Below are 57,671 nucleotides of genomic sequence, written 5' to 3' on the forward strand. Positions count from 1 at the left end.
TTCCCTTGGCAATGAGGACAGCTAGGGCTGTCATAATCCAGCCTTGCCCGAATTTCCAGATGGGTCTGATGTTTTAAAACGAAGAGAATTTTGATGTTTTTGTCTTTGATTCCAATTAGTTCTGTGGTATGATAAAGTTGTTCCATATGAGTCTTTCTAATGTGAGTGTGGTTGCTTTTCATTATAGGTCATATGGGACTTTTTGTATATACTCAAAAAGGCTCCATAATCTCTATAGTGGATTTACCCACTACAGAAATTATAGAGCCTATATTTCTCTGCATCAAGTCCATGCCTCTTGGCTGTTTCTAAAAGACTCAGAATGATAGCTGTCGACTTGGCGCCCTCAAAACTCTGAGAAAAAAGCCAATTTTTTCGGCCAATTACTAGTGTTTTTATCGATCTCTCAGCCATATTGTTGGACAAGACTAAGTCACCGTTCAAGAGAACAGTTCGAAAGGTTTCTTCGTATTTGAGGCTATGCTCCAAAGCAATCCCCAATTTGGAACCTGGCAAGACGGCCTGATTGCGACACCAGTCAAAGAACTCGTCCATCAAGGGTGCCAACTCTGTCTGGCGTTTATGTAGACGTTCCTCAGTAGATAAGTCAGCCCAGTCACTCTCCAAGGCAAACAGGCGGTCGCAATAAGCTCCCCCCCTAGCTCCTAAGGAAGTCTTGTCTGTCTTCTTAGGAGTCGCCTCAAAAAACTTTCGTCTGACGTGAGCCCAACAACCAACCAGCTGAGCCTTATCTAATTGGCGAAAAGCACTTAAGCGGTTCGCAGTTCACCAAGTTTAGCGTCGCTTGGCTCCTAAACCTTGGACTGCTATCGCATAGGCAGAACTAGAGGACTGAAGTCCTAAGTTACTGCCGTAACATGTCACAATGTACGTAGCCCGCATAGTCCCCAAGAAATTCCTCCACAACCAATCCACTCCGTCGTTTGTCATGATGATAGAGGGTGATGCCCTTTTTCTCATGCTTCCCAGATAAGAAGGTCCAGTAGAAGGTCATCTGGCTATCATTTTCTAAGACCTTATAGGAGGTTTCATCCGCATGGAGAATAGGTTGCTCCAACAATTTCTCGTGCAACAGGTTATAAATCGGCTCGAAATAATACTGACTAGACTTGATATGCCAGTTGGCTATTTCCTTCCGACTGATGGGCAGACCAAGCTTGTTCCAGTCCTCTTCCTGACGATAATTGGGTACCTTCAGATTGAATTTCTGATGAATAGTGTGGGCAATGATGGAAGCTGAACCCAAGCTGTGTGCCAAAGGTGCCTTAGGAACGGGAGCCTTGATAATCTTATCGCTCAGTTTCTTCTGACTACATGCCTGACACTTGTATGCGTGTTGGACATGGTCAATCCGCTTTAATTGTGCGGGAATGAAGACCAACTCTTGTCGTTGAACAGCTGAGCCGATCTCTTTCAACTGACCATGACAGTCTGGACAGGTGCAGTCTTCGCCCTGTAATTCGTGATGAACAATCTCTGGAGTGAACTGGCTAAAAATAGCCTGACGAACTCCCTTAGCTTTCTTGCGTTTATAAGTAATCGTTTCTGTTTCAACTGGGTAAGTCAGCTTCTTCTTCAGGGAGGCTTTCCTCCCCAAACAAGCTCAGCTGACCGAGTTGATATACAACCTTCTCTGATGATTTTCCGTAGAGTTTCTGCCTCAGATACTCAACCTGTTCACGAAGGAGGGTCAACTCGTTGGTCATGATTTCAATCGTTTTTGTTAGACTTTCAATCACTTTATCTTGTGACTCCATGGACTTACCTCCTTCTTTTTATCTCATTATACACAAAGAAAAGCCATGATTTCTATTGGGGTACCTATAAAAACTCCCTAAATTTCCCAAAAATGAGTTAATAGAATAAAAAGCAATGAGGAGAGCTGTCATGCATTTATTCACAGACGATGAAAAAATCTTGTCCAAACTATCAGAGAAAGGCAATCCCTTAGAACGTTTGGATGCAGTTATGGATTGGAATATCTTTCTTCCATTGTTGTCAGAGTTATTCAGTCGTAAAGATAAAGTCATCAGTCGTGGCGGTCGTCCTCACCTAGATTATCTCACGATGTTCAAAGTGCTCTTGCTTCAACGTCTTCATAACCTATCTGACGATGCCATGGAATATCAACTGCTGGATCGTCTATCTTTTCGTCGTTTTGTTGGTTGTCATGAAGACACTGTTCCAGATGCGAAAACTATCTGGCTCTATCGTGAGAAATTAACCAAGTCAGGTCGTGAAAAGGAGTTGTTCGATTTGTTCTATGCTCATCTCACAGATGAAGGGGTGATTGCCCATTCAAGTCAGATTGTGGATGCTACCTTTGTCAAATGCCCTAAACAACGCAATTCACGTGAGGACAATCAGAAAATCAAGAAAGGCGAAAAGATAGAAGGTTGGAATAAGACTAAACGGAGCCAAAAAGACGTAGATGCGACTTGAACACGCAAAGGTGGTGTTCGCTATTTCGGCTATAAAAAACATATTTGTGTCGATAGAAAATCAAAACTTATCAAAAATTATGAGGTCACAACAGCTAGTGTACACGACTCCAATGTCTTAGCTCCTCTTTGTGATGCCAATGAAGCGGTTTTTGATGACAGTGCTTATGTTGGAAAATCAGTACCAGAAGGTTGTCGCCACCAAACGGTTCGTCGTGCTTTTAGAAATAAACCGTTGACTGAGATTGATAAGGTCATTAATCGACATATTGCCCAAGTCCGTTGTCGCGTTGAGCATGTTTTTGGCTTCATTGAAACGAGCATGAAAGGTAGCATCTGTCGAGCAATTGGGAAGGCACGAGCTAAAACCAATGTGACCTTAACCAACCTGCTCTACAATATCTGTCGTTTTGAGCAAATCAAACGACTGGGATTGCTATCATGGGCTTAGTGCGCCCAAAAATAGTAAGATAAGCAAAAAGTCAGCTTCGAAAGCGAAGCTGACTGGAAATAATGCTTACAAATAGGGCTTACTTAACAACTACTTGGAGTTTTTAGAGGTAACCGTAAATATTTATTGTGCTATATAATAGGCAACTCAAATGTTATTTGTACTAGCCTTTTATTTAAGTGTTTTCGCAAGAATCTTTTTAAGGAGTTTGATATGAATCTCAAAAAGCTAACTAAACTGACCATTTTTTTCTTGATGCTTGTCTTGGCATCGCTGCTAATAATATTTTCAATGATGTATCCTGGTTCAATAAGAGTTAATCAAGATGTTTTATTCGGAGCAATCATTCTTCCGGCGTTATGGCTTTTGATGACGACTACTTTGAAAATGGTAAAACATTTTCATACGAATCGTATGATCGGAGTCTTTTTAACATTTTTTGCACTGTTAATTATTATTCTTTACCAAATTGCAAGTTTATGGACTTGGTATGATATTGTGTTCTATCATTTTTTGTCTGCTATTTTTTATTATGTTTCTTTGAGTTTTGACACTATTCTAGATTAAATTCTATTTTTCCTGAATAATTTTAATGCTTTAATGTATTCAATAGGGTCTTTGTTCCATATACACCAGTTACTTTTGCACTATAAAAATGGAAAAGTTTTGGCTATCATGCTATAATAAAACTAGAAACTTTTCCGAATAAATAGATAGGGAGTATTTCTCGATTACTTTATTCGGAGGATGGTAGATGACAAAAACGCCGTCAGGCAGTCAGTCCAATGGCTGACATTATTGCAAAAAAGATTTTCAATGACCATGAAATCACTATTGATTTCATCAATACTTTTCTAGGTTTTCGCCCCAAGTCTGTTCAGATTTTGAATGGGACTATTGCGGATGTGAAAAAGGAAAGGACTAGCCACTTTAGTACTACGGTGGATATTTTGGCTCGTATGGATGATGGAACACAGGTCATCATTGAGATACAGGTTGCCTATCAAAATAGTTTTATCAAGCGCTTATGGACCTATTCCTGTCAACATTTGGTCAAGGACTTGCCCAATGTTCGTGACAAGGTCACACAGACACACGATATGTATGATAAAATCTTACCGATTTATTCGATTGCCTTAGTTGCTAGTAAGTATTTTGATGATGACCAGCCGATTCACAGTTTTGTATTAACTGAAAAAGATAGGGGTCAAGTCTTGGAATTGCCATTTGGCGAACATGAAGAATTAAGAAAACCATTTGAAATGGTCATTATTGAACTGAAAAAATTCCGCAAGGGTCAGCTAGAGAAAAATCAACGCCAATGGATAGAATTTTTCGCTAACCGAGCATTTAGTCAATCTACATCAGATGTTATTGAAAAAGCAGAACACCTGCTGGATAGAAACACATGGACAGAGGAGGAAATCGAAATGGTAGATCAATGGTTACGTAATGCTTCCAACCACTTTGGAGAATTGGAAAGCTCCTACATACGTGGCAGACGGCGAGGTAAGGAAGAAGGTCGGCTTGATGTCGCTTATCAAATGTTAGGTGAAGGTTTTTCGAATGAAATGATTGAAAAATTAACCGGTCTATCTTCTGCACAAATTGATCAACTTTCAAAACATCACCAGGTTTAGGAGAAAAATACAAAATATATGAAACATTATGATTATCTAATAGTAGGTGCGGGCTTGTTCGGTGCAGTTTTTGCCCATGAAGCAGCAAAAAAAGGGAAAAAAGTTAATGTTATCGAGAAGCGTGATCATATCGCTGGAAATATCTACACCAAAGAAGTAGAAGGTATCCAGGTTCATGAGTACGGCGCGCACATCTTCCATACTTCTGAAAAGGAAATCTGGGATTATGTTAACCAATTTGCGGAGTTCAACCGCTATACTAACACGCCAGTTGCTAACTACAAGGGTGAGATTTACAACCTTCCATTTAACATGAATACCTTTAACAAACTTTGGGGGGTAGTCACTCCTGCTGAAGCTGAGGCAAAAATTGCTGAGCAACGTGCTGTTTTGGGGGGAAAAACGCCTGAGAACTTGGAAGAGCAAGCGATCTCCCTTGTTGGTACAGACATCTATGAAAAATTGATCAAGTCTTACACAGAAAAGCAATGGGAAAAACCTTGTACAGAATTGCCAGCCTTTATCATCCGTCGCTTGCCAGTGCGTTTGACCTATGACAACAACTATTTCAACGATACTTACCAAGGTATTCCAATCGGTGGTTACACGCAGATTGTTGAAAAAATGTTGGCACATGAAAATATAGATGTGGAGATGAAGGTTGATTTCTTTGCTAATAAGGAAGAATACTTGGCAAACTATCCAAAAGTTGTCTTTACGGGTATGATTGATGAGTTCTTTGATTATGAGCTTGGTGAATTAGAATACCGTAGCCTTCGTTTTGAAACAGAGGTCTTGGATATGGAAAACTACCAAGGAAATGCGGTTGTCAACTACACAGATAGTGAAACACCCTTTACTCGTATCATCGAACACAAGCATTTCGAATTTGGTACACAAGAAAAAACCATTATTACACGCGAGTATTCGAAGACTTGGAAACGTGGCGATGAACCTTACTATCCAGTCAACAATGACCGCAACAATAAACTCTATACTGCCTATAAGCGCCTTGCCGAGCAACAAGAGAATGTCATTTTCGGTGGTCGTCTAGGTCACTATCGCTATTACGATATGCACCAGGTAATTGGAGCAGCCTTGCAGTGTGTCAGAAAAGAAGTAGGACCTTTGGGATAGTTAGAATGGTGTCATAGGTAGGTCAAATTTCTTGTATGGCAAAGTTTATGACCATATATTGTCTATTTTCAAGTTCTAATCAGGTTTTGTATCAAGCAAAATATATCAAAATCCCAAAGTTGTTTAGGCTTTGGGATTTGTCATTCTTTCTTAAATTTTTTCAAAATGTTTGCCAGCTGTTCTTGTTCTTCTGGGCTTAATACAGAGAAAATGTGTCCGACATGATCGTAGTGTTCTGGCAGGATAGCTTCGATGGTTTGTCGTCCTTTGTCTGTCAAGGCAATCAGGGAGGCGCGACGGTCGCTTATGTCACTGGTTTTATAGACATAGCCATCTCGTATCATATTTTTGATGACGACGGTCATATTTCCAGATGTGCTGAGTAGCTTATCAATCAAATCTTGAATACGGAGGTTGCCCTTGTTGTAAAGTGCTTCCATCACGCCAAACTGACAGACGGTCAGTCCGTATTTTTTGATGGTTTCTAATTCGGATTTTGTGATGGTATTGGCAGCTCTGCGAAAGACGACAAGGCTATGGAGTGCATACTTGTTTTCATTTAAAGATTGTTCAACAGTTTTCATGAGAATATTTTAGCAATAATTAGTCCTATATGCAAGTCAAATGGCAAATTATGTCTGTAAAATTCTTATTCACTTGCTGAAAGAATGGAAATCTCTTGTGACTTGTAGTATAATAGGACTACTATGGAAAAAAAGATATTTCAACTTTTGGAGTGGATTGCTTCTAAGACTGGGCAGTTGGTGTTGGGCTTTTTTATCCTCCTCAGTGTTGTAACTTTTTCAATTTTTACTATTTGGGATATGGCTGCAGCACCCTTCAACAAGGCGCGTAGTCACGCAGTTGCAGTAGCTACAGAATATGCAGACTTGCAAACTGTCAAGGATTTTTCTATCTACAATGGTACGGAAACCTATTTTAGTGTATTTGGTACTACTAGTCAGGGAGAAGACGTTGCAGTTTTGATTCCAGAGGCTTCTAGCACTGTGTATGTCTATCCTTTAGCGCAGGGAATTTCGCAAGAAGAAGCGCAAGCTATTGCCAAGGAAAATGGTGCAGGTCAGGTAGAGCGTGTTCTTCTTGGTATCCGAGATGATAAACCAATTTGGGAAGTCAAATCAGGAACAGCCTATTATTTAGTAGAGTTTGAAACAGGAAGTTTTGTCAAGAAGGAGGGCTTATGAGTAAGCTATCAAAACGTGTCTTAGAGATGGAAGAAAGTGTCACGCTGGCAGCAGGAGCGCGTGCAAAAGCCTTGAAGGCGGAAGGGCGTGATATTTTGGAATTAACCTTGGGTGAGCCAGACTTTGTCACACCGAAAAATATCCAAGAAGCTGCTATTCAGTCTATCGAAAATGGTAAGGCGAGTTTTTATACGGTAGCTTCAGGACTTCCAGAATTGAAGGATGCGGTCAATACTTACTTTGAGAACTTCTACGGCTACTCCATTGAACGCAATCAAGTCGTTCTTGCGACAGGTGCCAAGTTTGTTCTTTATGCCTTCTTTGCGGCGGTCATCAATCCTGGTGATGAGGTGATTATTCCGACACCTTATTGGGTATCTTATGCCGATCAGATTAAGATGAACGAAGGAGTGCCTGTATTTGTCACAGCGGCAGAAGAACACAATTTCAAGGTGACAGTTGACCAGCTGGAAGCGGCTCGGACAGATAAGACCAAGGTTCTCTTGCTCAATAGTCCGTCCAATCCGACAGGTATGATTTACAGTCGTGAGGAATTGGAAGCTATTGGCAACTGGGCTGTAGAGCACGATATTCTCATCTTGGCAGACGATATTTACGGTCGTTTGGTTTACAATGGGAACAGCTTCACGCCGATTTCAAGTATTTCAGAAAGCATTCGCCAGCAGACTATTGTGGTCAATGGTGTGGCAAAAGCTTATGCCATGACAGGTTGGCGGGTTGGATTTGCGGTTGGTAATCCTGAAATCATTGCGGCCATGAGTAAGATTGTCGGTCAAACGACTTCGAATTTAACGACTGCTGCTCAGTATGCGGCCATTGAAGCCTTTACAGGTCCGCAAGATACGGTAGAAACCATGCGTCAGGCCTTTGAAGAACGACTTAACACTATCTATCCATTACTAGCAGAAGTGCCAGGTTTTGAAGTCATCAAACCGGAAGGAGCCTTCTATCTCTTCCCAAATGTCAAAAAAGCAATGGAAATGAAGGGTTACACAGATGTGACCGAATTTACCACTGCTATCTTGGAAGAGGTTGGTGTCGCCTTGGTGACAGGTGCAGGTTTTGGTGCTCCTGAAAATCTCCGCCTCAGCTATGCGACTGATATGGCTACACTAAAAGAAGCGGTGGCTCGACTACACACATTTATGAAAAAGTAAAAGAGGAAAAACAATGTCTAGAAAATTGATTACCATTAACCAAGTAAAAGATTATGTTGGTCAAGAAGTGACCATTGGTGCCTGGGTTGCCAACAAGTCAGGTAAGGGCAAGTTGGCTTTCTTGCAGTTGCGTGACGGAACAGCCTTCTTCCAAGCAGTTGCTTTCAAACCAAACTTCATTGAAAAATTCGGTGAGGAAGCTGGTACAGAAAAGTTTGATGTGGCAAAACGCCTCAGCCAAGAAACTTCAGTCTATGTGACAGGGATTGTCAAGGAAGATGAGCGTTCTAAGTTTGGCTACGAGTTGGATGTGACAGACCTCGAAGTCATCGGTGAGTCACAAGACTACCCAATTACGCCAAAAGAACACGGGACGGACTTCCTCATGGACAACCGTCACCTATGGTTGCGTTCGCGTAAACAGGTCGCTATCCAACAAATCCGTAACGCGATTATCTATGCGACTTATGAATTCTTTGAAAAGAATGGTTTTATCAAGTTTGATAGCCCAATCTTGTCTGGAAATGCGGCAGAAGATTCGACAGAATTGTTCGAAACAGACTACTTTGGTCAACCTGCCTACCTCAGTCAATCTGGTCAGCTTTACCTGGAAGCTGGTGCTATGGCCCTTGGTCGTGTTTTCGACTTCGGTCCTGTTTTCCGTGCGGAAAAATCAAAAACTCGCCGTCACTTGACTGAGTTCTGGATGATGGATGCCGAGTATTCATTCCTCAGCCATGAAGAGTCACTTGACTTGCAAGAAGCTTATGTCAAAGCCTTGATTCAAGGTGTTATCGACCGTGCTCCACAAGCCTTGGAAACTCTTGAGCGTGATGTGGATGCTCTCAAACGCTACATTGCAGAACCATTCAAACGTGTGGCTTATGATGATGCCATTACCCTTCTGCAAGAACATGAAGCTGATGAAGATACGGACTACGAACACATCGAGCATGGAGATGACTTTGGCTCACCTCATGAAACCTGGATTTCAAACTACTTTGGTGTACCGACTTTCGTTGTTAACTATCCAGCAAGCTTCAAGGCCTTCTACATGAAACCAGTTCCTGGTAATCCAGAGCGCGTGCTCTGTGCGGACCTTTTGGCGCCAGAAGGCTACGGTGAAATCATCGGTGGTTCTATGCGTGAGGACAATTACGATGCCTTGGTAGCCAAGATGGACGAGCTTGGCATGGACAAGTCAGAATACGAATTCTACCTTGACCTTCGTAAATACGGCTCTGTGCCACACGGCGGTTTTGGTATCGGTATTGAGCGTATGGTAACCTTCGTCGCTGGTACAAAACACATCCGTGAAGCCATTCCGTTCCCACGTATGTTGCACCGCTTGCATCCGTAATACAGTCGTTTGACTGAACAAGCAGTCTGCAGTTTTGGGTACGAACTTCGTTCGCTCTATTTCCGACCTCTGGGAGTGGGAAAGAACTCGACTAAGTTAAAAAGAGTTCGTATTCCCACCCCCCGCACAGTTGATTAGGTCAGATTTGGAGTGTAAAACACGAACAAATCTGCCAATCAACCACTGCGCTGAGATGTTGACACGAACACTGAGAAGTGGGTCAGGGCTTTTTGCCCAGCCTCAGAGCTAGTACTAAAAGTAAACTGAAAGACTGCGAAATAAATATTTACTGACAGACTACAAATGTGGTCTGTTTTCTTTTAGTTGACATTTTTGAATAATTGTTTTACAATGTATTACAATAAGAAAGTAGGTGGAATAATGGGGATTGTATCCTTGCGATTAAATGAAGCAGAAGAGGAACTTTTTAGAAGCTATGCTATTCATACGGGAAAAAGTTTGTCTGAGTTATTCAAATCTGCACTGGCGGAACAGATTGAAGACCAGCTGGATTATGAGATTGGCATCAAGGCTTTGAAGAAATTTCAAGAAAATTCAGTAACTCATTCGATAGATGATGTGCTTGCGGAGTTAGAAGATGGCCTATAAACTTGTGCTCAGCGATGATGCCTTGAAGCAGTTGAAAAAAATGGACAGGCATGTGGGACTGATGCTTGCTAAGGATTTGAAAAAACGTTTGGATGGTTTGGAAAATCCTAGACAGTTTGGAAAAGCCTTGGTCGGAGAGTACAAGGGTCTGTGGCGGTATCGAGTAGGAAATTACCGTGTGATTTGTGATATCATTGACAATAAAATGGTCATTTTAGCTCTTGAAGTTGGGCATCGTAAAGAAATTTATAAAAAGTAAGGTCCTAGGAAACTAGGATAGAGATACATAAGCAGACTACACATGTGGTCTGTTTTCTTATGAAAGGTGCTTGTCGGAACAATCGGGTAGATTTTGCTTTACAAGAGAGCTATGGTAGGCTCCTTTTCACCCTCTAGTATGCTATAATAGACTTAGAAAGTATAAAGGAGATTGACAGATGAAAACTATTCACACAGATAAGGCACCGGCAGCTATCGGACCATACGTACAAGGTAAGGTTGTAGGAAATTTCCTCTTTGCTTCTGGTCAGGTTCCCTTGTCACCAGAAACGGGTGAAGTTGTGGGAGAAACCATTCAAGAACAGACAGAGCAGGTCTTGAAAAATATTGCTGCCATTTTGGAAGCGGCTGGTACAGATTTTGACCATGTGGTGAAAACAACTTGTTTCCTCAAGGATATGAATGACTTTGTGGCTTTTAACGAAGTTTATAAAACAGCCTTTTCATCAGATTTCCCAGCTCGCTCAGCGGTAGAAGTGGCGCGCTTGCCACGAGATGTTAAGGTTGAAATTGAAGTCATTGCGGTAATTGATTAAGAAAGAAAAGGAGGGAATGTCATGGCAGACAAACTCCACTTAGTTATTGTGACAGGGATGTCGGGAGCTGGTAAGACAGTAGCCATTCAGTCTTTTGAGGACTTGGGCTATTTTACCATTGACAATATGCCACCGACCCTCTTGCCAAAATTTTTAGAATTGATTCGCCACAGCCAAGACAATAATAAGATTGCCTTGGTGGTAGATATGCGGAGCCGGTCTTTCTTTTCAGAAATTCGAGAAGTCTTAGATGAGATTGAGGCGGCAGAAGATTTGGATTTCAAGGTCTTGTTTTTAGATGCGACGGACAATGAACTGGTAGCACGCTATAAGGAAACTCGTCGGTCTCATCCTCTTGCAGCAGATGGTCGGGTTTTGGACGGCATTCAGCTGGAGCGTGAACTCTTGGCGCCCTTGAAAAATATGAGCCAGAATGTCATCGATACGACAGAATTGACACCCCGTAATCTACGGATGGCCATTTCTGAGCAATTTGCTAGTCAGGACAACCAACCATCCTTCCGTGTGGAAGTCATGTCCTTTGGTTTCAAATATGGTCTGCCTCTGGATGCGGACTTGGTTTTTGATGTGCGTTTCTTGCCAAATCCTTATTATCAGAAAGAATTACGCAATCTGACTGGTCTGGATGCTCCTGTCTTTGATTATGTCATGGACCACCAGGAATCTGAAGAATTTTACAGCCACCTTATCGGCTTGATTGAGCCAATTCTGCCAGGTTATCAGAAGGAAGGAAAGTCTGTTCTGACCATTGCTGTTGGTTGCACGGGCGGTCAACACAGAAGCGTTGCTTTTGCCAAACGCTTGGCAGATGATTTGGAGAAAAACTGGATTGTCAACCGTAGCCATCGCGACAAGGACAGAAGGAAGGAAACGGTCAACCGCTCATGAGAAAACCAAAGATTACAGTGATTGGGGGCGGAACGGGAATTCCAGTCATTTTGAAGAGTTTGCGGGACAAGGATGTTGATATTACGGCGATTGTGACGGTAGCAGATGATGGGGGTTCCTCAGGTGAAATTCGTCAAGCTCTGCAGGTGACGCCCCCAGGAGATTTGCGTAATGTCCTCTTAGCCATGTCGGATATGCCCAAATTGTATGAGCAGATTTTCCAGTATCGCTTTGCGGATTCGGACGGTCCTTTGGCTGGACACCCCCTAGGTAATCTGATTATCGCTGGAATTTCGGAGATGCAGGGCTCGACCTATAATGCTATGCGGCTGCTAACTCGATTTTTCCATACGACTGGTCGGATTTACCCTTCTAGTGAACAAGCCTTGACCCTCCATGCTGTATTTACAGATGGTACTGAGGTGTCGGGTGAGAGCAAGATTGCCAAACATAAGGGCATGATTGGCCATGTCTATGTGACCAATTCCTACAATGATGATGAGCCTAAGGCCAGTCGTCAGGTGGTCGAGGCCATTATGGAGAGTGACATGGTGGTCTTGGGACCTGGTTCGCTCTTTACTTCCATTCTGCCCAATCTCATGATTTCAGATCTTGGGAAAGCTCTGAAGGAAACCAAGGCTGAAGTGACCTATGTCTGCAATATTATGACCCAGCGTGGTGAAACTGAGTTTTTCTCAGATGCTGACCATGTGACCGTCTTGAATGGTCATTTGGGAGAGAAGTTTATCGACACGGTTTTGGTTAACAGCGAACCCGTTCCGCAAGACTACATGAACACCCACCAGTTTGACGAATACTTGGTGCAGGTCAAGCATGATTTTGCTGGTTTGCAAGAGCAAGCTCGCCGTGTGATTTCATCTAATTTCTTACGTTTGGAAAATGGCGGAGCTTTCCACGATGGTGATTTGGTGGTAGAAGAGTTGCTCAAGATTTTGCAGGTGCGGTCATGAGTTTTACCATAAAAGTCAAAGAAGAACTCTTGATCCAGTCCAGTCAAAATAAGAGTGAACTGTCAGCCATTATCAAATTATCAGGAAGTCTGGGGCTGGCTTCAACAGGTTTGACCTTATCCATCTCGACGGAAAATGCCAAAATTGCCAGACATATTTACGAATTATTCCTGCATTTTTATCAGGTAAAAGCAGAAATCCGTCACCATCAAAAACCTAATCTCAAAAAGAACCGTGTTTATGCAGTAGTCATTGAGGAGGGGGTCAATGACATCTTAAATGATTTGCATCTGGCGGATAGTTTTTTTGGATTGGAAACAGGGATTTCGCCTCTTGTTCTTGAAAATGATAGCTGGTGCCAAGCCTATTTGCGTGGGGCTTTCTTGGCAGCAGGTTCCGTCAAGGACCCTGAAAAGGGACGGTATCAGTTAGAAATTGCCTCTGTTTACAGTGACCATGCCCATGACTTAGCTAATCTGTTACAGAAATTTCTCTTGGATGCCAAGGTTATTGAGCGAAGCAAGGGAACCATTACCTATCTGCAACGGGCTGAAGATATTATGGACTTTCTGCTGGTCATCGGGGCAGAGGAAGCAAAGACAGCCTTTGAAGATATTAAGCTCTTGCGTGAGGCTAGAAACGACCTCAACCGAGCTAACAATGCAGAAACGGCTAATATTGCTAAAACTGTAAATGCCAGCATGAAGACCATCAACAATATCATCAAAATTATGGATAGCATTGGTTTGGATCAGCTAACTGGTGACCTGCAAGAGATTGCCCAACTCCGTATCCAACATCCTGATTATTCGATTCAGCAGTTAGCAGATAGTTTGACGGTTCCCATTACCAAGAGTGGAGTTAATCATCGACTGCGGAAAATCAATAAGATTGCGGATGATTTATAAAGTTTAGATAAACCAGTTCTTTTGATACTCTTCGAAAATCAAAAGCAGACGGTGTTGACTTGATTTGATGAGTGAAAGGCTCCAGTGGAGCCTTTCAGCCTGTTACCTTGAAATAAAATAGTAACAGGGTTCTATCTGTATAATAGGTAGAAACGAACTACGTTCGCCTATCTCCAACCTCCAAAGGTTCCCCAAACCTTTGGAGCTAGTCTGATTTTGATTTTCATTGAGTATGAGCTGGTTTTTCTGTTGTAGATTTGCTTATAATCATTCGTCTTATAAGTTAATATATGTTATAATCGTAGGAGAATGATTGATAAAGGAGCTTGAAAATGATCAGCCGTGAGCAGTATAGCTATCTTAGGAAACATCCAACCTTTGAGAACCTTACCCGAGATAGCTTTGACCAGCTGGCCAAGCATATCCGCTTTCGAAAGGTTCCCAAAGGGCAGATATTTTTCTATGCCCAAGATCCCAGGGATTATTTATTTGTCTTGCAGAAGGGCTATGCCAGAATTGAGCAGTATGATGAAACAGATAGTTTTACCTATCTGGACTATATCCGACAGGGTGGAGCCTTTCCTTTTGGGGATATGTTTCAAGATAAGCCCTATCACTATACGGCTATTGCCATGACAGACTTGGAGTGTTTGATCATCCCTATGGCTTTATTTGAGAGTATGTCCAAGACAAATCCTTGTCAGCTGGTCTATATTTGTCAAAAATTATCGAAAATTCTAGCCTTTCAGGAACTGCGCCTGCGTAATAGTATGCGGTCCAAGGCTTCGGAGCGAGTTGTGCAGGCTCTGGCCCTTCTTTATTGGGATATGTGTCAACGGGAACAGTTGGTAAGTCTGCCCTTTGATATACATATCCAAGAAATTGCTCGCCTGGCCGCAACGACAAGAGAAACAGTTAGCCATGTTCTCAAGCAATTAAAGCAGGATAAAAAGATTATCTATAGGCGAAAAATTCTGACCTATCTAGACATTGAATATTTTTTAGCCAATTTAACGGAAACTTATTAAAGTTTTCGTTCTTTTTTTACAAAAAATAAAAATTCACATAATGATATGTAGAGGGATAATATGCATAAGATAGGCAATATTATAAATATTTATCTAAAAATCCTTTAAAAAATGTGAAGAATTTCTCAAAAAGATGTGAGCGTTTTCAAGTTTTTCTTTCTGATATTTGATAGACTGTGGGTGTCAAGGAAAGGGTGGAAAGCGTACGGTCCACTAACCTTTCCAATCAAAGAAAAAAATATTAGGAGGACAGATCATGTCACATCATCCAATCCATGTGTTTTCAGAAATTGGTAAACTGAAAAAAGTTATGCTACATAGGCCGGGTAAAGAAATTGAAAACTTGATGCCTGACCACTTGGAGCGTTTATTATTTGATGATATTCCCTTCCTAGAGGATGCTCAGAGGGAACACGATGCCTTTGCTCAAGCCCTTCGTGACGAAGGAGTTGAGGTGCTCTATCTGGAGCAATTGGTCGCTGAATCACTGGTAACACCTGAAATTCGTGAGCAATTTATCGATGAGTATCTTGATGAAGCAAATATTCGTGGTCGTGCTACTAAGAAAGCCATTCGCAAACTCTTGTTGGCTATTGAGGATAACAAGGAGTTAGTAGAAAAAACCATGGCTGGTGTTCAAAAGGCAGAACTGCCACCGGTTCCAGCTGATGAAAAAGGTTTGACAGACTTAGTCGAATCATCCTACCCATTTGCCATTGATCCAATGCCGAACCTTTACTTCACACGGGATCCATTTGCGACCATTGGTAATGCGGTATCACTCAACCATATGTATGCTGAAACCCGTAACCGTGAAACCCTCTACGGTAAGTATATCTTCACCTATCACCCAGACTATGCTGGAAAGGTTCCACTGGTCTATAACCGTGATGAAACGACTCGTATCGAAGGTGGAGATGAGTTAATTCTTTCCAAAGATTTGTTGGCAGTGGGTATTTCCCAACGGACAGATGCTGCTTCTATTGAAAAACTCTTAGTTAATATCTTTGAACGGGGCGTTGGCTTCAAGAAAGTCTTGGCTTTTGAGTTTGCGAATAGTCGGAAGTTTATGCATTTGGACACTGTCTTTACCATGGTGGATTATGACAAGTTTACCATTCACCCTGAAATCGAAGGAACCCTCCGTGTCTTCTCTGTGACCTATGAAAATGAAACCCTCCATATCGAAGAAGAACATGGTGATCTGGCAGAGGTTTTGGCAAGTAATTTGGGTCTTGAAAAAGTAGAACTCATTCGTTGTGGTGGTGATAATATCGTTGCAGCAGGTCGTGAGCAGTGGAATGACGGTTCCAATACCTTGACTATTGCACCAGGTGTGGTTGTTGTTTACAAACGCAATACCATTACAAATGCAATTCTTGAATCCAAGGGGCTTCGTTTAATCAAGGTTAGCGGAAGTGAGTTGGTTCGCGGTCGTGGTGGACCACGTTGTATGTCCATGCCATTTGAACGGGAAGACCTATAAAACTGTATGAAATAGAATAAACTGATAGGAGAAGAAACAATGACAAACATTTTTAAAGGCAGACACTTCCTTGCAGAGAAAGATTTCACACGCGCAGAATTGGAATGGTTGATTGATTTCTCAGCTCATTTGAAAGATTTGAAAAAACGCAATATTCCACACCGTTATTTAGAAGGTAAAAATATTGCCCTCTTGTTTGAAAAAACATCAACACGCACTCGTGCTGCCTTCACAGTAGCCTCCATTGACCTTGGAGCGCATCCAGAATACCTCGGTGCAAATGACATCCAACTTGGCAAGAAGGAATCGACAGAAGATACTGCTAAGGTTTTGGGACGTATGTTCGACGGTATTGAATTCCGTGGTTTCAGCCAAAAGATGGTGGAAGAATTGGCAGAATTCTCAGGTGTGCCAGTATGGAATGGTTTGACAGATGCATGGCACCCAACTCAAATGTTGGCTGACTACTTGACTGTCAAAGAAAACTTTGGCAAGTTGGAAGGATTGACTTTGGTTTACTGTGGTGATGGTCGTAACAACGTTGCCAACTCTCTCTTGGTGACAGGTGCCATCCTTGGTGTCAATGTCCATATCTTCTCACCAAAAGAACTCTTCCCTGATGAAACTGTTGTGGCATTGGCAGAAGGCTTTGCCAAAGAAAGTGGAGCGCGTGTTCTGATCACTGACAATGCTGACGAGGCAGTTAAAGGCGCAGATGTTCTTTATACAGACGTTTGGGTATCCATGGGTGAAGAAGCTAAATTTGCAGAACGCGTCGCCCTTTTGAAACCTTATCAAGTGAATATGGAATTGGTGAAAAAAGCAGAAAACGACAATCTTATCTTCCTACACTGCTTACCTGCCTTCCATGATACAAATACTGTTTATGGTAAAGATGTTGCTGAAAAATTCGGCGTAGAGGAAATGGAAGTAACTGATGAAGTCTTCCGTAGTAAGTATGCTCGTCACTTCGACCAGGCTGAAAACCGTATGCATACTATTAAGGCAGTGATGGCAGCTACCTTGGGGGATCCATTTGTTCCACGTGTGTAATACTCTTCGAAAATCAAACTCATACGTTGTTGCCTCGATTTGATGAACTTCAGTTCTATCTTCATCTTCGTCGCCTAGTCTGATTTTGATTTTCATTGAGTATATTCTCTAGTCATCGCACCTCCTGGGGGCTGAACCCAGCCCCCTTTTCTTCGATAAAAAATGAAAGCGATTTCTAGAATATGAAAGAGAGGCGAAAACACAAGATATGGTAAATCGTAAAATTGTAGTAGCCTTGGGTGGCAATGCTATTTTATCCTCCGACCCATCGGCTAAAGCACAAAAAGAGGCCTTGGTACAAACAGCCAAGCACCTTGTTAAACTAATCAAAAATGGCGACGACTTGATTATTACCCATGGTAATGGTCCTCAAGTCGGAAACCTGTTACTCCAAAATCTGGCAGCTGACTCAGAAAAGAACCCAGCCTTTCCATTGGACAGCTTGGTAGCCATGACAGAGGGTTCAATCGGTTTTTGGTTGCAAAATGCCTTGGAAAATGAATTGACTAAGGAAGGTATTGAAAAGGATGTAGCTTCCGTCGTTACCCAGGTTATTGTTGATAAAAATGACCCAGCCTTTGAGAATTTGACCAAGCCAATTGGACCATTCTACACAGAGGAAGAAGCGAAAGCAGAAGCAGAAAAGACTGGTGCGACCTTCAAAGAAGATGCCGGTCGTGGCTGGCGTAAAGTCGTGGCTTCACCAAAACCAGTAGGCATTAAGGAAATCGGCACCATTCGTACCCTTCTCAATGCTGGTGAGGTAGTCGTAGCTGCTGGTGGCGGTGGTATTCCAGTTGTCCAAGAAGCAGATGGTACCCTGACCGGTGTGGAAGCGGTTATCGATAAGGACTTTGCTTCGCAATGCCTGGCAGAGTTGGTTGATGCAGACCTCTTCATCGTATTGACAGGTGTGGACTATGTCTTTGTCAACTACAACAAACCAGACCAAGAAAAATTAGAAACAGTGACCGTAGCGGAATTGGAAGAATATATCAAGCAAAACCAATTCGCACCTGGTTCCATGCTACCGAAAGTAGAAGCTGCTATTGCCTTTGTCAACCACAAACCGCAATCAAAAGCAGTCATTACATCGCTCGAAAACTTGGGAGCCTTGATTGAATCAGACAGCGGTACGATTATTGTGAAAGAGTAACGAGTTCTTTTGAGATGGACTGGGGAGTAGGGAAGAAATGGATGGTTAGAGAAAATGGCTGACCAATAAGTGTTTTCCTTCAGATTTTCAAGGTCCTCCCCCTTCCATTCATTCTATCAAGTATCTATCTATAAGCAATGTTTTCAGACGATACTCTGAAAGAGATGGCAATCTCTTGAAGATAGGTGGATATTTGATAAGGTCATTATGGAAATAATTTCACTTAAAAAATATTATAGGAGGTTTTTGCGATGAGCGAAAAAGTGAAAAAAGGCTTTAAGTTGCCTTCATCGTATTCTATTTTGATGCTCATTATTGCCTTTATGGCAGTTATGACATGGGTTATTCCAGCTGGTCAATATGAAAAAGACGAAGCTGGAAAATATATTACAGGCACTTACCAAGCAGTGGCTCAAAATCCGCAGGGAATTTGGGATATTGTGATGGCGCCAGTTCGGGCTATGTTGGGGCATGGTGATACTAGCAAGGCTATCGACGTTGCCTTCTTCATCCTGATGGTTGGTTCCTTCTTGGGCGTGGTCAATGAAACGGGTGCTCTTGATGTGGGGATTGCTTCCATTGTGAAACGCTTCAAGGGCCGCGAGAAAATGTTGATTTACATCCTCATGCCTTTGTTTGCCTTGGGTGGTTCTACCTACGGTATGGGTGAGGAAACCATGGCCTTCTTCCCACTCTTAGTTCCTGTTATGATGGCAGTTGGTTTTGATAGTATTACAGGTGTTGCCATTATCTTACTGGGTTCTCAAATCGGCTGTTTGGCTTCGACTGTAAACCCATTTGCGACAGGTGTGGCTTCGGATGCAGCAGGGGTTTCCTTGGCAGATGGTATGATATGGCGGATTATCTTCTTTATCGTTATTTTGGGCCTGGGTGTGTGGTTTGTTGCTAACTATGCTGAAAAAGTGAAAAACGACCCAACTAAATCCTTGGTTTACAAACAACGTGAAGCAGATATGGCTCATTTCAATGTCAACACATCTGAAGAAGTCAATGCTGTCTTAACACCAGCTCAAAAACGTGTTCTTTGGGTCTTCGTCTTGACTTTTGTTGTCATGATTTGTAGCTTTATTCCTTGGGAAGACTTGGGTGTTTCTGTCTTTGCAGATTTCAATACCTGGTTGCTTGGCTTGCCAGGTATCGGTCAGGTGATTGGTAGTTCGGCTTATCCATTTGGCTGGTGGTATTTCCCTGAAGGAGCTATGCTCTTTGCAGTAGCAGGTGTCTTGGTCGGTATTGTCTATGGCATGGACGAAGCGCGTCTGGTGAAGGCCTTTATGAATGGTGCGGCTGACTTGCTCAGTGTTGCCCTTATCTGTGCGGTGGCGCGTGGTATTCAAGTCATCATGAATGACGGTATGATTACGGCGACTATTCTACACTGGGGTGAAGTTGGCTTGCAAGGTCTGTCTTCACAAGTCTTCATCATCTTGACCTATCTCTTCTACCTGCCAATGTCCTTCTTGATTCCATCCACATCTGGTCTTGCAGGGGCATCCATGGGTATCATGGCACCTCTTGGAGAATTTGTAAATGTGCCAGCTCACTTGATTATCACAGCCTTCCAAGCTGCTTCAGGTGTACTAAACTTGGTGGCTCCAACTTCAGGTATTGTAATGGGAGCCTTGGCTTTAGGCCGTGTTGAGATCGGAACTTGGTATAAATTTGTAGGTAAATTGATTGCAGCTATTGTACTTGCATCAATTGCTATACTTGTCATTGCGACATTCTTCTAATTGAAATTCTGGGTCGGATTTTGTCCAAATGCAGATGAAGTCTGGCTCAGTTTTTCCATTTGTGATAGAATGAAAACAGAAAGAACTATATTTTAATCTGTTGAAAGGAGAAACAATGGAAACAAGTTTTATTCAAGCACAGCATCAAGAGGCTTGTGTCGAGGCGATTAAGGAACTGGTAGCTTTTCCGTCTGTCCTACATGAAGGTCAAAACCAAACACCATTTGGTCAGGCTATTCAGGATGTCTTGGAACACACCCTAGCCATGACTGAGAAGATGGGCTTTACTACCTATCTGGATCCAGAAGGCTATTATGGCTATGCAGAAATTGGTCAGGGGAAAGACTTGCTGGCTGTTCTCTGTCATTTGGATGTCGTACCAGCTGGTGATCTCAAGCAATGGAACACACCGCCTTTTGAAGCAGTCGTAAAAGATAGCTTCCTGATTGGTCGCGGTGTTCAAGATGATAAGGGACCTTCTATAGCGGCTCTCTTTGCTGTCAAGGCTTTGATGGATGCAGGTGTCACTTTTACCAAACGTATTCGCTTTATTTTTGGTACCGATGAAGAAACACTCTGGCGCTGTATGAATCGCTACAATCAACTAGAAGAAGTAGCGACCATGGGCTTTGCACCAGATTCCTCCTTCCCTTTAACCTATGCGGAAAAAGGCTTGTTACAAGCCAAATTGCATGGACCAGGCCACCCTTGTCTGAGTATCGAGGCTGGTACCGCTTATAATGTAGTACCTGCTAAGGCTAGCTATTCAGGCCACTTATTAGCTGGGGTCATGGCAGAGTTGGACCAGCTGGGTTTTGATTATGAAAGCAATGATGACCAGGTGACCGTTCTGGGTATTTCTCGTCATGCTAAGGATGCGGCAGAGGGTGTCAATGCCATCGTACGTTTGGCCAAGGCCTTGGACAAATTTGAAGACCATCCGACTTTAAACTTTATTGTCAATGCTATTGGAGAAGATGCCACAGGCTTCAAGCTGTTTGGCGATGTAACCGACGAGCCGTCAGGTACCTTGAGTTTCAATATTGCGGGTCTGACCATCAATGCCAAGAAATCAGAAATTCGATTGGATATTCGCATACCAGTCACAGCGGACAAGGAAAAATTGGTGGCGACCCTGCAAGCCAAGGCTCAGGAATGTGGTCTGACCTATGAGGAGTACGACTACCTTGCTTCCTTGTATGTACCCCTAGATAGCCAGTTGGTATCAACGCTTATGTCCGTCTATCAGGATAAGACAGGAGATATGGACAGCCAGCCTATCTCATCTGGGGGAGCGACCTTCGCCCGAACCATGCCAAACTGCGTGGCCTTTGGTGCTTGTTTCCCTGACACAGAACAGACGGAACACCAAGAAAATGAACGCATGCCATTGGAAGATTTGTACAAAACAATGGACATCTATGCTGAAGCTATTTATCGTTTGGCTGCTGAATAAAAGAAATGTTCTCAGATTGTTTGGTCTGAGAACATTTCTTTTATTCGACAGCTTTCTAATCAAGCCTTGCTAAAGAAGAAAGGAGGAGCATACTGTTTGAGGTACTCAAAACAAGACTGGGCACTTTCATTATCCTCACAGATAATCAAGCAGACATCATCGCCACAAACTGTCGCAATGATTTCAGGGATTTCCATGGCATCCAAAATAGAGCCAAAGGAATTGGCTAGACCAGGCAGGGCTTTCAAGATGACCTGATGCTGAACAGGCTTAAGCATGACCAAGGCATCTTCCATATAGAGCCGAAGGCGTTTTTCCCAGCGACTTGGAGCAATGGGGTTGATGACATAATGAGAAGAATCGTCTTCATTGACCTTGACCAAATTGAGCATCTTGATGTCGCGGGATAGGGTGGACTGGGTGACAGTTACACCGTTCAAATTGAGGAGTTCTTGTAATTCTTGTTGGGTATGAATTTTTTTCTCCATAACCAAGGACAAAATCAATTGGTGACGACTTTCAATCTTGTTCATAGGAACCTCCTACAAATATGGTTGTACACGGAAAATTCAGCAGAAAGTCTTGACTGGATTGGCCATGGACAAGGAAAGTGTCGCTATTGAAGAAACATAGCATCTCCAAAACTGAAGAAGCGGTAGCCTTCTTCAACAGCGTGTTTATAGGCTTCTAAGACAAATTCTCGGCCAGCAAAGGCAGATACCAGCATGACCAGAGTTGATTTGGGTAGGTGGAAATTGGTTGAAAAGGCATCAACGATGCGGAATTCATAGCCTGGTTTGATAAATATATTTGTCCAGCCAGCATCAGCTTCTAGTCGACCATCGAACTTATTGCCAATCGTTTCTAAGGTTCGAATAGATGTTGTACCAACTGCCACAATCCGACCGCCTGCAGCCTTGACTTGATTAAGGGTCTGGGCTGCTTCAGCAGATAGGGTGTAAAATTCCGAATGCATTTCATGTTCATCAAGATTGTCAACGGAAACAGGTCGGAAGGTGCCAAGACCGACATGAAGGGTTAGATAAACTAATTTCACTCCCTTTGCCTCAATCTTCTCAAGTAATTCTTGGGTGAAATGCAGTCCAGCAGTTGGGGCTGCGGCAGAGCCGTTTTCTTTGGCATAGACAGTTTGATAGCGCTCGCGGTCTTCCAATTTCTCATGAATGTAAGGCGGAAGGGGCATTTCTCCAAGACTTTCCAAAACTTCAAGGAAAATACCATCATAGGTGAACTCAACAATTCGTCCACCGTGTTCCAATTCTTCAATGATAGTGGCTGTCAATCTTCCATCACCAAAGGCAACCGTGGTACCGACTTTCAGGCGTTTGGCTGGCTTAGCAAGGACTTCCCACTGGTCACCTTGGGTATTTTTCAAAAGTAACAGCTCCACATGGCCATTGGTTTCTGGCTTGTATCCGTAGAGGCGAGCAGGGAGCACGCGCGTGTTGTTCATGACCAAAGCATCACCAGGGTTTAGCTGGTCAATGATGTGGTCGAAGTGGCTGTCGACCATGGTTTTCTTTTGGTGGTCGAGGATGAGTAGGCGAGAGCTGTCACGCTTCTCAAGTGGGACTTGGGCAATCAGTTCTTCAGGTAATTCAAAATCAAAATCTGCGGTATTCATGTGTTCTCCTGTTTAAATTAGTATTAAAAAATAGACGAGCAGGCCAAATGGAAGCAATAACAAGGGCAGACCAATTGAGAAAAAGATTATTTTTAGTGTTCTCGAATTGGTGATGAGATAGCCTGCCAGGCAATTCAGAATACCGAGAAAGAATAGGTATATAAGTACATTTGTCATACTTTCATTATACCATAGTTGTATTCCTAAGTCTTGGTGGACGAGAAAGAGTTAGCAATAATTTTCTAATTTATTATACTAATATTAGCAAAAAATATAATGTGAAAGGCTTGACAAAAATTGGTATATACCATATAATAGATTTATGAAATGGTCTATACCAAAAAGGAGGAAAAGCAGATGAAAGTTCATATCGTTAAGAATCAAGTGGAAGGGGCAGCTATTGCCTTTGATATTCTCAAGCAGAAAATAGCAGCTGGTGCGCAAGTTCTAGGTTTGGCAACAGGATCTAGTCCAATCGAATTTTACAAGCAGGTTCGGGAGAGCGACTTAGACTTTTCTGAGGTGACATCTGTTAACTTGGATGAGTATGTTGGTTTGGGCGAAGATAGTGACCAATCCTATGTCTATTTTATGAAAGAACATCTCTTCAATGCCAAACCATTCAAGGAAAACCATTTACCGAACGGTTTGGCTGCTGATCTTGATGCAGAGTTGGTGCGCTACAATGCCATTCTGGAAGAACATCCAGTCGATTTCCAAATCCTTGGAATTGGTCGGAATGGTCATATCGGCTTTAATGAGCCAGGTGCTTCTTTTGATGGAATTGCCCGTGTTGTTGATTTGGCGCCATCAACCATCGAAGCCAACGCTCGCTTCTTTGAAAATCCAGAAGATGTACCAAAACAAGCCATTTCGATGGGCATTGCCAACATTCTATCTGCCAAGACCATTGTTCTCATGGCCTATGGTCCTGAAAAAGCTGACGCCATTAAGGCGACAGTGGAAGGACCAGTGACGGAGCAAGTCCCAGCAAGCGTCCTTCAAAACCATGAAGATGTTGTCCTTATTATCGATGAAGCGGCAGCAAGTAAATTAGCATAATAGACAAAACCACTTTATATGAATGAACCCGCTGAAAACTTCAAGTTAATGCCTTTTCGGTGGGTCTATTTTTGTAGTCTGATCGAATAGCTATGGCCTACTGTCTAAGTCACATTCACTAAACAGCGCAAGTTGGGAGGTGAAAACTTATGCAGATAGTTTTCTGAAACTTGTTTTGCTACCCTTGATAGTCAGCCAAGCAGCAGAACGAATTGCGGAGTGGCTAATTTGTAAGTGGCAAAACAAATGCGACAATCAATCATTTATTTTTCCTTTTATTACTTTGTTAACTCGCTTGGCCGTACCTTGCATAAGTAACTTGCTTCGCAAGTAATATCTACAACCTTGTACTATCAATCGACAGTACAAGCAACCTTCAGCTCGTTGCCTCGTACTAAAAGTAAACTAAATGACCGTCACTTAGCCTGAGTGCCTTGAGCAAGCACAAAAAACACCCATGGCGACCACCGTGGGTGTTTTTCTTATGCTTAGTTTTCTGAACTTTTAAGCTCGGTTAGTGAACACATTTGTTCTTAGTTTTCAAGTGTCCAGTCTAAGTCGGGTCCAATAGGAACGATGCCGGTCGGATTGATGGTCTTGTGACTGCCGTAGTAGTGCTGCTTGATATGGTCAAAGTCAACCGTTTCTGCAATGCCAGCATGGTTGTAAATCCGTTTGGTATAATTCCACAGATTTGGATAGTCAACCAAAGCCTTGATATTGCATTTGAAATGTCCAAAGTAAACTGGATCAAACCGCACTAATGTAGTAAAGAGGCGAATATCTGCCTCAGTCAATTGATTGCCCACCAGATAGTCCTTCTCTGCCAAATGCTCTTCCAGTTTATCCAGGGCAGCAAAGAGATTGTTGACTTCTTTTTCATAGACTTTCTGATTGGTTGAAAATCCAGCCTTGTAAACACCATTGTTGATGTTTGGATAGACAAAGTCGTTCATGGCATCAATCTCGGCTTGTAGGTGTTCTGGATAGTAGTCGTCATGATTACCTGTAATGTCATTGAAAGCGGTATTGAACATGCGCATGATTTCAGCAGATTCATTGCTGACAATGGTATTAGTTTTCTTATCCCACAGGACAGGAACGGTCACCCGACCAGAGTAAGTTGGGTTAGCCTTCAAATAGACCTGATAGAGATAATCGCTGTTAAAGAGGGTATCCTTGATAACACCAGGACCATCTTCAAATGTCCAGCCATTTTCCAACATGAGTGGGTGGACGATAGAAAGCGAAATATGGTCTTCCAAGCCTTTCAGTTTTCTCATAATCAAGGTCCGACTAGCCCAAGGACAAGCCAGAGAAATATAGAGGTGGTAGCGACCTGCCTCAGCCTTGAAACCGCCCTCTCCTGTTGGGCCTGCCTGTCCGTCTGGCGTAATCCAGTTGCGAAATTGCGTGACAGTCCGGACAAACTTACCACCTGTTGATTTGGTATCATACCACTGATCGACCCATTTGCCATCTTGTAAAAGTCCCATACTATTCTCCTTTATCAAAAATAGAAAATCCATTAAACAGATTTTTATATATATCACTAATTAGTATTATAAAGTATTTCCCAATAAAGTCAAGCCAAATGATTTATGCTAGAATAGTTGTATGAGATTGGATAAATGTTTAGAAAAGGCCCAAATTGGCTCGCGCAAGCAAGTCAAGAAATTATTTAAGGCCCAGCAAATCAGCATAGATGGCCAACCGGCTCGCAGTCTTAGCCAGATCGTTGATCCTGACTTACAAGATATTCAGATTTCTGGAAGAAAGGTAGAGCTAGAAGGCTCGGTCTATTATCTTCTCCATAAGCCAAGAGGAGTGGTATCTGCAGTGACTGATAAGGAGCATGAAACTGTCATTGATTTAATTGCTCCTCAGGACCGAAGGGAAGGACTTTATCCAGTTGGGCGCTTGGACAGAGATACGGAGGGACTGGTTCTCGTGACCAACAACGGTCCTCTAGGTTATCGTATGCTCCACCCCAGCCACCATGTCGATAAACTCTACTATGTGGAGGTCAATGGACCCTTGGGGTCAGACGCACAAACCTTTTTTGCCTCGGGCGTGACCTTCTTGGGCGGTACTCGTTGCCAGCCTGCGGATTTGACCATTTTAGAGGTTTCTTTTGGACATAGCAGAGCGACCATCCAGTTGGCAGAAGGCAAATTTCATCAAGTCAAGAAGATGTTTTTAGCCTATGGTGTCAAGGTCACCTATCTCAAACGCATGGCCTTTGGCGGATTTGAATTGGGGGATTTGGAATGTGGGGCTTACCGTGAACTTACTTCAGCTGAAATCCAGCATGTATTAACCTATTTTGATTAAGGAGGCGCTTATCATGAGCATATACAAGTTTAGGGTGGAAAAACAAGATGGGACAGACCAGGCCATGAGTGATTTTCAAGGACAGGTTTTATTGATTGTCAATACGGCAACAGGCTGTGGTCTGGCTCCTCAATATAAGGAATTACAGGAACTCTACGACACCTATAAAGACCAGGGGTTTGTCGTATTGGATTTTCCTTGTAATCAATTTTTAGAGCAGGCACCAGGCTCTGCGGAGGAAATCAATCAGACCTGCAGTTTGAATTATGGGACAAATTTTCCACGTTTTGCAAAGATTGCTGTAAACGGTCCTGATGCTAGTCCGCTCTATCGTTATCTGAAAAAAGAGAAAAGGACCTTATTAGGTGGTCGCATAGAATGGAATTTTACTAAGTTTTTGGTGGATAGACAGGGGCGGGTGGTCAAACGCTATTTACCAACGACTAGCCCGCTAAGATTGAAAGCGGATATTGAACATTATTTGGCAAAAGAATAAGAAGGCTGGAAACAATCTAGCCTTCTTTTTTAAGCAACAAGAGAAAATAAGGAGCGCCAACAAGAGTGACGACCAAGCCAGTTGGAATACCTGTGCCAACCAGTAGGGACCGTGCGATAATGTCGGCTATGATGAGCAGGATGCTACCGATTAGAAAGGCTAGGGGCAGACTATACTTGTGTTGCTTGCCGACCAATTGTTTGGCCAAATGACTGGCCAAGAGGCCGATAAAGGCAGTATTGCCTACCAAGAGCGAGCTGAGGCTGGCTAGGCTTGTGGCTAAGATTAAGACGAGGATGCTTTCTTTTTGTCGATTTAGGCCCAGGCCAATTCCCAGATTGGCTTCTAGTTGCAGAATATTTAGTCTGGAGAAGCGGATAACACTAAACAGGCAGAGGACAAGCAAGCCAGGACCGACAAGGCTGATGGTCTGCCAATCATCTCCAACATATCTTCCCGACAACCAGCCTATAATACTATCTAACTTGTAGCGATCAAACCGAACCATGAGGCTAACCATGCTACTTGAAAACAAGCAAGCCAGACCAACACCCGTTAGGACCAGGCGTGTTGGTTCTAACCCTTGTCCTTTTTTATAGGCCAGTAGATAAACCAAGCCAGTAGCTAAAAATCCGCCAGCTAAAGCCAGAAGAGGCTGAGAAAGTTGGAAAGAAATATTCCAAGTAAGTGCGAGGGTTAGTAGAAGTCCAGCACCGGCATTGATACCAAGGATACCAGAATCTGCCAAGGGATTTCGAGTGAGGGTTTGAAAAAGATGTCCGCTGATTGCCAGAGCACCGCCAGCAAGAATGGAAACCATCAGACGTGGCAGACGAATTTTCCAAAAAATCAACTGGGTAGCGGAGCTAGCTTGTCCACTCATGGTAGTCAAAAGGTCGGTCAGTCCTAATTTACTGTAGCCAATAATGAGGGACAAACAGGACAAACTGATGAGCAAGAGTGAGAGGAAGAGAAAGATAGCTTTTTTCTTCATGCTTGCCATTCCCCCTTTCGAATGAGCCAGAGAAAGATTGGTAGGCCAACAAAGCTAATTAGACTGGACAGGGGAGTTTCATAAGGTGGATGGAGAGTTCGACTAATCAAATCCAACCAAACGAGAAAACCAGCACCAGCCAAGGATGAAAAAGGGAGGATATAACGGTAATCTTTGGGAAGTAGAGAGGTCAAGAGATTGGGGATAATCAAGCCGATAAAGGAGAGGGAACCGACCAGGGCAACGGAAGAAGCAGATAAGAGGACAACCATGGTCAGGAAGAAGAGGGTCATTTTCTGCGTGTTTTGTCCCAAGGTCCTGGCCACAGTATCGTCCAAACTGAGAATGGTCAAGGAATGTGCAAAGACTTGTGCCAGAAGGAGCGCCAGTAGAATAAGCGGTGCAATCCACAATAGACTGTGCCAACTAATCGAGGTCAGGCTACCTGCCTCTAGTCCGATGATGTGATTGGATAAGTCAAATAATAAGGCCATTCCTTGTCCCAAGGCTTGCACGACGGCGGTAACCATTATTCCAGCCAAAATCAAATGTAGTGGACTATTGCTATACTTATTTTGCCGGCTGAAAAAAATAACCAAGCTGGCCGTTAAGCCAGCACCTAGCAAGCAGGCGAAAAGACTGAGGAGTTCAGAAGAATGTGGCAGGAAGACCATTTTCAAAATCAGAAAGAGCCCCGCACCAGCAGGAATTCCTAGTAGTCCAGGGTCCGCCAAGCGATTGCGTGTCACAGCCTGCATGATGCTTCCCGAAGTTGCTAGACTAGCTCCAACCAAGCCAGCCACCAGTATGCGGGGTAGGCGCAAATCAATCAAAACATCTTGAAGTTCAGACTGCTTCAAGGGTGCTTTTAAGACGGAGAGAATTTGGTCATGAGTATAGGAAATAGCCCCCAAACGAAAGCCCCAGTAGGAACCCAATAAGAGTATGAAGAGAAGAAGGAAAAAAAGAGGGATAGGTGACAGACTAGCCTTGAAGCCAGCCGTAACCTCTTCCCCATTTTTTCTCTCCAAGTGTTTAAAAAACATAGAGAATCAATCCTTATTTTGTGATAGCATCTTTGAGAACCTTCAGTTGGTACTCAAGTGAAATCGGGTCATTGAAGTAGAAGGCCTTGCTATCTACCTTGATAACGTGGTTGTTTTGAACAGCTGGGAGGTTTTTCCAAACATCACTATTTAATAGACCAGCTGCGACACTTTCGTCTTCGACAGCCAAGATGATGTAGTCGCCTGCATAGTCAGGCAATACTTCTTGGGAAACAGCTAGAAAACCAGGTCCAAATACCTCATCTTTGACTTTTTGCGGAGCTGTAAAGCCGAGTTCTTGGTAGATAATTTCCCCACCACGTCCCCAGTTATTACCGAAGAGGTAGAGGTCTTGACCAAGGTAGCCCATGATAGTAAAGCTTGCTGTATCCCCAGTTGTTGCCTTGATTTCCTTTGCAGCGCTTGCTACACTTTCTTTCCAGGCAGTCTGCCATTTTTCAACAGCAGTTTCTTGACCAAAGATTTGACCAAAAACTGACAAGGTTTCAGCATAGGAGTGCTTGCCGTATTCGAGGGAAATGGTTGGAGCAATTTCAGCAAGTTGTTCGATTTTTTCATCGGTTGAACCCGTTACGATAAGGTCCGGTTCCAGCGCAGCGATGGCTTCCAAATCCTCGCCGGTAACAGCAGTAGCTCCTTTGAGTTTTTCAGAGAAGGCTGGATTTTCCAAATCATAGGAGGTAGCACCAACCACATCGAAGCCCAACTGCAACAAATAGCCAGTGTTGGCAAAGTTGAGGCTGACAACCTTTTTAGGCTGAGCTGGCACATCACCATAGTAGGAAACACCCTCGATAGTTGGCATAGCAGATAGGCTAGTCTGGTTTTCCTTTTGGGAAATAGCAGAGCAGGCAGTCAAGACTAGGACTGACAAAGCAAGACTAAGAGAAAGTAAAAACTTTTTCATGGGAACTCCTTATTTTTTTGTAGAAGGTTTTGCGTGAGTATAGGTAGCTAAAATTGGATAACCAAAGTGGCTGGCTGGTAAAATATCTGCTTCAATAGCAAATAGTTGGCGCAGGTGTTCAACCGTGATGACCTCTTCCGGACTTCCCTCTTTAAGAATGTGTCCGTCTTTCATGGCAATGATGTAGTCAGAAAAACGGGCGGCATGGTTGAGGTCATGGAGTACCATAACAATGGTTTTGCCATTATCCCGATTGAGCCTTTGTAACAACTCAAGAACTTCTAACTGGTGGTGCATATCCAGATAGGTTGTCGGTTCATCTAGAAGGATGATATCTGTATCCTGGGCTAGCGCCATGGCTATCCAAACTCGTTGCCGTTGACCACCTGAAAGGGATTGAAGAGGAGTATGGGCGAATGCCATGGTTTGCGTTTCTGTTAAAGCCCATGCAATCTTCTCTCTATCCAAATCAGTCAGTCGACCAAAGGCATTTTGATGGGGAAAGCGTCCATAGGACACTAGGTCATAGACACAGATACCGTCTAGATTTTCCTGGATCTGTGGGAGTAGGGCTAAGTGCTTGGCTACTTCCTTAGTTGGCAGTTCTTGGATGAGTTTTCCATCCAGATAAACCATTCCCTTGTCAGCAGGCAAGATACGGCTGAGAGCCTTTAATAGCGTAGATTTTCCGCACCCATTGGGACCGATAATACTACTTATCTTTCCACTCGGAATTTCAATGGACAGCTCGGATAGAACAGTTTTTTGTCCATAAGAAAGTTCTAAATCCTTGGCTGAGATGGTGACCATAAGTCCTCCTTTACTCACATTGATGTCTATTATATCATAGTTATCGGGGGAAACAAAGAGTTTTCTGACAATTTTAATTTAATAAGAATGGTTATAAAAATGCCAAAAAGTAGCAGAAATACTTGGGAAAAACAATTATATTTGTTCATAGTTTTATGCAATATCATGATAGATATAAAAATAGTGGGAGAATGATTTCAGTAGCCTTCTTCCTGACAGTGGAATAGTTGATTTGCAGTGTCCAAGAGGATGGTCGTTCTCTCTTTGTTGGTCTTCCTTGCTCTCTACTTCCTTCACTATTATTGGCTATTTTATAAGAAATATCCAGAATGACTAAATAGGGAGTGGGAAAGAACTCGACTAGTTAAAAAAGAGTTCGTCTTCCCACCCCCGCACAGTTGATTAGGTTGGATTTGGAGTGTAAAACACGAACAAATCCGCCAATCAACCACTGCGCTGAGATGTTGACACGAACTCTAAGAAGTGGTGCTAGGCTTGAGACCAGCCTCTTTATAGGTTTTATCTATATTTTTTAGCGATTTCAAGGTCGCCCGCATAGTCTTGACGCTGGTCATTGACAATCTGGTAGGCATCGGCTCCCTTGCCTGCAATGATGACGGCATCCTGAGGTGAGGTAGTCTGGCTCATAGCTGTGCGAATGGCTTCTTCACGGTCTAAGATGAACTCACTTGGTCGGGTCATGTGGGCGCGGATTTGCTGGGCAATTGCTGCAGGGTCTTCACGGTTGGGGTCATCAGCTGTCAGGATAACATCAATCTGCGGATAGTCATTGAGCAACAGACCGAAGTCCTTGCGTCTGCTTTCTCCCTTGTTCCCAGGAGCTCCCAGTATTAAAATCACTTTGCCTGTCTGGTGTTCCAAGACGACATCGATTAGCTTTTTCACACTGTCACCGTTATGGGCATAGTCTACGAAGACCTTGGCTCCGTTTTGTTGGGTCAGGACTTCCATACGACCAGGGACATTGGTTTGGGCAATCCCTGTGTGAATATCTTCCAGACTTGCGCCCAAACGAAGACAGGCCAGTCCTGCTGCGAGGGCATTTTCTTGGTTGAAGCCACCGATGAGTTGGATGTCGTAGTGGCCAGCCAATTTGCCGGTCGCTGAGAAGTCAAAACCTGCTGACTGGGTGATTTCATTTTCAGAAGCTGGACCGTAAAAGTCATGGTCTTTAGAGATGACTTGCTCTTTCACCACTTCAAAATGGTCCATGCCAGCATTGACAATAACCGCTCTGCTATTGTCCATCAAAAGCCGCTTGTGGTAGAAATAGTCCTCAAAGGTCGGGTGTTCGATGGGTCCGATATGGTCGGGGCTGATGTTGAGGAAGACGCCGACATCAAAGGTCAGCCCGTAAACCCGCTTGACCAGATAGGCCTGGCTGGACACTTCCATAATCAGGTGGGTCATGCCGTTTTGAACTGCCTCCGCCATCATGGCAATGAGGTCCAGGCTTTCAGGAGTGGTCAGGGCAGATTTGAAGAAGGTTTTGCCGTCCAGGGTAGTGTTCATGGTCGAAAGCATGGCAGGCTTGTGGTGGATGTTGAGGATGTTAAAGGCAAAATAAGCTGCTGTTGTTTTACCTTTGGTGCCGGTGAAGGCCAGGAGTTTGAGCTTTTTCTGGGGCTGACCATGAAATTCCATGGCAATTAGACTCATAGCCTGCTTGATGTCCTTGACCAGAATAGCAGGAATACCGACTTCATGGTCGATTTCAGACACATAAGAAGCAAGTCCGTTTTCAATAGCCTTTTCCAAAAATTCCTTCTTAAAGGCCAAACCCTTGGCAAAAAAGAGGGTCGTTGGGCTAACAGTCCGGCTATCATAGCTGAGAGCGTCAAACTGGACATCCGTCCAAGTGCTATCAATCTGATTATTTTGTTTGATCTGGCGGAAGTTGTTATCCGCCTTCAAGATTTCTAATACACGTTCCATTTTCATCATGTTTCTATTGTAAACCTATCGAGGATATTTGACAAGTCTGGGCTATTCTCAACTTCATTTTTCCGATTTCATATCTATTTTGGACTTCTTATATTCTAGGAGAAATATCGAAATCATGCTATAATAGACCTATGAAAAAAAATAAATTACTACTTATCGATGGCTCTTCGGTAGCCTTCCGTGCCTTCTTTGCACTTTATAACCAAATTGACCGCTTCAAGAATGCCAATGGTCTGCATACCAACGCCATTTACGGCTTCAACCTCATGCTGGACCACATGATGAAGCGGATTGAGCCGACCCACATCCTGGTGGCCTTTGACGCCGGCAAGACCACCTTCCGTACTGAGATGTACGCTGATTACAAGGCAGGGCGTGCCAAGACACCTGACGAGTTCCGCGAGCAGTTCCCCTTCATCCGTCAGATGCTGGATGCCATGGGGGTCAAGCACTATGAGTTAGCTCAGTACGAGGCAGACGATATTATCGGTACCTTGGACAAAATGGCAGAGCGGACAGACATTCCCTTCGATGTGACCATTGTCAGCGGTGACAAGGACTTGATCCAGCTGACAGACGAAAATACCGTTGTCGAGATTTCCAAGAAAGGCGTAGCCGAATTCGAAGAATTTACACCAGCCTACCTCATGGAAAAAATGGGTATCACTCCTGCTCAGTTTATCGACCTCAAGGCCCTCATGGGCGATAAGTCCGATAACATCCCTGGCGTGACCAAGATTGGTGAGAAGACAGGTCTCAAACTCCTGATTGAACACGGGTCACTAGACGGCATTTACGAAAACATCGACAGCATGAAAGCGTCGAAGATGAAAGAAAACCTGATTGCTGATAAGGAGCAGGCATTTCTATCTCGGACCCTTGCCACCATTGATACCAATGCTCCTATTGAAATCGGACTGGATGACCTGATCTATGAAGGTCCCAAGGTAGAAGAACTCGGTCAATTCTACGACGACATGGGCTTCAAGCAGTTGCGGGCTCAGTTGGGAACTAGTGCTGAGGAAGAACTTCCTGCAGTCGAGTTTCAAACAGTCACCGAATTGACTGAGGACATGCTGCAGGCAGACCAATTTTTCTATTTTGAAATCTTAGGTGAAAACTACCATCGAGAAGACTTGGTGGGACTGGCCTGGGGAGATAAGGAGCAGATTTATGTCGGAGGACCAGAGCTGCTGGACAGTCCAATCTTGCGTGATTTCCTTGAAAACCAGACCATCAAAACCTATGACTTCAAGCGTGGAAAAGTCCTCCTAGCCCGTCAAGGCTTGGACTTGCCGTTGGCTAGCTTTGATAGCCGTCTGGCAAAGTACCTCCTGTCAACAGTCGAAGACAATGCCATCACCACTATTGCCAACCTCTATGGTCAAACTCGTTTAGTGCCCGACGAAGTTGTTTATGGTAAGGGAGCAAAATTGGCCCTCCCAGAACGAGCAGAATACTTCCCTCATCTTGCCAACAAGCTACAGGTTCTTATCGAAACAGAAGCAGTCATGCTGGAAAAACTGGAAGAAAACCAGCAAGTTTCCCTTCTTTTTGACATGGAATTACCCCTAGCAAATGTCCTAGCAAAGATGGAAATTACAGGAATCAAGGTTCAAAAAGAAACCTTGCAGACCATGCAGGATGAAAATGAAGTCTTGATTGAACAGCTAACCAAGGAAATCTATGAGTTAGCAGGTCAGGAGTTTAATATCAATTCACCAAAACAACTGGGAACGATTCTCTTTGAAGACATGGGCTTGCCTTTGGAATACACCAAGAAAACCAAGACAGGCTACTCAACTGCAGTGGATGTTCTAGAACGCTTGGCCCCAATCGCTCCAGTCGTTTCCAAGATTTTGGACTACCGTCAGATTACCAAGCTTCAGTCAACCTATGTCATCGGCTTGCAGGATGCGATTTTAGAAGACGGCAAGATCCATACTCGTTATGTACAGGATTTGACTCAGACAGGTCGTCTGTCTTCGACGGACCCTAACCTGCAAAATATCCCTGTCCGATTGGAGCAAGGCCGCTTGATTCGTAAGGCTTTTGTACCTTCGCTTGATGACAGTGTTCTTCTGGCTTCGGATTACTCACAGATTGAATTGCGCGTCTTGGCGCATATTTCTCAAGATGAGCACCTGATTGAAGCCTTCAAACGAGGCGATGATATCCATACCTCTACAGCCATGCGGGTCTTCGGCATTGAAAAAGCAGAAGATGTGACAGCAAATGACCGCCGCAATGCCAAGGCAGTAAACTTTGGAGTGGTTTACGGTATCTCAGACTTTGGCTTGTCCAATAACTTGGGCATTACCCGTAAGGAAGCCAAGGACTATATTGATACCTATTTTGAACGCTTCCCAGGTATCAAGAACTACATGGAAACCATTGTGCGTGAGGCGCGTGATAAGGGATATGTAGAAACCATCTACAAGCGCCGTCGAGAATTACCAGATATTAACTCACGCAATTTCAACGTCCGAAATTTTGCCGAGCGAACAGCCATCAACTCCCCAATCCAAGGATCCGCTGCTGATATCCTCAAGGTGGCCATGATCAACTTGGACAAGGCCATTGAAGAAGCAGGTTTGACAGCTCGCTTGCTCCTGCAAGTCCATGACGAAATTGTCTTGGAAGTGCCGAAAGCAGAATTGGAAACAGTAAAAAAATTAGTAAAAGAAACCATGGAATCAGCCATTGCTCTGTCTGTCCCATTGATTGCGGATGAAAATGATGGTCAGACTTGGTATGAAGCCAAATAGAAAGGAATGACATGAAAAAAACCTTAGTATGTATTGGATTATGTAGCTTGCTATTAGCAGGCTGTGGAGAAAAGACAGAAAATAAGGGCACCAACCCTTCTGGAGCTGATTTTTCAACACAATTACCTATTTTGAAAGAAAAACAGGACACCACCAACGAAACCATGAATGTTCTTGCCAATGCACCTCTTGTGGTGGTTAATGCCAATCCACCAGCAGACGAGACGCAAAAAGGCCACAAGATTCATGCAGCCAATAATGGAGTTGCTGAAAAGGATGAAGCTGGTAATATCAAGGAGTATTTCCGATATTATGATGTACCAGCCAACTGGACCATCAACGCTGAGAATACAGAAGACGAAACCATTGCAGCAGTCTACGATGTCAAAGTAGGATCGAGCAACTTTATGGTCCAGCTTTACAATATCAATGCCTTTAATACCTCACCTCTTGAAGAAGGTCGCAATATGACCCCTGAGGAATTGGAAGCTCGTATGGCTGAAACCAACCATTCATTTGTTGAAAAAACCATCGTCACCATTAACGGTCAAGAATGGCAGGCAGGTCGACAAATCATGAAAGACCAAAAAATGGCCCGTATTACCTTCTATCGCATGGAATCAACAGGTGCCTATGACGACTCTGTTGTAGTAGGCTCTATCTATTACTCGCTCGACCCAGGCTTGGATAAGGATCGGACCAACCTCAAGCAGACCATCGGTCAGCTCAAGGATGTTCTCTACAATATTTCTAAGAAATAAATGAAATGACCGTTTTGCTAATCTAGTTGTCAAATGATAAGGAGCTCGTGATGACCTACTCATTTCAAAATCCCAGTCAAGAACAAATTTTTACTTACCTGAAGAATGCCAAGACCATTGCAGTCGTTGGCTTATCTAGCCGTGAAGAAACAGCAGCTTATCGGGTGTCCAAGCTCATGCAAGAAGCAGGTTATAAGATTATCCCAGTCAATCCAAGAGCAGCAGGTGAGACTATCCTCGGAGAAAAGGTTTATGCTAGCCTTTTGGACCTTGACCAGCCGATCGATATTGTCAATGTTTTTCGTCGCTCTGAGTTTTTAGCTGATGTGGCGCGTGAGTTTGTCCAGACAGAAGCACAGGTCTTTTGGGCTCAGCTTGGATTGGAAAGCCAAGAAGCAGAAGAAATATTGCGCCAGGCTGGTCGCAATGACCTTGTCATGAACAAGTGTATCAAAATTGAATACTTAGATATGCAGGAAGCTTCATGATCGGATAGTCGGAGGTGGTATTGATGAAATTGCTTGCCAAATATCTTACCTATTTGAGCCTATCTGCTATCCTGTTGGTTAGCCTACTAGCCTGTTCTAGCCAGACCTCATCAGTAGATAGGAGTTCAACAAGTTCGAGCAGTTCTACAAAAACAAGCTCCTCAAGCAACACTTCAACGAGCAAGCAGGTAGAAACGACTGGCTCATCATCCACGGTTTCAAGTACAAGTAGTAGCCCTAGCTCAAGCCTGGCTGACGAGAGTTCCAGTCAAACCCAGACCAGTCAGTCAGAGGAGAACAGTCAGGTTCTTGTTCCTAGCCAACCAGCGTTACATCCCAATTACCAAGCTATCTTGAATACCTACAGCAAGTGGATAAACCTATTGAGAAGTGGCGGAACCTTTGATGATCCAACAGTGGAAGAAGGCTATTTAAAGAATATAGATCCCCAGGTTTCATTCTACTATGCCCTCTATGATATTGATGGGAATGGTCAGGCAGAACTCTTACTGGCGACAGGTGGGGAGCACATGTTTGTCTTTTCCATTTGGGGAAATGAAGCCTATCCAACCCGCTTGGTTTCCAAAGAAAATGTACGGGTATATGTAGATATTTTCGAGAATGGCTTAATCAGTAGTTTCTTCTTGGACGGCTATCGACCAGAAAGTGAGGGAACGATTTTCAGAATGGCTACTGACGGCAGTCAGGCCTATACAGTTGGAACATTTATTCTCAATAGCCAAACAGGACAGGTGACTTCCCAAGGACCAGAAGTCCTGCCAGATAGAAGCACGGCTATTCAAGATGGATTAAACTGGTACTTATTGCAATAATCATATCAGGCACCCAGAATGTTCTGGGGCCTTTTCTTAACGTTTTCTTAAACCATTTTTAAAATAGCCATAATTGGAGATTTTTTACTTGCCTTTCCAAGTTTTAGCATGCTATAATTGGAAATCACTATTTGAAAATAAATTGAAAACGTATGTTTTTAAAATTAGAAATGAGGAAATCATGAAGAAAAACTAACAGCAGCCTTGATTGCCCTACTTGCCTTGGCGGCAGTAGCCTATAATAGCTTCTTGCTCTTTTTCCAGACGGATACGGTGACGAGCAATAATCAAACAGCTACAAGTTCTAGCCAGACAAGTTCCACCAGTTTAGCCAGTGCCAGTAGTGAAAATAGCACAGGCGGTGAAGCTAGTAGCGCTACAAGCTCTAGTCAATCAGCAGGCTTGACAGACGGTACCTATACAGGTGCAGTAACATCGACCAATCGAGGAGACTACCAGGTTCAGTTAACCGTTTCAGGTGGAAGTATCAGCGATATTACCATCTTGCAATATCCAAATGATAACCCACAATCTCAAGAAATCAATGACGGTGCCCTACCAACCTATGTTGCAGAAGCTATCTCGAATCAATCAGCCCAAGTCAACCAAATTTCAGGTGCAACAGAAGCCTACAAAGGCTTTACAGGTTCCTTGCAAGATGCCCTTAACCAAGCCTCATGATAAACATCATCAACCGAACAGTTGAAGCCATGACCCTGCCCTTTACCATTAGTCTGGCAACGACACAAACCCGTCAACTGGAAGATGAGTTGGAAAGACTGAGTTCGACAATACTGAGCGAGCTAGAGCGTTTGGAGGAAAAATTTTCAGCCTTTCGCTCGACATCAATGGTCTGTCGCTTTCAAAATGGGGATAACAGCGTCTTACTAGACAATGAATTCCAAGAAGTTTTTGCCTTGGCAGAGATGGCCTATCAAGAAACGGATGGCGCATTTGATCCCTACTACAAGGGGGGCTATGATCCGACAGGTCTGGTCAAGGGTTGGGTGATTGAAGAGATTTTTAAAACAACATTGCTTCCCTATCTTCAACACCCAGATGTTGAAGCAGTCTGCCTAAATGGTGGTGGAGATATGCAGTTTGCGACCAAGGAAGCAAGTGCTTTTGTCTGGAAAATTGGTATTGAAAATCCTGAAAACCTACAGGAAATGCTAGCCGTCTTTACAGCCAAGAATGGAGCCATCGCCACATCTGGTTATAGCAAACGAGGGCAACATATTCAATCCAAGAATGACCTCCAACAGATAACTATTATGGACACTAGTTTAACGAGAGCTGATGTCTGGGCTACAGCTGGATTAAGTATGCCAGAAAACAAATTGGTCCAAGCCATCGCTCACCACCAACTCAGTGGTTTGTATATCAAGCCGCAACAGCTACAATTTTTTCAAAAAGGAGAATTTATTTCGTGATTAAGAAAAATAACTATGCTTTAGGATTGGCCTGGATGGTTGCCCTATTCATCCTACCATTTCCATTTATCTATACCTTCGTGACGGGAATGCCTGCGGGCTACGGTCAAATGAAGGTCAGCATCGCCTTGGGTATCGTGGCTTATGTCTGGATGCTCTTAGCGATTTACATTGTAAGTGGCTAGATCGGTTGATTGGCCTGCCAGCAGCCTATATGATTCACGGTATTCTCAGTCTGGTGGCCATATACTTCTCCTTCATGCATAAGAACCTGTTACCATCTTACGGCTTGATTGAGCAGACTGGTAATATCGCCTTTCTCATCTTCCTGTCCTTAGCCATTTATTCAATGGTCTTCATGGCAGGATGGTTAACATCTAGAATTCGTTTCCTTGCTAACCTAAAACGCAAACTGGAAACTACCTTCAAACACGAAGTGTCAGTATGGCTCCATCGCTTGAACTTGTTGGCAACCTTCTTGATTTTTGTCCATGTTCAGTTGATTGATTATATCCGTACAAATACCAGCTTTATGGCGGTCTTCTACTTAGCTTCTGGCTTTGTATTCCTGTCATATCTCTGGGCTAAATTCAAGCCAAATGCAAAAGGCTACACGGCTAAATTAGTCGAAAATCGTGAAATTGCTGACAATATTTATGAATTGCATATTCAATTACCTAAAGGTAAATCGGCTAAGTTAAGAGCGGGAGATTTTGTCTTCATTTCCTTCCCAGGTGTCAAGGGCTTGGCGGAGCCTCATCCCTTCTCCCTTGTCAATGCTCCTGACCGAAATGACCAGATTACCTTGGCCATTCGTGGAGATGGTGATTTTACCCGCACCCTACAAACAGTGTCAGCTCCAGCCCGTGTCCGAGTGGATGGTGGCTATGGAATGTTCCAAACGGTCGTAGAAGACCAGCAACCAAAGAACATTATCATGATTTCAGGTGGTATCGGTATTACGCCCTTGCTGTCGCTCATTGATTAATTCCCAGAAATTGATACCACGGTCTTTCACGGTGCCACAACTGAGGCAGCCTTGATTTACGAAGAAAAATTCACATCTTGGGAAGCAGAAAGGGATAATTTTAGAGCTATCCGCAAAATCGGTGCCTTTGAAGAAGCAGAAGTCTTGTCTGCACTGCCACATGACTTTGATGCATTGACAGTCTTGGTGTCAGGACCTCCGGCAATGGCCCGGCACTGGATCAAGACCTTGGCCAAAAACGGAGTGCCAAAGACACATATTTTCTATGAAGAATTTGGATGGTAATGCTTCTAGCTGACCGATGCTAAACCTCTTCCATCTACCCTGTTAAAGTTGGTTTCTATTGAAACTGACTTTTTTTATGGACAAAAAAAGCCCAGCGTTTGACGTTGGACCCTGTGGTGACTGAAGAAGAGGAATGTTAGAATTGGAATAAGCTACTACACATGGCGTAAAAAATAGAAAGGAAGAAACCTATTTCAATTCTAAAGATGTAAGAATATACACTTATCATTCCTCAGTTGATAGTATAACATAAAACTATATAGAATTCCAATATTTTTACCTTTTTTTTTTTTTAATTATCGACACAAATTGAAAAAAGGTCGATTTTATGCATTTTTTGAATAACAGAAAAGAAGCTGATTTCAGTCAACTTCTTCACTAGTATTCATAAAATATTTTTTATAGAAAAAGAATAGTCAACTCTTTTAACTATAGATGAATATTATACGAAAATAGATTATGTTATCGTTAGATTATTCATAAACGTAGTTCATTTTTTTAGCATGATCATCCAAAATGCCTTCATGGAAGTAAGACTGTGCTAGGTAGTGGTAGGGCAAAACATACAGACCGGCTAGACCAAAGGTGATGATGCTCAGCACATACCAACCGACAAAGGACAAATCCAAGGTGAAGCGTTTGAACTTATAGCCTTTCATCAATTTTCGGCTGCTCTTGATAATCGAATAGGCACCGGTGTATTCCTCACGCTCTAATTGCTCAAATAAGATAAATTCTACCTGAGAGTAGGCATAGATTTGTGGAATATAAATAGCAAATCCAATGATGGTGAGGAAAAGACCGACAATCAGGAAACTCCCTAGTAGGGCTAGAATATCCTGAGGAATAAGGTTTGGGTCGGTTAGACCTGTTGAAACGACTATGCTGGCTGAAACAATGGTAGCTCCAATCACTAGACCAATCCCAAAATAGAAGAGAAACCCCCAAAGAAAGATAAGGAAACTCTTTAAGATATAGGTCCTAATGATCTTTCCAAAATCCTTGTGGTAAAAGATACTGACGCAGTCCTTATATGACACTGCTTGCTTGGCATTTTTTGTGACTTGAAACAAGGTCCAAAGGACAGATAGTTGAAGTAAGCCGAGTAATAATCCATAGAATAAAGGAAACAAGGAGGTAGAAATAAGGTAACCTGGACTAAGGATTTCCTCAGGTGTCAGGCCTGCAAGACTATTGCGAGAAGCAGAAAATAATTGAACGATAACAGATATGGCGACGGGAATTGCTGCTACTTGATAAATGCCTGTTGTATCATTTAAAGTATGCCTCGCCTTTTCCCGAATCTCAGAAATTGTAAACATCTACATAACCTCCTTACTCAACATTGTAACATAATTCTAGATGACAAGAAAGTATTTTTTTGATAGACTGGAAAGTGCTGTGGAAATAAGCTATTTTTTCGTAAAATTGATTGTTTCTACATACAAGATTAAATTCCTAGGACTGTTTTTCCTAGTTGGAGGTAAGCATGACAGATGTACCAATCAAGTACCGCTTGATTAAGAAAGAGAAGCACACGGGAGCTCGTTTGGGAGAGATAATCACACCCCACGGGACTTTCCCAACCCCTATGTTTATGCCCGTAGGAACTCAGGCAACGGTTAAAACCATGTCGCCTGAAGAATTGAAAGAAATGGGCTCAGGCATTATCCTATCAAATACCTATCATCTCTGGCTCCGTCCAGGCGATGAATTGATTGCCCAGGCAGGTGGTTTGCACAAGTTCATGAACTGGGACCAGCCAATTTTGACCGATTCAGGTGGTTTCCAAGTTTATTCCTTGGCGGATAGTCGCAATATCTCAGAAGAAGGAGTGACCTTCAAAAACCACCTCAACGGCAGCAAGATGTTCCTGTCACCTGAGAAGGCTATTTCTATTCAGAACAATCTTGGTTCAGACATCATGATGAGCTTTGATGAGTGTCCACAGTTCTATCAGCCTTATGATTATGTAAAAAAATCCATTGAAAGAACCAGCCGTTGGGCAGAACGTGGCCTCAAGGCACACCGACGTCCGCATGACCAAGGCTTATTTGGAATCGTGCAAGGGGCTGGATTTGAAGACCTCCGTCGTCAGTCTGCTCAAGACCTGGTCAGCATGGATTTTCCAGGTTACTCTATCGGTGGTCTGGCAGTTGGGGAAACCCATGACGAAATGAATGCGGTATTGGACTTCACGACGCCATTGTTACCTGAGAACAAGCCACGCTACCTCATGGGAGTGGGAGCACCAGACAGTTTGATTGATGCAGTCATCCGTGGTGTCGATATGTTTGACTGCGTGTTGCCAACCCGTATCGCTCGTAACGGTACCTGTATGACCAGCCAAGGTCGCTTGGTGGTAAAAAATGCCCAGTTTGCTGAAGACTTTACACCGCTTGATCCAGACTGTGATTGCTACACTTGTAAAAACTATACCCGTGCCTATCTTCGTCACTTGCTCAAGGCAGATGAAACCTTTGGTATCCGCTTGACCAGCTACCACAACCTCTTCTTCCTAATCAACTTGATGAAAAATGTCCGTCAGGCCATTATGGATGATAATTTGTTGGAGTTCCGTCAAGACTTTATGGAAAAATATGGTTATGGCAAGAATGGTAGAAACTTTTAAATAAAAATGACCTCCTACAAAATATTAGGAGGTTCTTTTTTTATACATCAAAATACAAGAGTTCTTTCGGCGTCTTGGTAAAGACTTCAAAGCCGTTTTTAGTCACATAGCCACAGTCTTCAATGCGTACACCGACTTTTCCAGGAATATAGATACCAGGCTCAACAGAGAAGCACATGCCTTCTTCGATAACCAAGTCATTTCCTTCCATAATAGATGGGAACTCGTGGACACTCATGCCCAAACCATGTCCAAGACGGTGGTTGAAGTAGTCACCATAACCAGCCTTTTCAATGACAGAGCGAGCAGCGTAGTCAATCTCACCTGCCGTCACACCAGGCTTGATCATATTGATCGCAGCCATGTGGGCTTCAAGAGTTAGGTTATAAATATCCTTTTTAAATTGGTCAGGTTGACCGACAGCTACTGTCCGTGTCATATCAGAGGTATAGCCCAGGGTTTCGACACCTAGGTCGAACAATAGCAGAGCGTTATTTTCGATTTTATTTGTCGATGGAATACCGTGTGGGTTTGCAGCATTGTTACCTGTCAAGACCATGGTATCAAAACTCATCTTGGAAATGCCCTGTTTTTTCATCTCAAATTCAATCTGAGCAATGATGTCTGTTTCCGTCACATCGAGGGAGATAGTGTCAAAACCAACCTGCATAGCCTTGTCCGCAAACTCACCAGCCACCAACATTTTTTCAATCTCATCACGGGACTTGATCAATTTCATGGTATTGATAAGCGGAGTAATGTCCGTAAAGGCTTGATTGAAAATGGACTGCAAACCGTGGTAACGGGTAAGGTTCAAATTGTCAAACTCAGCACCGATGGCAGAGAATGTTTTCTGCGGTAGCTTGCTCTTGATAACCTTCCAAGGATTTTCAGAATCCATATAGCCAGCCACAGGGAAGTCAACGGTCGCTACTGCACGCTCCACATCCAAGGCTGGAAGGAAGAGGAGGGGGTCGTGGTCGGGCATGACAAAGAGCATCATGTGGCGTTCGTGTGGATCACTGTGGTAGCCAGTCAGGTAGTAAATACTGACTGGATCTGAGAAGATAGCCAGGTCCAATTTGTTGGTTTCAAGGTAGGATGTTACATGATTGAGTTTTGACATGTGGGCACCTTTCTATTTTTGGGAAATTGTGTTGAAATTTTCGTTTATTATATAGACTATTGTTTCAAAAAATGAAAAAAATTGCAAGTATTATCAAAAAAATCCCCTTTTTCTCTTGAAAGTGGTTTCAAAAAGTGATACACTAGAATTGGGTGAAAGCGTAATTTTCATAAAATAGAAAAGAAAAAGAAAGGAAGTAACGTCGATGATGAATACTGATGATACGGTAACGATTTATGACGTGGCCCGTGAAGCAGGCGTATCCATGGCAACAGTGTCGCGTGTTGTGAATGGGAATAAAAATGTCAAGGAAAATACTCGTAAGAAAGTATTGGAAGTGATTGACCGCTTGGACTATCGTCCAAATGCGGTAGCTAGGGGATTAGCAAGTAAGAAAACGACAACAGTGGGGGTTGTCATTCCAAATATTGCTAATGCTTATTTTGCGACCTTGGCTAAAGGGATTGATGATATTGCGGATATGTATAAGTACAATATTGTCCTTGCCAATAGCGATGAAAATGATGAGAAGGAGATTAATGTAGTCAATACCCTCTTCTCTAAACAGGTGGATGGTATCATTTTCATGGGCTATCATTTGACAGACAAGATTCGTGCTGAGTTTTCACGTTCTCGGACACCGATCGTTTTAGCAGGTACAGTGGATTTAGAACACCAATTGCCAAGTGTCAACATTGACTACGCAGCGGCGAGTGCGGATGCTGTCCATCTTCTTGCTAAAAACAACAAGAAAATAGCCTTTGTATCAGGTCCGCTTGTGGACGATATCAATGGCAAGGTCCGCCTTGCAGGCTACAAGCAAGGATTGAAGGACAATGGTATTGACTTCAACGAGGGTCTTGTTTTCGAGTCTAAGTACAAGTATGAAGAAGGCTATGCCCTGGCAGAACGTATTCTAAATGCAGGAGCAACAGCAGCCTATGTTGCTGAAGATGAGATTGCAGCAGGTTTGTTAAATGGTATTAGCGATAAGGGAATTAAGGTACCGGAGGAATTTGAAATTGTGACTAGTGATGATTCTTTGGTTACAAAATTCACCAGTCCAAATCTAACCTCTATCAACCAGCCACTCTATGATATTGGTGCCATTGCTATGCGGATGTTGACCAAAATCATGCACAAGGAAGACTTGGATAACCGCGAAGTTATTCTTAACCACGGTATTAAAATCCGTAAGTCTACCAAGTAATAGCTACAAAGAAAGACCATTATGCTTGATGTTGAGGCCAAGTCCAAGGCATCTAAGCTGATGGTCTTTTTATAAATCCTTGGTTTTGGATAGGAAAAATGGTCAAAAAGGGATATAATATAGAGTATGAAGGTTTTATTGTATCTTGAAGGAAAAACAGTTTTAGAAAAATCGGGTATCGGTCGGGCCCTTCATCATCAGATGGAGGCCTTGGATATGGCTGGTATTCCCTATACGACCGATTTATTGGGGGACTATGATGTGGTTCATATCAATACTTACGGTCCTCGCTCCTGGTTCTTGCTTCATGCAGCCAAGCGTCATGGGAAAAAGGTGATTTTACATGGGCATTCGACCAAGGAAGATTTCCAAAATTCCTTTATTGGATCCAATTTATTGGCTCCCTTGGTTGGGAAATACTTGGCTAGCATGTACCAGAAGGCTGACTTTATTATTACTCCCTCCACCTATTCAAAAAAGCTCATCCAGTCTTATGGAGTGACTACTCCGATTGTTGCAGTATCAAATGGAATTGATTTGGATAAGTATAAGAAAGATCCCCATAAGGAAGCTGTGTTTAGGGAGCATTTTGGCATTGAGGAAGGGCAACCTGTTGTTGTTTGCGCAGGTCTTTACTTCCGCCGTAAAGGAATTGAGGACTTTGTCAAGGTCGCAGAGAAGATGCCCCATGTCCGCTTTATTTGGCTGGGTTCTATCAATAAATGGATGATTCCGTCCTATATTCGCAAGATTGTAGAAGGTGACCATCCAGCTAATGTTGAGTTTCCTGGTTATTTTAAGGGGGCAGTTTTTCAGGGTGCAATGAGCGGAGCGGATGCCTTTTTCTTTCCTTCTCACGAAGAAACGGAAGGGATTGTAGTTTTGGAAGCACTTGCCAGCCGCCAGCATGTCGTACTGCGAGATATTCCTGTCTATGAAGGCTGGATTGATGAAACCAGTGCAGAGTTGGGGCAAACGGTGGATGATTTCGTTGCCTCTATTCAAAAGATTTTAGATAAGCAAGTAGATAAGCGAGAAGCGGGCTATCAAGTCGCCGTTAGTCGATCAATTGATCAAGTTGGTCATCAATTGGTAGAGGCCTATCGTCAAGTATTGGAGATGTAGATGAGGATTGGACTGTTTACGGATACCTATTTTCCACAGGTTTCAGGGGTTGCGACCTCTATTCGTACCTTAAAAACAGAGTTGGAGAAGCTAGGTCATACAGTATTTATTTTTACAACAACAGATGAGGATGTCAATCGCTATGAAGATTGGGATATTATTCGTATTCCCAGTGTTCCATTTTTTGCCTTTAAAGATAGGCGAGTGGCCTATGCAGGCTTTACAGACGCCTTGAAGATTGCTAGCCGGTACAAGCTAGATATTATTCATACCCATACAGAGTTCGCCTTGGGGATTTTGGGTAAGATGGTGGCTAGAGAACTAGGCATTCCAGTTGTCCATACCTACCATACCCAGTATGAAGATTATGTGCATTATATTGCTAAGGGGCGGATTATTCGTCCAGGCATGATTAAGTATTTTGTTCGGGCTTATTTGCGTGATTTAGACGGAGTTATCTGTCCTAGCGAAATTGTGGAAGATTTGTTGACCGGCTACGATATTCCGATTTCCAAACGGGTTATTCCTACTGGTATTGATTTGGCTAAGTTTGAACGACCAGAGATTTCGGAAGAGGATACGGCTGAATTGCGGTCACAACTGGGAATTGAAACCGATGAAACCATGTTGCTCAGTCTGTCACGGATTTCCCATGAAAAAAATATTCAGGCCATTATTAAGGCCATGCCGAAAATTCTTTCGGAAAATCCCAAGGTCAAATTGGTCATTGTTGGTGGTGGGCCCTATGCAGCTGCTTTGGAGGACTTGATTGCTGAACTGGCTTTGGAAGAACATGTTCAGTTAACAGGGATGATTGCGCCAAGCGATACGGCTCTTTACTACAAGGCCGCAGACTTCTTTATCTCCGCCTCGACTAGTGAAACACAGGGCTTGACCTTCTTAGAAAGCCTGGCTTCAGGAACTCCGATTTTAGCCCATGTCAATCCCTATTTGAAGAATGTGGTAACGGATAAGATGTTTGGAACCCTCTTTGTTCGTGAGCAGGAATTGGCTGATGCAGTAGTAGAAGCCATTGTTGCAACACCGCCAATGAATGCGCATGTTTTGAATAAGAAGTTATATGAAATTTCTTCAACAAATTTTGGTCGTCGTGTCTACGAATATTATTTAGATTTGAAAATTTCCTATGATTTCCGTAGGGAACACACCAATCAGGATACAGTAGCAGAAGCAATTTTGAAGGAAACCATTTACTTACCCCAAAAAATTGTTGTCAAGTCAACGGATACGACTGTGAAGATTTTGAAAAAATCTGTTGAGCAGGTCAAATCCATTCGGAATTTCTTTGACTGATTGGATGCTTGGGATAGTTTATTCTAAAGAGATTACCTGGGTAGTTCCATCCTTCATTTGCTAGTCAAAAAGAGGTTTCTTATGAATAAAAAGATGAAAATAGGCTTGGTTCATACTTTGATTATTTTATTCTTTTATGTTGGTATCTATGGTCTTGCTTCTTTTTGGGATACTTATCTTGCTAAGGCCTTGATTGTTAACAATATTCTTTTTTATACTCCACTAGGCTTATTCATCTTAGGCCTGATTGATGGTCGTGGTCATGGTTTTTCCATAAGGGTTCCTGTCCTAGCCTTTCTCCTCTTTCCTCTTACTGTTTTTAGTTTTGGAGAGTGGATATGGCTCTATCAGGTCATCTATAGTCTATGTGCGGTGGTAGGATGGTTGTTAGGCGCTCTGCTATGTCACATAAAAAATAAAAGTCTTTGAAAAAATGGAAAAAGGTGGTATAATAGCACTTAGAGATTTATCAATTCTAGGAAATCTTTGAGAGAGTGTGCGGTCGGTGCAAGCACATAGAGGATAGGATTGACACTACTCGGTAGGATTTTATGCAAACATAAAAGGGTGGTTCCCTTATCGCCAATCTGAGGTAGTCAGGCTTTTCGGTGTGACTGCGAATGAAGGTGGAACCACGTTACGACGTCCTTTTGCGAGGGCGTCGTATTTTCTGTTGGAGGAGGACTGATGCTACCTGATGACTTATTAAGACGGTGTCAAGATGTGCGTCGTGCTTACAGAGAGTTGGAAGTCAAGCACCATGAGAAAGAGTGGTCTATTGAGGAGTGAAACAGTCTGGGGATAGACTGTTTCAGCTCAACAACTTAAAATAAAGACTTGTTGACCAACTCTTTTCTATTTGTTGAGTTCTTTCTCGCTCCCAACATGAACCGCCTGATTATGACCAAGCAGGGTCGTTACTATGATGAAACGCCCTATAGCTTGGAGCATAAACTGGCTGAAAATATCTGGTGGTTGATTGAATTGGCCGACCGCCTGGATATTGACATTCAAAAAGAAATGGAAACCTTTTTAACTCAGAAAGAAGAGTTATTGGGGATTAAAAAATAAATAAAAAATAGAAAGGACTAGGGTCTCCGTATTTGGTTGAACTGAATACGGGCTACGGACTGGGCCAAAAAGATAAACGAGAACTAGACGCTTGCGTCGTCGTTCTGTTTCCTATTTTGTCTGTGTCCGCTTAACGCCCTTTATATCTTATATTATGATTAAAATCACTTTCCCAGACGGTGCTGTTCGTGAGTACCAGGCTGGTGTAACTACTTTTGAAATTGCTGAGAGCATCAGCAAGTCTTTGGCGAAAAAGGCGCTTGCTGGTAAGTTCAATGGTAAATTGATTGATACTACTCGTGCCATTGAAGAGGATGGGACGCTTGAAATCGTAACGCCTGACCATGAAGATGCCTTGCCAATCTTGCGTCACTCAGCAGCTCACTTGTTTGCCCAAGCGGCTTGTCGCCTTTTCCCAGACATCAAGTTGGGCGTTGGTCCAGCCATTCAGGACGGTTTCTACTATGATACGGACAATGCTGCTGGTCAGATTTCAAATGAAGACCTGCCACGTATTCAGGAAGAAATGGCTAAAATTGTCAAGGAAAACTTCCCTTCTGAACGTCGTGAAGTAACCAAGGAAGAAGCTCTTGAGATTTTCAAAAATGATCCATATAAGCTGGAACTCATTCAAGAACATTCTGATGATGAAGGCGGTTTGACCATCTATACTCAGGGTGAATACGTTGACCTCTGCCGTGGCCCACACGTTCCGTCAACAGGTCGTATCCAGATTTTTGAATTGCTCAATGTGGCAGGTGCTTACTGGCGTGGTAAGAGCGAAAATCCAATGATGCAACGGGTTTATGGTACAGCTTGGTTTGACAAGAAAGACCTCAAGGCTTACCTTCAAATGCGTGAGGAAGCAAAAGAACGTGACCACCGTAAACTTGGTAAGGAATTGGATCTCTTCATGATCAGCCAAGAAGTTGGTCAAGGTTTGCCATTCTGGTTGCCAAATGGTGCAACTATTCGTCGTACCTTGGAGCGTTACATCACAGACAAGGAATTGGCTTCTGGTTACCAGCACGTTTACACACCACCATTGGCTTCTGTTGAACTCTATAAGACTTCGGGTCACTGGGAACATTATTCAGAAGATATGTTTCCAACTATGGACATGGGTGACGGTGAAGAGTTTGTTCTTCGTCCGATGAACTGTCCACACCACATTCAAGTTTACAAAAACCATGTGCGTTCATACCGTGAATTGCCAGTGCGTATCGCTGAGCTTGGTATGATGCACCGCTATGAAAAATCAGGTGCATTGACTGGTTTGCAACGTGTGCGTGAGATGACCCTCAACGACGGTCATATCTTTGTGACACCTGAGCAAATCCAAGAAGAGTTCAAAAAAGCTCTCCAGTTGATTATCGATGTGTACGCAGATTTCAACCTAAACGACTACCGTTTCCGCCTGTCTTATCGTGACCCAGAGGACAAAGAGAAGTACTATGACAACGATGAGATGTGGGAAAATGCCCAGCGTATGTTGAAAGGTGCCATGGATGAAATGGGCGTGGACTACTTCGAAGCTGAGGGTGAAGCTGCCTTCTACGGTCCGAAATTGGATATCCAGGTGAAAACTGCCCTTGGTAACGAAGAAACCCTGTCAACCATTCAGTTGGACTTCCTCTTGCCAGAACGTTTTGGTTTGACCTACATTGGTGCTGACGGTGAAGAACACCGCCCAGTTATGATTCACCGTGGTGTCATCTCAACTATGGAACGCTTCACTGCCATCTTGATTGAAACCTACAAGGGTGCCTTCCCAACTTGGTTGGCTCCAACCCAAGTGACTATGGTTCCAATCTCTGTGGAAGCTCACTTGGATTACGCTTGGAAGGTTGCAAAAGAATTGCAAGACCGTGGCGTTCGCGTACACGTAGATGAGCGGAACGAGAAGATGCAATACAAGATTCGTCAGAGCCAGACCAGCAAGATTCCATACCAGCTCATCGTCGGGGACAAGGAAATGGAAGACAATGCAGTAAACGTCCGTCGTTACGGAAGCAAGGCAACACAAACTCAGTCTGTATCAGAATTTGTGGACCATATCCTAGCAGATATTGCCCGCAAATCACGTCCAGTTGAAGCTGAATAAATAAAGTAAGAAGTCCGAAAGGGCTTCTTTTTTGGTATAATAGTCAAGGAAAGAGGTGCTTAAATGAAAAGGATAATGAAGTTTATTATAGGTCTTATATTAGGAATTATTGGTTTCTTTGGCATTTTGTTGCTTTGTCTATTGCTACTCTTTAGTCCCAAAGTGGCTACTCGAGAGGAATTGATATCGTATCAGACGATGCTTGAACAGGGTATGGAGTCATATGGTTTCACTGGTAAGGTGGAGTTGACAAAATTTCGTCCTATAACCATTGGTAACCCATGGGATGTTCTAGAGTATGATTATACTGAGGTTATAGATGGTCAGTCAATTACACTTCAATCCTCTGATACTTTGGTCAATAACCGAATTGAAGGACAGGAGGCATTAAATGGATTACTAAATATGACAGTCTATTTTAATGATAGTCCAAGCGGAATGTTGTATCAATTTGATGGTATCGTTGACCAAGCTATGTGGCATCAGCCGAGAGGTAAATATTTACTGAATCAGGCACAGCAGATATTTAAATTGATGGAAGAAAAAGATTTCACTTTGTTTGAAGTAGATGGTAGGCTTGAAACTCAGGATGAAAAACTGATAAAGTTTTATAAAAAGGTAGAGGAAAATCGCTATAATGGTCGGGCTTTTGCAGGTTTTTATGATATAAATTTGGACTGGCTCATGGAGGAAGAAATGGCGGTAATTGAAGTTGAATTTTTTAATAAGAAGGACCTTGGTTTAGAAAATGACTTACTGGAGGAAGAGAAATTACTAGCTGATTTAAAACAGAAAGTCGAAACATTTGACTATTCTAATGTGGAAGACGGAACCTACAGAATTGGTTTTCGTAGACCTGGAGTGCAGTCGACAAGTTTTTTCGTAACAATCAAGGTAAAAGATCATCATTATTCATTCTTAAAATAGTTGTTACAAACACAAAAAATCCCAACCAACTGGCTGGGAGAAATGTTTATTCAATACTGCTGGCCCAAGACTTGGCCACATAACGTGACAGGCTTGAGATGGCGAAGTTGATGACAAAGTATATGAGAGCAACCATGAGATAGAGGGCAAAAACTTGTTCCGCCTCAAAATGGCGTCCCATTAGGATTTGGCTGGCACCGAAAAGCTCTTGCAAGGCGATAACGGAGTAGAGGAAACTGGTATCCTTGATAACCGTTACGATCTGTGAGATGATAGCTGGTAGCATCTTACGGATAGCCTGTGGCATGATGATATAGACCATGATTTGTACTGGGGTAAAACCCTGTGACAAACCAGCTTCAGTCTGGCCCGGTCCGATGGCGTTTAGACCGCCACGGATAATCTCGGCCATGGCTGCCGTGGTAAAAATAGTAAAGGCTGTAATACCAGCTGGCGTTGACTTCATTTGGAAGACCAAGAAAACGGTGAAAATCCAGAGCAAGTTGGGTACATTTCGCACAAATTCAATATAGATAGTCGCAATCCACTTGAAGAGTGGATTTTTCCCATTTCGCATAATGGCTAAAATCATGCCAAAAAGGACAGACAAGACCACCGAAATACTAGAGATATAAAGGGTTAACTTCAATCCGCTCCACAAGAGTTGGAAGGTTGAAGGCTTGAGTAATTCTAAAACATAATTCATTGTTCAACCTCCTTAGTGTGAAAAGGTAGCCTTGTTTTTCTCTTCGATACGGCGGCCCCAGCTTGCAACAGGGAAACACATACAGAAGTAGAGGAAGGCAGCGCCAGCAAAGGCTGGAATATAGTTAGCATTCATAGCAGACCAAGACTTAGTCATGAACATGATGTCGGCACCTGAGATGATAGCAACTGTAGCCGTGTTTTTAATCAAGTTTACTACTTGGTTGGTCAAAGGTGGCAAGATTGTGGGAATAGCCTGTGGCAAGATAATGATCCGCATGGTTTCAGACTGGGTAAAGCCTTGTGAAAGTGCAGCTTCAGTCTGACCAGTTGGCACCGCCTCAATCCCTGCACGGATGACCTCTGCGATATAGGCACCGTGGTAAAGTCCCACACAGATAACAGCTGTCCAGTAGATGGATGGCATGAGGATGTAGTTAGAAATCAAGGGCAAGCCATAATAAACAATCATGAACTGAACCAAGAGCGGAGTGTTTTGGAAGTATTCCACATAGACACGAGCTAGCACCTTTAAAAGCTTGTTCTTGCTAGAAGATAGGTTGCCAAAAAGTATGCCTAGTAACATGGCTGTGATAAAAGCCCCAATAGCAATGGCTAGGGTGAAGAGGAAGCCTTGGAAGAAGAGAGGGAAGTCATTGAAATAACTAACCCAGTTTTCCCAAGCATAGGGACTTGTAGTCAAGATAGTCATAAAGTTTTCCCTTTCTATTCGTCGGTTTCTGTTACAGGCTTCAAGCCATTGGCATCATAGATAGCCTGTAAACTGCCATCATTATGCCAAGTTTCAATAAGAGAATTTAGGTAGGCATTCAAATCTTTGTTTGACAGTTTAGTGGCGATACCATAGTCAGATGCAGAGAAGCTGAAGTCCAGTAATTTAGACTTAGAACCAATGTAGCCTGATAGGATGGATTGGTCTACGGAGAAGCTATCAATACGGTGGGCACGAAGCGATACAGAAAGCTCTGGATAGGAACCTAATTCCGCAAATGAGACGGAGATACCATATTTATCAGCTAAGTCAGTAATCAATTTACGCGTGATAGAACCTTGAGCAACCCCGACAGTCTTTCCGTCTAAGTCGGTGAAGGTTTCAATACCGCTATCTTTGTTGACTAATAAACCTACAGCATCTGTGTAGTAAGGGCTTGTAAAGTTGTAAAGCAACTTCCGCTCATCGGTAATAGTGAAGGTTGCGATGACCATATCTACTTGTCCATTATCCAAGAGTGGTCCACGAGTTTGGGCTGTTACAGGGGTGAATTCAATATCCACTCCCAACTCATCAGCAATTTTACGAGCGATGTCGATTTCCATACCTTCAAATTCATAAGTATCCGGATTTTTAAAGCCAAAGTTAGGGACGTCCTGTTTCACTCCGACACGGAGCACGCCTCTATCAATGATGGCTTGAACCTGATCGCTATTGGTAATAGGTGTAGGTGTTTCTGTTTGGACAACGGTTTGATTGATATGGATAAAGAACAGCGTTAAGATGCTGATGATAGCAAGCCTGACGGCTAAAAATAGATTGACCTTTTTATCTGTCATACGCAACCTCCTAGAGTTTAACTTTATCTGACTCGTGGTTGATAATCTTGCTGAGGAACTGTTTAGCACGAGGTTCAGTAGGATTGTCAAAGAAGCCATTGACATCGGTTGTATCAACCAATACTTCCCCCTCAGCCATGAAGATGATTCGGTCAGCAACTTCACGAGCAAAGCCCATTTCGTGGGTTACGACAATCATATTCATTCCATCACGAGCCAATTTTTGCATAACTGCAAGAACATCGCCGATTGTTTCTGGGTCAAGGGCAGAAGTTGGTTCGTCAAATAGGAGCAATTCTGGGTGCATAGCTAGACCACGGGCGATGGCAACACGTTGCTTTTGACCACCCGATAGCATAGCAGGGTAGGAATCTTTACGGTCCCAGAGGTTTACGAATTCAAGGTATTTCTTGGCGGTCTTCTCAGCAGTAGCCTTATCAATGCCTAAAACCTTAATTGGTGCCAAGGTAACGTTTTCTAACACAGTTTTATGTGGATAGAGATTGAAGTGTTGGAAAACCATGCCGACTTCCTTGCGAAGAGCTACCAATTCTTTGACAGATGAGCCGGATACGGTATGTCCATTGACAACAAGGCTACCTTGATCGACAGTTTCTAGTCCATTGATGGTACGAATAAGAGTTGATTTACCAGAACCGGATGGTCCAAGGAGAACAACAACCTGTCCAGGTTCGAATTCCAAGTTGATATTGCGAAGAGCATGGTAGTCACCATAGTATTTGTTTACATCTTTAAATTCTACTAAAGCCATAGTAATCTCCTTTTTTATGTAAGATAATAGCATGATATCACTCCCTATATTAAAAGTCAAGTAAATTCAGACAATTTAATATAGGACATGTTAGAAGATATAACATAACTATGTTAGTTAACTCTGGTTATGAATTTTTTAAGTAAGTTTGATATAATAGAAGAAATAAAGATAATTAAGGTAAAGAAATTATGAGAAAAATTTTGATTGTAGATGATGAGAAACCCATCTCAGACATTATTAAGTTTAATATGACCCGTGAGGGCTATGAAGTCGTGACGGCTTTTGATGGTCGGGAAGCCTTGGCAGTTTTTGAAGCTGAATTTCCAGATATTGTGATTTTGGATTTGATGCTGCCAGAGTTGGATGGTTTAGAAGTTGCTCGGACCATCCGTAAGACCAGCAATGTTCCCATTATTATGCTGTCTGCCAAGGATAGTGAGTTTGACAAGGTGATTGGACTTGAGATTGGGGCAGATGATTATGTGACCAAGCCTTTCTCTAATCGTGAATTGCAGGCGCGTGTCAAGGCTCTCTTGCGTAGAAGCGAATTGTCAGAAACACAGATGTCCGTTGAGAATACTGGTAGTCCTGAATTGGTTATCGGAGATTTGGTCATTCTTCCAGATGCCTTTGTTGCGAAGAAACATGGCAAAGAATTGGAATTGACCCACCGTGAGTTTGAATTGCTCCACCATTTAGCCAAGCATTTGGGACAGGTGATGACACGGGAGCATTTGCTGGAAACGGTTTGGGGCTATGATTATTTTGGAGATGTGCGTACGGTGGATGTGACCATTCGCCGTTTGCGTGAAAAGATTGAAGATACACCGAGCCGACCGGAGTATATTTTGACCCGTCGTGGTGTAGGATACTTTATCAAGGGAAATGATTAATCAATTACGTTATTTAATTACAACAGCAGAGTTTTGGTTTGTTGTTATTCTCATTGGTTTTTTGATTGCATTGACGGTCTTGTTGATTGAAAACCATAGGGATAATAAGCAAATCAAACAGCTCAATCAGCGTGTAAAAGCCTTGATGGATGGCGATTATACGGAGGTCTTGGATATGAGAGGCAGTCCGGAAATTACGGACATGGCCAACTCGCTCAATGATCTGTCGGAAGTCATCCGTCTAACTCATGATAGCTTAGAACAAGAGAAAACCCGTCTGAGTTCCATTCTTTCTTATATGAGTGATGGGGTCATTGCGACGGATCGAGTTGGTCGGATTATCATGATCAATGATATGGCACAAAAGCAATTGGGGCTAGCCGGTAAGAAACAGGAGCCCTTGCAGATATTAGATGTTTTGGATATTAAGGATCGGTATAGTCTGCGTGATTTGTTGGCACAAACACCTGAGATTGTCTTGGACCATACCAATGAGAACCAAGAATTTCTGACCCTTCGGGCCAATTTTGCGACTATTCGGAGTGAGAGTGGCTTGATTTCCGGTCTTGTTGTTGTCTTGCATGATATGACCGAGCAGGCTAAGGAGGAACGGGAACGCCGTCTATTTGTATCTAATGTCAGTCACGAACTCCGTACTCCGCTAACGTCTGTCAAGTCCTATCTAGAAGCCCTGGATGAGGGAGCCTTGACAGAATCGGTCGCTCCAAGTTTTGTCAAGGTATCTCTGGATGAAACCAACCGTATGATGAGGATGATTACGGACTTGCTCAGTCTATCAAGGATTGATAACCAGGTTGGTCAAATAGATGTCGAACTAATCAACTTTACAGCCTTTGTGACCTTTATCCTTAACCGTTTTGACCAGATGAAAAATGCTGAGTCAGATAAGGTTTATACCATTGTGCGTGACTATCAAATCAGCCCTATTTGGGTGGAGATTGATACGGATAAGATGACCCAGGTGTTAGATAATATCTTAAACAATGCCATTAAGTATTCGCCTGATGGGGGGACCATTACCTTTAGTATGAAAACGACGGATAGTCAGTTGATTGTATCCATTTCTGATGAAGGGTTAGGCATTCCAAAGGCTGACCTACCTAAGATCTTTGACCGATTTTATCGTGTGGATAAGGCTCGTTCGCGTGCCCAGGGTGGTACCGGTCTAGGTTTGGCCATTGCCAAGGAAATCGTCAAGCAACACAAGGGCTTCATTTGGGCCAAGAGTGAATATGGACATGGCTCAACCTTTACCATCGTCTTGCCATACAGTAAGGATATTACAATGGATGAGTGGGATGATTCAGATGGAGAAGAATAGGGGAATATGATCGGAAAAGGATTTAATTACAGTATTTTGGCATCGGGATCCAGTGGGAATTGCTTTTATTTGGAAACGGATAAGAAGAAGATCTTGGTAGATGCTGGCTTATCAGGAAAAAAGATTACCAGCCTTTTGGCAGAAATTGACCGCAAGCCAGAAGACATTGATGCCATTCTAGTGACGCATGAACATAGTGATCACATCCATGGTATTGGTGTTTTAGCTCGTAAATATGGTATGGATATTTATGCCAATGAATTGACCTGGCAGGCTATGGAGAGCAAATTGGGCAAGATTGATGTCGCTCAAAAACATATCTTCGAATTGGGTTCTATGAAGACTTTTGGCGACCTAGATATTGAGTCCTTTGGAGTTAGCCATGATGCGGCCTGTCCTCAATTTTACCGTTTTATGAAGGATGACAAATCCTTTGTTATGTTGACGGATACTGGATATGT

56 protein-coding genes and 5 pseudogenes (1 of these 61 running past the window's edge) are annotated in these 57,671 nt (G+C 43.0%); 42 read left to right on the forward strand and 19 right to left on the reverse strand.

Features of this window, described 5'->3' with window-relative positions; translation table 11 throughout:
* The 4 genes and pseudogenes from C1G49_RS11205 to C1G49_RS09985 all read right to left on the reverse strand — a co-directional run.
* Nucleotides 1-146 (reverse strand): annotated as a pseudogene (locus C1G49_RS11205) (ISL3 family transposase); the annotation flags it as partial.
* A 115-nt stretch (nt 147-261) separates the two neighbouring features.
* A pseudogene (locus tag C1G49_RS11410) lies at nt 262-771 on the reverse strand (IS66 family transposase); the annotation flags it as partial.
* Between the two features lie 102 nt (nt 772-873).
* Nucleotides 874-1,618, reverse strand: a pseudogene (locus tag C1G49_RS11415) (IS66-like element short variant transposase); the annotation flags it as partial.
* Nucleotides 1,572-1,778: a transposase gene (locus tag C1G49_RS09985; protein ID WP_105125547.1), complete on the reverse strand. Its 207-nt coding sequence runs from the start codon at nt 1,776-1,778 to the stop codon at nt 1,572-1,574. The gene C1G49_RS09985 and the pseudogene C1G49_RS11415, both read right to left, overlap by 47 nt.
* Before the next feature lie 130 nt (nt 1,779-1,908).
* Here C1G49_RS09985 and C1G49_RS09990 point away from each other — a divergent pair.
* From C1G49_RS09990 to glf, 4 genes and pseudogenes are all read left to right on the forward strand, one after another.
* Nucleotides 1,909-2,913 (forward strand): annotated as a pseudogene (locus C1G49_RS09990) (IS5 family transposase).
* Nucleotides 2,914-3,126: 213 nt separating this feature from the next.
* Nucleotides 3,127-3,480 (forward strand): hypothetical protein, encoded by a 354-nt coding sequence (locus tag C1G49_RS09995; RefSeq protein ID WP_105125548.1) that lies wholly within the window; start codon nt 3,127-3,129, stop codon nt 3,478-3,480.
* Between the two features lie 218 nt (nt 3,481-3,698).
* Complete coding sequence (locus C1G49_RS10000) at nt 3,699-4,553, forward strand: Rpn family recombination-promoting nuclease/putative transposase (protein ID WP_105125549.1); 855 nt, start codon at nt 3,699-3,701, stop codon at nt 4,551-4,553.
* Between the two features lie 18 nt (nt 4,554-4,571).
* Nucleotides 4,572-5,690, forward strand: coding sequence for a UDP-galactopyranose mutase (gene glf / locus C1G49_RS10005; protein WP_105125550.1), 1,119 nt, complete (start codon nt 4,572-4,574; stop codon nt 5,688-5,690).
* A 140-nt stretch (nt 5,691-5,830) separates the two neighbouring features.
* Here glf and C1G49_RS10010 read toward each other — a convergent pair whose 3' ends face one another.
* Nucleotides 5,831-6,274: a MarR family winged helix-turn-helix transcriptional regulator gene (locus C1G49_RS10010; RefSeq protein WP_105125551.1), complete on the reverse strand. Its 444-nt coding sequence runs from the start codon at nt 6,272-6,274 to the stop codon at nt 5,831-5,833.
* A 123-nt stretch (nt 6,275-6,397) separates the two neighbouring features.
* Here C1G49_RS10010 and C1G49_RS10015 point away from each other — a divergent pair, with 123 nt between their 5' ends.
* The 15 genes from C1G49_RS10015 to C1G49_RS10090 all read left to right on the forward strand — a co-directional run bounded on the left by C1G49_RS10015 (nt 6,398) and on the right by C1G49_RS10090 (nt 21,578).
* Nucleotides 6,398-6,895 carry a DUF5590 domain-containing protein gene (locus C1G49_RS10015; RefSeq protein ID WP_105125552.1) on the forward strand — a complete coding sequence of 166 codons (498 nt, stop codon included), beginning with the start codon at nt 6,398-6,400 and terminating at the stop codon, nt 6,893-6,895.
* Nucleotides 6,892-8,073: a pyridoxal phosphate-dependent aminotransferase gene (locus C1G49_RS10020; RefSeq protein WP_105125553.1), complete on the forward strand. Its 1,182-nt coding sequence runs from the start codon at nt 6,892-6,894 to the stop codon at nt 8,071-8,073. Before C1G49_RS10015 ends, C1G49_RS10020 begins: the two co-directional genes overlap by 4 nt.
* A gap of 13 nt (nt 8,074-8,086) precedes the next feature.
* Nucleotides 8,087-9,433: an asparagine--tRNA ligase gene (gene asnS / locus C1G49_RS10025; protein ID WP_002941729.1), complete on the forward strand. Its 1,347-nt coding sequence runs from the start codon at nt 8,087-8,089 to the stop codon at nt 9,431-9,433.
* A gap of 381 nt (nt 9,434-9,814) precedes the next feature.
* Nucleotides 9,815-10,042: a type II toxin-antitoxin system RelB family antitoxin gene (relB, locus tag C1G49_RS10030; protein WP_105125554.1), complete on the forward strand. Its 228-nt coding sequence runs from the start codon at nt 9,815-9,817 to the stop codon at nt 10,040-10,042.
* On the forward strand, nt 10,032-10,301 hold the full coding sequence (locus C1G49_RS10035) for a type II toxin-antitoxin system RelE family toxin (RefSeq protein ID WP_105118355.1): 270 nt from the start codon (nt 10,032-10,034) through the stop codon (nt 10,299-10,301). Before relB ends, C1G49_RS10035 begins: the two co-directional genes overlap by 11 nt.
* A gap of 178 nt (nt 10,302-10,479) precedes the next feature.
* Entirely contained in the window at nt 10,480-10,857 is a 378-nt protein-coding gene (locus C1G49_RS10040) for a RidA family protein (protein ID WP_105118356.1), read from the forward strand.
* Nucleotides 10,858-10,878: 21 nt separating this feature from the next.
* Entirely contained in the window at nt 10,879-11,766 is an 888-nt protein-coding gene (rapZ, locus tag C1G49_RS10045) for an RNase adapter RapZ (protein WP_105125555.1), read from the forward strand.
* Nucleotides 11,763-12,737, forward strand: coding sequence for a YvcK family protein (locus C1G49_RS10050; RefSeq protein WP_105125556.1), 975 nt, complete (start codon nt 11,763-11,765; stop codon nt 12,735-12,737). Before rapZ ends, C1G49_RS10050 begins: the two co-directional genes overlap by 4 nt.
* Nucleotides 12,734-13,645 carry a DNA-binding protein WhiA gene (whiA, locus tag C1G49_RS10055; protein ID WP_105125557.1) on the forward strand — a complete coding sequence of 304 codons (912 nt, stop codon included), beginning with the start codon at nt 12,734-12,736 and terminating at the stop codon, nt 13,643-13,645. Before C1G49_RS10050 ends, whiA begins: the two co-directional genes overlap by 4 nt.
* Nucleotides 13,646-13,977: 332 nt before the next feature.
* Nucleotides 13,978-14,673, forward strand: coding sequence for a Crp/Fnr family transcriptional regulator (locus C1G49_RS10060; protein WP_105118360.1), 696 nt, complete (start codon nt 13,978-13,980; stop codon nt 14,671-14,673).
* A gap of 253 nt (nt 14,674-14,926) precedes the next feature.
* The gene (gene arcA, locus C1G49_RS10065; RefSeq protein ID WP_172091668.1) at nt 14,927-16,159 is read left to right on the forward strand and encodes an arginine deiminase; all 1,233 of its coding nucleotides are present in this window, start codon (nt 14,927-14,929) and stop codon (nt 16,157-16,159) included.
* A gap of 39 nt (nt 16,160-16,198) precedes the next feature.
* Nucleotides 16,199-17,212: an ornithine carbamoyltransferase gene (gene argF / locus C1G49_RS10070; RefSeq protein ID WP_105125559.1), complete on the forward strand. Its 1,014-nt coding sequence runs from the start codon at nt 16,199-16,201 to the stop codon at nt 17,210-17,212.
* Nucleotides 17,213-17,420: 208 nt separating this feature from the next.
* Nucleotides 17,421-18,368, forward strand: coding sequence for a carbamate kinase (gene arcC / locus C1G49_RS10080; RefSeq protein WP_105125560.1), 948 nt, complete (start codon nt 17,421-17,423; stop codon nt 18,366-18,368).
* 251 nt (nt 18,369-18,619) lie between these two features.
* A complete protein-coding gene (locus C1G49_RS10085; protein ID WP_105125561.1) occupies nt 18,620-20,122 on the forward strand; it encodes a YfcC family protein in 1,503 nt (500 codons plus the stop codon).
* 115 nt (nt 20,123-20,237) lie between these two features.
* On the forward strand, nt 20,238-21,578 hold the full coding sequence (locus C1G49_RS10090; RefSeq protein WP_105125562.1) for a dipeptidase: 1,341 nt from the start codon (nt 20,238-20,240) through the stop codon (nt 21,576-21,578).
* A 59-nt stretch (nt 21,579-21,637) separates the two neighbouring features.
* On the opposite strand, the gene C1G49_RS10095 is transcribed toward C1G49_RS10090, so the two are convergent.
* On the reverse strand, nt 21,638-22,111 hold the full coding sequence (locus tag C1G49_RS10095) for an arginine repressor (RefSeq protein WP_105118366.1): 474 nt from the start codon (nt 22,109-22,111) through the stop codon (nt 21,638-21,640).
* 83 nt (nt 22,112-22,194) lie between these two features.
* A complete protein-coding gene (gene queA / locus C1G49_RS10100; RefSeq protein WP_105118367.1) occupies nt 22,195-23,223 on the reverse strand; it encodes a tRNA preQ1(34) S-adenosylmethionine ribosyltransferase-isomerase QueA in 1,029 nt (342 codons plus the stop codon).
* Nucleotides 23,224-23,580: 357 nt separating this feature from the next.
* Here queA and C1G49_RS10105 point away from each other — a divergent pair, with 357 nt between their 5' ends.
* Nucleotides 23,581-24,285, forward strand: a complete 705-nt coding sequence (locus C1G49_RS10105; RefSeq protein WP_105125563.1) for a glucosamine-6-phosphate deaminase — start codon at nt 23,581-23,583, stop codon at nt 24,283-24,285.
* Between the two features lie 533 nt (nt 24,286-24,818).
* On the opposite strand, the gene C1G49_RS10110 is transcribed toward C1G49_RS10105, so the two are convergent.
* A complete protein-coding gene (locus tag C1G49_RS10110) occupies nt 24,819-25,781 on the reverse strand; it encodes a glutathione S-transferase family protein (RefSeq protein ID WP_105125564.1) in 963 nt (320 codons plus the stop codon).
* Nucleotides 25,782-25,902: 121 nt separating this feature from the next.
* Between C1G49_RS10110 and C1G49_RS10115 the strand changes: the two genes are divergently transcribed.
* Both C1G49_RS10115 and C1G49_RS10120 read left to right on the forward strand, forming a co-directional pair.
* Entirely contained in the window at nt 25,903-26,619 is a 717-nt protein-coding gene (locus tag C1G49_RS10115; protein ID WP_105125565.1) for a pseudouridine synthase, read from the forward strand.
* A gap of 13 nt (nt 26,620-26,632) precedes the next feature.
* Nucleotides 26,633-27,115 (forward strand): glutathione peroxidase, encoded by a 483-nt coding sequence (locus tag C1G49_RS10120; RefSeq protein ID WP_105125566.1) that lies wholly within the window; start codon nt 26,633-26,635, stop codon nt 27,113-27,115.
* 16 nt (nt 27,116-27,131) lie between these two features.
* Here C1G49_RS10120 and C1G49_RS10125 read toward each other — a convergent pair whose 3' ends face one another.
* The 5 genes from C1G49_RS10125 to C1G49_RS10145 form a co-directional block, all read right to left on the reverse strand.
* Nucleotides 27,132-28,109, reverse strand: a complete 978-nt coding sequence (locus tag C1G49_RS10125; RefSeq protein WP_105125567.1) for a FecCD family ABC transporter permease — start codon at nt 28,107-28,109, stop codon at nt 27,132-27,134.
* Nucleotides 28,106-29,155, reverse strand: coding sequence for a FecCD family ABC transporter permease (locus C1G49_RS10130; protein ID WP_105125568.1), 1,050 nt, complete (start codon nt 29,153-29,155; stop codon nt 28,106-28,108). The genes C1G49_RS10125 and C1G49_RS10130 overlap by 4 nt, the downstream gene beginning before the upstream one ends.
* Nucleotides 29,156-29,168: 13 nt before the next feature.
* Nucleotides 29,169-30,083, reverse strand: coding sequence for an iron-hydroxamate ABC transporter substrate-binding protein (locus tag C1G49_RS10135; protein WP_105125569.1), 915 nt, complete (start codon nt 30,081-30,083; stop codon nt 29,169-29,171).
* A 9-nt stretch (nt 30,084-30,092) separates the two neighbouring features.
* Nucleotides 30,093-30,893, reverse strand: coding sequence for an ABC transporter ATP-binding protein (locus C1G49_RS10140; RefSeq protein WP_105125570.1), 801 nt, complete (start codon nt 30,891-30,893; stop codon nt 30,093-30,095).
* A gap of 519 nt (nt 30,894-31,412) precedes the next feature.
* Nucleotides 31,413-32,858, reverse strand: coding sequence for a UDP-N-acetylmuramoyl-L-alanyl-D-glutamate--L-lysine ligase (locus C1G49_RS10145; RefSeq protein ID WP_105125571.1), 1,446 nt, complete (start codon nt 32,856-32,858; stop codon nt 31,413-31,415).
* 131 nt (nt 32,859-32,989) lie between these two features.
* Here C1G49_RS10145 and polA point away from each other — a divergent pair, with 131 nt between their 5' ends.
* From polA to C1G49_RS11335, 9 genes are all read left to right on the forward strand, one after another.
* Nucleotides 32,990-35,626 (forward strand): DNA polymerase I, encoded by a 2,637-nt coding sequence (polA, locus tag C1G49_RS10150; protein WP_105125572.1) that lies wholly within the window; start codon nt 32,990-32,992, stop codon nt 35,624-35,626.
* An 11-nt stretch (nt 35,627-35,637) separates the two neighbouring features.
* Nucleotides 35,638-36,387, forward strand: coding sequence for a glucose-6-phosphate isomerase (locus tag C1G49_RS10155; protein WP_105125573.1), 750 nt, complete (start codon nt 35,638-35,640; stop codon nt 36,385-36,387).
* Between the two features lie 50 nt (nt 36,388-36,437).
* Nucleotides 36,438-36,875: a CoA-binding protein gene (locus C1G49_RS10160; protein ID WP_105114663.1), complete on the forward strand. Its 438-nt coding sequence runs from the start codon at nt 36,438-36,440 to the stop codon at nt 36,873-36,875.
* A 23-nt stretch (nt 36,876-36,898) separates the two neighbouring features.
* Nucleotides 36,899-37,708: a hypothetical protein gene (locus tag C1G49_RS10165; RefSeq protein ID WP_105125574.1), complete on the forward strand. Its 810-nt coding sequence runs from the start codon at nt 36,899-36,901 to the stop codon at nt 37,706-37,708.
* A 204-nt stretch (nt 37,709-37,912) separates the two neighbouring features.
* Entirely contained in the window at nt 37,913-38,389 is a 477-nt protein-coding gene (locus tag C1G49_RS10170) for an FMN-binding protein (protein ID WP_105125575.1), read from the forward strand.
* Nucleotides 38,386-39,141: an FAD:protein FMN transferase gene (locus C1G49_RS10175; RefSeq protein WP_105125576.1), complete on the forward strand. Its 756-nt coding sequence runs from the start codon at nt 38,386-38,388 to the stop codon at nt 39,139-39,141. The genes C1G49_RS10170 and C1G49_RS10175 overlap by 4 nt, the downstream gene beginning before the upstream one ends.
* Complete coding sequence (locus C1G49_RS11325) at nt 39,138-39,326, forward strand: hypothetical protein (RefSeq protein ID WP_238595877.1); 189 nt, start codon at nt 39,138-39,140, stop codon at nt 39,324-39,326. Before C1G49_RS10175 ends, C1G49_RS11325 begins: the two co-directional genes overlap by 4 nt.
* Before the next feature lie 29 nt (nt 39,327-39,355).
* Nucleotides 39,356-40,129, forward strand: a complete 774-nt coding sequence (locus C1G49_RS11330; RefSeq protein ID WP_238595878.1) for an FAD-binding oxidoreductase — start codon at nt 39,356-39,358, stop codon at nt 40,127-40,129.
* Nucleotides 40,130-40,180: 51 nt separating this feature from the next.
* Nucleotides 40,181-40,414, forward strand: a complete 234-nt coding sequence (locus C1G49_RS11335) for a hypothetical protein (RefSeq protein ID WP_238595879.1) — start codon at nt 40,181-40,183, stop codon at nt 40,412-40,414.
* 473 nt (nt 40,415-40,887) lie between these two features.
* Here C1G49_RS11335 and C1G49_RS10185 read toward each other — a convergent pair whose 3' ends face one another.
* Complete coding sequence (locus C1G49_RS10185) at nt 40,888-41,736, reverse strand: DUF975 family protein (RefSeq protein WP_105125577.1); 849 nt, start codon at nt 41,734-41,736, stop codon at nt 40,888-40,890.
* 167 nt (nt 41,737-41,903) lie between these two features.
* Between C1G49_RS10185 and tgt the strand changes: the two genes are divergently transcribed.
* A complete protein-coding gene (tgt, locus tag C1G49_RS10190) occupies nt 41,904-43,046 on the forward strand; it encodes a tRNA guanosine(34) transglycosylase Tgt (protein WP_105125578.1) in 1,143 nt (380 codons plus the stop codon).
* Nucleotides 43,047-43,086: 40 nt separating this feature from the next.
* On the opposite strand, the gene C1G49_RS10195 is transcribed toward tgt, so the two are convergent.
* Nucleotides 43,087-44,172, reverse strand: a complete 1,086-nt coding sequence (locus C1G49_RS10195) for a M24 family metallopeptidase (RefSeq protein WP_105125579.1) — start codon at nt 44,170-44,172, stop codon at nt 43,087-43,089.
* 208 nt (nt 44,173-44,380) lie between these two features.
* On the opposite strand from C1G49_RS10195, the gene ccpA reads away from it, so the two are divergent.
* From ccpA to C1G49_RS10230, 7 genes and pseudogenes are all read left to right on the forward strand, one after another.
* Nucleotides 44,381-45,382, forward strand: a complete 1,002-nt coding sequence (gene ccpA / locus C1G49_RS10200; RefSeq protein WP_161942118.1) for a catabolite control protein A — start codon at nt 44,381-44,383, stop codon at nt 45,380-45,382.
* A 126-nt stretch (nt 45,383-45,508) separates the two neighbouring features.
* Nucleotides 45,509-46,507, forward strand: a complete 999-nt coding sequence (locus tag C1G49_RS10205) for a glycosyltransferase family 4 protein (protein ID WP_105118766.1) — start codon at nt 45,509-45,511, stop codon at nt 46,505-46,507.
* Nucleotides 46,508-47,821, forward strand: a complete 1,314-nt coding sequence (locus tag C1G49_RS10210; RefSeq protein ID WP_105125581.1) for a glycosyltransferase family 4 protein — start codon at nt 46,508-46,510, stop codon at nt 47,819-47,821.
* Between the two features lie 81 nt (nt 47,822-47,902).
* Complete coding sequence (locus C1G49_RS10215; protein ID WP_105125582.1) at nt 47,903-48,250, forward strand: hypothetical protein; 348 nt, start codon at nt 47,903-47,905, stop codon at nt 48,248-48,250.
* 258 nt (nt 48,251-48,508) lie between these two features.
* Nucleotides 48,509-48,892: pseudogene (locus tag C1G49_RS11340) on the forward strand (MazG-like protein).
* A gap of 154 nt (nt 48,893-49,046) precedes the next feature.
* The gene (thrS, locus tag C1G49_RS10225; RefSeq protein WP_105125605.1) at nt 49,047-50,996 is read left to right on the forward strand and encodes a threonine--tRNA ligase; all 1,950 of its coding nucleotides are present in this window, start codon (nt 49,047-49,049) and stop codon (nt 50,994-50,996) included.
* A 63-nt stretch (nt 50,997-51,059) separates the two neighbouring features.
* Nucleotides 51,060-51,923, forward strand: coding sequence for a hypothetical protein (locus C1G49_RS10230; RefSeq protein WP_105125584.1), 864 nt, complete (start codon nt 51,060-51,062; stop codon nt 51,921-51,923).
* A 46-nt stretch (nt 51,924-51,969) separates the two neighbouring features.
* On the opposite strand, the gene C1G49_RS10235 is transcribed toward C1G49_RS10230, so the two are convergent.
* Genes C1G49_RS10235 through C1G49_RS10250 form a run of 4 tightly spaced genes read right to left on the reverse strand, consistent with a single transcriptional unit; the run spans nt 51,970 to nt 54,972 of the window.
* The gene (locus tag C1G49_RS10235; RefSeq protein WP_105125585.1) at nt 51,970-52,629 is read right to left on the reverse strand and encodes an amino acid ABC transporter permease; all 660 of its coding nucleotides are present in this window, start codon (nt 52,627-52,629) and stop codon (nt 51,970-51,972) included.
* Nucleotides 52,630-52,641: 12 nt separating this feature from the next.
* The gene (locus C1G49_RS10240; protein ID WP_105125586.1) at nt 52,642-53,340 is read right to left on the reverse strand and encodes an amino acid ABC transporter permease; all 699 of its coding nucleotides are present in this window, start codon (nt 53,338-53,340) and stop codon (nt 52,642-52,644) included.
* Nucleotides 53,341-53,354: 14 nt separating this feature from the next.
* Nucleotides 53,355-54,200, reverse strand: a complete 846-nt coding sequence (locus tag C1G49_RS10245) for a transporter substrate-binding domain-containing protein (RefSeq protein ID WP_105125587.1) — start codon at nt 54,198-54,200, stop codon at nt 53,355-53,357.
* Nucleotides 54,201-54,210: 10 nt separating this feature from the next.
* A complete protein-coding gene (locus C1G49_RS10250; protein WP_105114648.1) occupies nt 54,211-54,972 on the reverse strand; it encodes an amino acid ABC transporter ATP-binding protein in 762 nt (253 codons plus the stop codon).
* 191 nt (nt 54,973-55,163) lie between these two features.
* Between C1G49_RS10250 and yycF the strand changes: the two genes are divergently transcribed.
* The 3 genes in view from yycF to C1G49_RS10265 are tightly spaced (at most 6 nt apart) and all read left to right on the forward strand, a layout consistent with a single transcriptional unit that may run on beyond the window.
* Complete coding sequence (gene yycF / locus C1G49_RS10255) at nt 55,164-55,868, forward strand: response regulator YycF (protein WP_105114647.1); 705 nt, start codon at nt 55,164-55,166, stop codon at nt 55,866-55,868.
* Nucleotides 55,861-57,210, forward strand: coding sequence for a cell wall metabolism sensor histidine kinase VicK (gene vicK / locus C1G49_RS10260; protein WP_105125588.1), 1,350 nt, complete (start codon nt 55,861-55,863; stop codon nt 57,208-57,210). Before yycF ends, vicK begins: the two co-directional genes overlap by 8 nt.
* A 6-nt stretch (nt 57,211-57,216) precedes the next feature.
* On the forward strand, nt 57,217-57,671 hold the 5' portion of the coding sequence (locus tag C1G49_RS10265) for an MBL fold metallo-hydrolase (protein WP_105125589.1). It continues 349 nt past the right edge of the window; the window shows 455 of its 804 coding nt (coding positions 1-455); it begins with the start codon at nt 57,217-57,219; its stop codon lies off the right edge, out of view.

Source organism: Streptococcus suis (genome assembly GCF_002960625.1).
Taxonomy (GTDB): Bacteria; Bacillota; Bacilli; order Lactobacillales; family Streptococcaceae; genus Streptococcus; species Streptococcus suis_T.

Bases quoted from the DNA above. Each gene is read 5' to 3' on its own strand.
- C1G49_RS10125 (WP_105125567.1), bottom strand. From the start codon at position 28,109: ATGAAGAAAAAAGCTATCTTTCTCTTCCTCTCACTCTTGCTCATCAGT.
- tgt (WP_105125578.1), top strand. From the start codon at position 41,904: ATGACAGATGTACCAATCAAGTACCGCTTGATTAAGAAAGAGAAGCAC.
- C1G49_RS10010 (WP_105125551.1), bottom strand. From the start codon at position 6,274: ATGAAAACTGTTGAACAATCTTTAAATGAAAACAAGTATGCACTCCAT.
- C1G49_RS10110 (WP_105125564.1), bottom strand. From the start codon at position 25,781: ATGGGACTTTTACAAGATGGCAAATGGGTCGATCAGTGGTATGATACC.
- asnS (WP_002941729.1), top strand. From the start codon at position 8,087: ATGTCTAGAAAATTGATTACCATTAACCAAGTAAAAGATTATGTTGGT.
- C1G49_RS10165 (WP_105125574.1), top strand. From the start codon at position 36,899: ATGAAATTGCTTGCCAAATATCTTACCTATTTGAGCCTATCTGCTATC.
- C1G49_RS10250 (WP_105114648.1), bottom strand. From the start codon at position 54,972: ATGGCTTTAGTAGAATTTAAAGATGTAAACAAATACTATGGTGACTAC.
- C1G49_RS10215 (WP_105125582.1), top strand. From the start codon at position 47,903: ATGAATAAAAAGATGAAAATAGGCTTGGTTCATACTTTGATTATTTTA.
- C1G49_RS10020 (WP_105125553.1), top strand. From the start codon at position 6,892: ATGAGTAAGCTATCAAAACGTGTCTTAGAGATGGAAGAAAGTGTCACG.
- C1G49_RS10040 (WP_105118356.1), top strand. From the start codon at position 10,480: ATGAAAACTATTCACACAGATAAGGCACCGGCAGCTATCGGACCATAC.
- glf (WP_105125550.1), top strand. From the start codon at position 4,572: ATGAAACATTATGATTATCTAATAGTAGGTGCGGGCTTGTTCGGTGCA.
- C1G49_RS10205 (WP_105118766.1), top strand. From the start codon at position 45,509: ATGAAGGTTTTATTGTATCTTGAAGGAAAAACAGTTTTAGAAAAATCG.
- C1G49_RS10145 (WP_105125571.1), bottom strand. From the start codon at position 32,858: ATGATGAAAATGGAACGTGTATTAGAAATCTTGAAGGCGGATAACAAC.
- whiA (WP_105125557.1), top strand. From the start codon at position 12,734: ATGAGTTTTACCATAAAAGTCAAAGAAGAACTCTTGATCCAGTCCAGT.
- argF (WP_105125559.1), top strand. From the start codon at position 16,199: ATGACAAACATTTTTAAAGGCAGACACTTCCTTGCAGAGAAAGATTTC.
- yycF (WP_105114647.1), top strand. From the start codon at position 55,164: ATGAGAAAAATTTTGATTGTAGATGATGAGAAACCCATCTCAGACATT.
- C1G49_RS10105 (WP_105125563.1), top strand. From the start codon at position 23,581: ATGAAAGTTCATATCGTTAAGAATCAAGTGGAAGGGGCAGCTATTGCC.
- C1G49_RS10240 (WP_105125586.1), bottom strand. From the start codon at position 53,340: ATGACTATCTTGACTACAAGTCCCTATGCTTGGGAAAACTGGGTTAGT.
- arcC (WP_105125560.1), top strand. From the start codon at position 17,421: ATGGTAAATCGTAAAATTGTAGTAGCCTTGGGTGGCAATGCTATTTTA.
- C1G49_RS10130 (WP_105125568.1), bottom strand. From the start codon at position 29,155: ATGTTTTTTAAACACTTGGAGAGAAAAAATGGGGAAGAGGTTACGGCT.
- rapZ (WP_105125555.1), top strand. From the start codon at position 10,879: ATGGCAGACAAACTCCACTTAGTTATTGTGACAGGGATGTCGGGAGCT.
- C1G49_RS10140 (WP_105125570.1), bottom strand. From the start codon at position 30,893: ATGGTCACCATCTCAGCCAAGGATTTAGAACTTTCTTATGGACAAAAA.
- C1G49_RS09985 (WP_105125547.1), bottom strand. From the start codon at position 1,778: ATGGAGTCACAAGATAAAGTGATTGAAAGTCTAACAAAAACGATTGAA.
- C1G49_RS10095 (WP_105118366.1), bottom strand. From the start codon at position 22,111: ATGAACAAGATTGAAAGTCGTCACCAATTGATTTTGTCCTTGGTTATG.
- queA (WP_105118367.1), bottom strand. From the start codon at position 23,223: ATGAATACCGCAGATTTTGATTTTGAATTACCTGAAGAACTGATTGCC.
- C1G49_RS10235 (WP_105125585.1), bottom strand. From the start codon at position 52,629: ATGAATTATGTTTTAGAATTACTCAAGCCTTCAACCTTCCAACTCTTG.
- polA (WP_105125572.1), top strand. From the start codon at position 32,990: ATGAAAAAAAATAAATTACTACTTATCGATGGCTCTTCGGTAGCCTTC.
- C1G49_RS10230 (WP_105125584.1), top strand. From the start codon at position 51,060: ATGAAAAGGATAATGAAGTTTATTATAGGTCTTATATTAGGAATTATT.
- C1G49_RS10245 (WP_105125587.1), bottom strand. From the start codon at position 54,200: ATGACAGATAAAAAGGTCAATCTATTTTTAGCCGTCAGGCTTGCTATC.
- C1G49_RS10155 (WP_105125573.1), top strand. From the start codon at position 35,638: ATGAAAAAAACCTTAGTATGTATTGGATTATGTAGCTTGCTATTAGCA.
- C1G49_RS10000 (WP_105125549.1), top strand. From the start codon at position 3,699: ATGGCTGACATTATTGCAAAAAAGATTTTCAATGACCATGAAATCACT.
- C1G49_RS10135 (WP_105125569.1), bottom strand. From the start codon at position 30,083: ATGAAAAAGTTTTTACTTTCTCTTAGTCTTGCTTTGTCAGTCCTAGTC.
- C1G49_RS10210 (WP_105125581.1), top strand. From the start codon at position 46,508: ATGAGGATTGGACTGTTTACGGATACCTATTTTCCACAGGTTTCAGGG.
- C1G49_RS10050 (WP_105125556.1), top strand. From the start codon at position 11,763: ATGAGAAAACCAAAGATTACAGTGATTGGGGGCGGAACGGGAATTCCA.
- C1G49_RS10015 (WP_105125552.1), top strand. From the start codon at position 6,398: ATGGAAAAAAAGATATTTCAACTTTTGGAGTGGATTGCTTCTAAGACT.
- C1G49_RS10160 (WP_105114663.1), top strand. From the start codon at position 36,438: ATGACCTACTCATTTCAAAATCCCAGTCAAGAACAAATTTTTACTTAC.
- C1G49_RS10115 (WP_105125565.1), top strand. From the start codon at position 25,903: ATGAGATTGGATAAATGTTTAGAAAAGGCCCAAATTGGCTCGCGCAAG.
- C1G49_RS10060 (WP_105118360.1), top strand. From the start codon at position 13,978: ATGATCAGCCGTGAGCAGTATAGCTATCTTAGGAAACATCCAACCTTT.
- C1G49_RS11330 (WP_238595878.1), top strand. From the start codon at position 39,356: ATGATTCACGGTATTCTCAGTCTGGTGGCCATATACTTCTCCTTCATG.
- C1G49_RS10185 (WP_105125577.1), bottom strand. From the start codon at position 41,736: ATGTTTACAATTTCTGAGATTCGGGAAAAGGCGAGGCATACTTTAAAT.
- C1G49_RS10035 (WP_105118355.1), top strand. From the start codon at position 10,032: ATGGCCTATAAACTTGTGCTCAGCGATGATGCCTTGAAGCAGTTGAAA.
- ccpA (WP_161942118.1), top strand. From the start codon at position 44,381: ATGAATACTGATGATACGGTAACGATTTATGACGTGGCCCGTGAAGCA.
- relB (WP_105125554.1), top strand. From the start codon at position 9,815: ATGGGGATTGTATCCTTGCGATTAAATGAAGCAGAAGAGGAACTTTTT.
- C1G49_RS10175 (WP_105125576.1), top strand. From the start codon at position 38,386: ATGATAAACATCATCAACCGAACAGTTGAAGCCATGACCCTGCCCTTT.
- vicK (WP_105125588.1), top strand. From the start codon at position 55,861: ATGATTAATCAATTACGTTATTTAATTACAACAGCAGAGTTTTGGTTT.
- C1G49_RS10195 (WP_105125579.1), bottom strand. From the start codon at position 44,172: ATGTCAAAACTCAATCATGTAACATCCTACCTTGAAACCAACAAATTG.
- C1G49_RS09995 (WP_105125548.1), top strand. From the start codon at position 3,127: ATGAATCTCAAAAAGCTAACTAAACTGACCATTTTTTTCTTGATGCTT.
- C1G49_RS10090 (WP_105125562.1), top strand. From the start codon at position 20,238: ATGGAAACAAGTTTTATTCAAGCACAGCATCAAGAGGCTTGTGTCGAG.
- C1G49_RS10085 (WP_105125561.1), top strand. From the start codon at position 18,620: ATGAGCGAAAAAGTGAAAAAAGGCTTTAAGTTGCCTTCATCGTATTCT.
- thrS (WP_105125605.1), top strand. From the start codon at position 49,047: ATGATTAAAATCACTTTCCCAGACGGTGCTGTTCGTGAGTACCAGGCT.
- C1G49_RS10120 (WP_105125566.1), top strand. From the start codon at position 26,633: ATGAGCATATACAAGTTTAGGGTGGAAAAACAAGATGGGACAGACCAG.